Source organism: Streptomyces canus, from assembly GCF_030815415.1.
GTDB lineage: Bacteria > Actinomycetota > Actinomycetes > Streptomycetales > Streptomycetaceae > Streptomyces > Streptomyces canus_F.
Genome location: NZ_JAUSWW010000001.1, coordinates 3,251,361 through 3,308,364 on the forward strand (window position 1 = coordinate 3,251,361; position 57,004 = coordinate 3,308,364).

General features: G+C 70.1%; 52 protein-coding genes and 5 tRNA genes (2 of these 57 only partly in view). 21 read left to right on the forward strand and 36 right to left on the reverse strand.

The features are described from left to right. The 3 genes from smc to QF037_RS14785 all read right to left on the reverse strand — a co-directional run. Positions 1-2,204, reverse strand: partial view of a chromosome segregation protein SMC gene (smc, locus tag QF037_RS14775; protein WP_307025401.1) — the 5' portion only. It extends 1,396 nt beyond the left edge of the window; the window shows 2,204 of its 3,600 coding nt (coding positions 1-2,204); the start codon lies at positions 2,202-2,204; its stop codon lies beyond the left edge, outside the window. 231 nt (positions 2,205-2,435) lie between these two features. Next, positions 2,436-2,639, reverse strand: a complete 204-nt coding sequence (locus QF037_RS14780) for a hypothetical protein (RefSeq protein WP_307025402.1) — start codon at positions 2,637-2,639, stop codon at positions 2,436-2,438. Positions 2,640-3,020: 381 nt separating this feature from the next. Continuing rightward, the gene (locus QF037_RS14785) at positions 3,021-3,302 is read right to left on the reverse strand and encodes an acylphosphatase (RefSeq protein WP_046258852.1); all 282 of its coding nucleotides are present in this window, start codon (positions 3,300-3,302) and stop codon (positions 3,021-3,023) included. A gap of 173 nt (positions 3,303-3,475) precedes the next feature. On the opposite strand from QF037_RS14785, the gene QF037_RS14790 reads away from it, so the two are divergent. Continuing rightward, positions 3,476-4,654, forward strand: coding sequence for a CAP domain-containing protein (locus tag QF037_RS14790; RefSeq protein WP_307025404.1), 1,179 nt, complete (start codon positions 3,476-3,478; stop codon positions 4,652-4,654). Between the two features lie 73 nt (positions 4,655-4,727). Further along, entirely contained in the window at positions 4,728-5,111 is a 384-nt protein-coding gene (locus QF037_RS14795; protein ID WP_307025406.1) for a winged helix-turn-helix transcriptional regulator, read from the forward strand. On the opposite strand, the gene mutM is transcribed toward QF037_RS14795, so the two are convergent. From mutM to QF037_RS14835, 8 genes are all read right to left on the reverse strand, one after another. Next, complete coding sequence (mutM, locus tag QF037_RS14800) at positions 5,084-5,944, reverse strand: bifunctional DNA-formamidopyrimidine glycosylase/DNA-(apurinic or apyrimidinic site) lyase (protein WP_307025408.1); 861 nt, start codon at positions 5,942-5,944, stop codon at positions 5,084-5,086. The two genes, QF037_RS14795 and mutM, sit on opposite strands and share 28 nt — an antisense overlap. Before the next feature lie 72 nt (positions 5,945-6,016). Continuing rightward, entirely contained in the window at positions 6,017-6,808 is a 792-nt protein-coding gene (gene rnc, locus QF037_RS14805) for a ribonuclease III (RefSeq protein WP_307025410.1), read from the reverse strand. A 19-nt stretch (positions 6,809-6,827) separates the two neighbouring features. Further along, the gene (gene rpmF / locus QF037_RS14810) at positions 6,828-7,001 is read right to left on the reverse strand and encodes a 50S ribosomal protein L32 (protein WP_007493396.1); all 174 of its coding nucleotides are present in this window, start codon (positions 6,999-7,001) and stop codon (positions 6,828-6,830) included. Positions 7,002-7,003: 2 nt separating this feature from the next. After that, positions 7,004-7,657, reverse strand: a complete 654-nt coding sequence (locus QF037_RS14815) for a YceD family protein (protein WP_307025413.1) — start codon at positions 7,655-7,657, stop codon at positions 7,004-7,006. Between the two features lie 132 nt (positions 7,658-7,789). After that, on the reverse strand, positions 7,790-8,851 hold the full coding sequence (locus tag QF037_RS14820) for an ATP synthase F0 subunit B (protein ID WP_307025414.1): 1,062 nt from the start codon (positions 8,849-8,851) through the stop codon (positions 7,790-7,792). A gap of 57 nt (positions 8,852-8,908) precedes the next feature. After that, positions 8,909-9,388, reverse strand: a complete 480-nt coding sequence (gene coaD, locus QF037_RS14825; RefSeq protein WP_307037168.1) for a pantetheine-phosphate adenylyltransferase — start codon at positions 9,386-9,388, stop codon at positions 8,909-8,911. A 26-nt stretch (positions 9,389-9,414) separates the two neighbouring features. Next, positions 9,415-10,005 carry a 16S rRNA (guanine(966)-N(2))-methyltransferase RsmD gene (gene rsmD, locus QF037_RS14830; protein ID WP_307025417.1) on the reverse strand — a complete coding sequence of 197 codons (591 nt, stop codon included), beginning with the start codon at positions 10,003-10,005 and terminating at the stop codon, positions 9,415-9,417. A 106-nt stretch (positions 10,006-10,111) separates the two neighbouring features. Next, the gene (locus QF037_RS14835) at positions 10,112-13,324 is read right to left on the reverse strand and encodes a helicase-related protein (RefSeq protein WP_307025418.1); all 3,213 of its coding nucleotides are present in this window, start codon (positions 13,322-13,324) and stop codon (positions 10,112-10,114) included. Positions 13,325-13,487: 163 nt separating this feature from the next. Between QF037_RS14835 and QF037_RS14840 the strand changes: the two genes are divergently transcribed. Then, positions 13,488-15,326, forward strand: coding sequence for an HSP90 family protein (locus QF037_RS14840; protein ID WP_307025421.1), 1,839 nt, complete (start codon positions 13,488-13,490; stop codon positions 15,324-15,326). Then, positions 15,326-18,676, forward strand: a complete 3,351-nt coding sequence (locus tag QF037_RS14845; RefSeq protein WP_307025424.1) for a tetratricopeptide repeat protein — start codon at positions 15,326-15,328, stop codon at positions 18,674-18,676. Before QF037_RS14840 ends, QF037_RS14845 begins: the two co-directional genes overlap by 1 nt. Before the next feature lie 3 nt (positions 18,677-18,679). Here the strand turns inward: QF037_RS14845 and QF037_RS14850 are convergent, their stop codons facing one another. Continuing rightward, positions 18,680-20,611 (reverse strand): DAK2 domain-containing protein, encoded by a 1,932-nt coding sequence (locus QF037_RS14850; RefSeq protein ID WP_307025426.1) that lies wholly within the window; start codon positions 20,609-20,611, stop codon positions 18,680-18,682. Positions 20,612-20,869: 258 nt separating this feature from the next. Here QF037_RS14850 and rpmB point away from each other — a divergent pair, with 258 nt between their 5' ends. After that, entirely contained in the window at positions 20,870-21,055 is a 186-nt protein-coding gene (gene rpmB, locus QF037_RS14855) for a 50S ribosomal protein L28 (RefSeq protein ID WP_003973430.1), read from the forward strand. A 115-nt stretch (positions 21,056-21,170) separates the two neighbouring features. Here rpmB and thiD read toward each other — a convergent pair whose 3' ends face one another. Then, positions 21,171-21,989, reverse strand: a complete 819-nt coding sequence (thiD, locus tag QF037_RS14860; RefSeq protein WP_307025428.1) for a bifunctional hydroxymethylpyrimidine kinase/phosphomethylpyrimidine kinase — start codon at positions 21,987-21,989, stop codon at positions 21,171-21,173. Then, complete coding sequence (locus QF037_RS14865) at positions 21,986-22,951, reverse strand: thiamine-phosphate kinase (RefSeq protein WP_266887579.1); 966 nt, start codon at positions 22,949-22,951, stop codon at positions 21,986-21,988. Before QF037_RS14865 ends, thiD begins: the two co-directional genes overlap by 4 nt. A gap of 205 nt (positions 22,952-23,156) precedes the next feature. Between QF037_RS14865 and QF037_RS14870 the strand changes: the two genes are divergently transcribed. Both QF037_RS14870 and QF037_RS14875 read left to right on the forward strand, forming a co-directional pair. Then, positions 23,157-23,390, forward strand: a complete 234-nt coding sequence (locus QF037_RS14870) for an Lrp/AsnC family transcriptional regulator (protein ID WP_003997603.1) — start codon at positions 23,157-23,159, stop codon at positions 23,388-23,390. Between the two features lie 20 nt (positions 23,391-23,410). Beyond that, positions 23,411-23,914 carry a DUF3515 domain-containing protein gene (locus QF037_RS14875; protein WP_307025430.1) on the forward strand — a complete coding sequence of 168 codons (504 nt, stop codon included), beginning with the start codon at positions 23,411-23,413 and terminating at the stop codon, positions 23,912-23,914. Between the two features lie 25 nt (positions 23,915-23,939). Here QF037_RS14875 and QF037_RS14880 read toward each other — a convergent pair whose 3' ends face one another. Genes QF037_RS14880 through QF037_RS14890 form a run of 3 tightly spaced genes read right to left on the reverse strand, consistent with a single transcriptional unit; the run spans position 23,940 to position 26,940 of the window. Next, entirely contained in the window at positions 23,940-25,097 is a 1,158-nt protein-coding gene (locus QF037_RS14880; RefSeq protein WP_307025431.1) for a D-alanine--D-alanine ligase family protein, read from the reverse strand. Between the two features lie 59 nt (positions 25,098-25,156). After that, positions 25,157-26,167 (reverse strand): NAD(P)H-dependent glycerol-3-phosphate dehydrogenase, encoded by a 1,011-nt coding sequence (locus QF037_RS14885; RefSeq protein WP_307025433.1) that lies wholly within the window; start codon positions 26,165-26,167, stop codon positions 25,157-25,159. Beyond that, a complete protein-coding gene (locus QF037_RS14890; protein WP_307025434.1) occupies positions 26,164-26,940 on the reverse strand; it encodes a lysophospholipid acyltransferase family protein in 777 nt (258 codons plus the stop codon). Before QF037_RS14890 ends, QF037_RS14885 begins: the two co-directional genes overlap by 4 nt. A 154-nt stretch (positions 26,941-27,094) precedes the next feature. Here QF037_RS14890 and cofC point away from each other — a divergent pair, with 154 nt between their 5' ends. Continuing rightward, positions 27,095-27,733, forward strand: coding sequence for a 2-phospho-L-lactate guanylyltransferase (cofC, locus tag QF037_RS14895; protein WP_307025436.1), 639 nt, complete (start codon positions 27,095-27,097; stop codon positions 27,731-27,733). 106 nt (positions 27,734-27,839) lie between these two features. Further along, positions 27,840-28,031, forward strand: a complete 192-nt coding sequence (locus tag QF037_RS14900) for a hypothetical protein (RefSeq protein ID WP_307025440.1) — start codon at positions 27,840-27,842, stop codon at positions 28,029-28,031. Positions 28,032-28,101: 70 nt separating this feature from the next. Here the strand turns inward: QF037_RS14900 and QF037_RS14905 are convergent, their stop codons facing one another. The 4 genes from QF037_RS14905 to leuC form a co-directional block, all read right to left on the reverse strand. After that, complete coding sequence (locus QF037_RS14905; protein ID WP_307025442.1) at positions 28,102-28,752, reverse strand: HU family DNA-binding protein; 651 nt, start codon at positions 28,750-28,752, stop codon at positions 28,102-28,104. Between the two features lie 136 nt (positions 28,753-28,888). Beyond that, positions 28,889-29,119, reverse strand: coding sequence for a hypothetical protein (locus QF037_RS14910; RefSeq protein WP_046258874.1), 231 nt, complete (start codon positions 29,117-29,119; stop codon positions 28,889-28,891). A gap of 265 nt (positions 29,120-29,384) precedes the next feature. Continuing rightward, the gene (gene leuD, locus QF037_RS14915) at positions 29,385-29,978 is read right to left on the reverse strand and encodes a 3-isopropylmalate dehydratase small subunit (protein WP_307025445.1); all 594 of its coding nucleotides are present in this window, start codon (positions 29,976-29,978) and stop codon (positions 29,385-29,387) included. Between the two features lie 5 nt (positions 29,979-29,983). Continuing rightward, positions 29,984-31,408, reverse strand: coding sequence for a 3-isopropylmalate dehydratase large subunit (gene leuC / locus QF037_RS14920; protein WP_307025447.1), 1,425 nt, complete (start codon positions 31,406-31,408; stop codon positions 29,984-29,986). Positions 31,409-31,601: 193 nt separating this feature from the next. Here leuC and ndgR point away from each other — a divergent pair, with 193 nt between their 5' ends. Then, the gene (gene ndgR, locus QF037_RS14925; RefSeq protein ID WP_007384919.1) at positions 31,602-32,318 is read left to right on the forward strand and encodes an IclR family transcriptional regulator NdgR; all 717 of its coding nucleotides are present in this window, start codon (positions 31,602-31,604) and stop codon (positions 32,316-32,318) included. A gap of 75 nt (positions 32,319-32,393) precedes the next feature. Here the strand turns inward: ndgR and QF037_RS14930 are convergent, their stop codons facing one another. Further along, a complete protein-coding gene (locus QF037_RS14930; RefSeq protein ID WP_307025449.1) occupies positions 32,394-32,918 on the reverse strand; it encodes a DUF4188 domain-containing protein in 525 nt (174 codons plus the stop codon). A gap of 89 nt (positions 32,919-33,007) precedes the next feature. Here QF037_RS14930 and QF037_RS14935 point away from each other — a divergent pair, with 89 nt between their 5' ends. Then, positions 33,008-33,652 (forward strand): MerR family transcriptional regulator, encoded by a 645-nt coding sequence (locus QF037_RS14935; protein WP_307025450.1) that lies wholly within the window; start codon positions 33,008-33,010, stop codon positions 33,650-33,652. Between the two features lie 53 nt (positions 33,653-33,705). Here QF037_RS14935 and QF037_RS14940 read toward each other — a convergent pair. The 9 genes from QF037_RS14940 to QF037_RS14980 all read right to left on the reverse strand — a co-directional run bounded on the left by QF037_RS14940 (position 33,706) and on the right by QF037_RS14980 (position 37,684). Then, positions 33,706-33,778, reverse strand: a tRNA-Glu gene (locus QF037_RS14940). Positions 33,779-33,809: 31 nt separating this feature from the next. Continuing rightward, positions 33,810-33,881 (reverse strand) — tRNA-Gln (locus QF037_RS14945). Positions 33,882-33,901: 20 nt separating this feature from the next. Next, positions 33,902-33,974 (reverse strand) — tRNA-Glu (locus QF037_RS14950). A gap of 62 nt (positions 33,975-34,036) precedes the next feature. Next, positions 34,037-34,109 (reverse strand) — tRNA-Glu (locus QF037_RS14955). Between the two features lie 40 nt (positions 34,110-34,149). After that, positions 34,150-34,221, reverse strand: a tRNA-Gln gene (locus QF037_RS14960). 90 nt (positions 34,222-34,311) lie between these two features. Continuing rightward, positions 34,312-35,043 (reverse strand): HAD family hydrolase, encoded by a 732-nt coding sequence (locus QF037_RS14965; protein WP_307025452.1) that lies wholly within the window; start codon positions 35,041-35,043, stop codon positions 34,312-34,314. Between the two features lie 94 nt (positions 35,044-35,137). After that, entirely contained in the window at positions 35,138-36,622 is a 1,485-nt protein-coding gene (gene gltX, locus QF037_RS14970; protein ID WP_307025454.1) for a glutamate--tRNA ligase, read from the reverse strand. Then, a complete protein-coding gene (locus QF037_RS14975; RefSeq protein WP_307025456.1) occupies positions 36,606-37,382 on the reverse strand; it encodes a fumarylacetoacetate hydrolase family protein in 777 nt (258 codons plus the stop codon). The genes gltX and QF037_RS14975 overlap by 17 nt, the downstream gene beginning before the upstream one ends. Positions 37,383-37,498: 116 nt before the next feature. Further along, entirely contained in the window at positions 37,499-37,684 is a 186-nt protein-coding gene (locus QF037_RS14980) for a hypothetical protein (RefSeq protein ID WP_046258883.1), read from the reverse strand. Positions 37,685-38,288: 604 nt separating this feature from the next. Between QF037_RS14980 and QF037_RS14985 the strand changes: the two genes are divergently transcribed. The 8 genes from QF037_RS14985 (at position 38,289) to QF037_RS15020 (ending at position 48,844) form a co-directional block, all read left to right on the forward strand. Beyond that, complete coding sequence (locus QF037_RS14985) at positions 38,289-42,026, forward strand: sensor histidine kinase (protein ID WP_307025458.1); 3,738 nt, start codon at positions 38,289-38,291, stop codon at positions 42,024-42,026. Between the two features lie 9 nt (positions 42,027-42,035). Then, positions 42,036-42,449: a roadblock/LC7 domain-containing protein gene (locus QF037_RS14990; RefSeq protein ID WP_005479910.1), complete on the forward strand. Its 414-nt coding sequence runs from the start codon at positions 42,036-42,038 to the stop codon at positions 42,447-42,449. Between the two features lie 111 nt (positions 42,450-42,560). After that, positions 42,561-42,956, forward strand: a complete 396-nt coding sequence (locus QF037_RS14995) for a DUF742 domain-containing protein (RefSeq protein ID WP_188289079.1) — start codon at positions 42,561-42,563, stop codon at positions 42,954-42,956. After that, complete coding sequence (locus QF037_RS15000) at positions 42,937-43,512, forward strand: GTP-binding protein (protein WP_046258886.1); 576 nt, start codon at positions 42,937-42,939, stop codon at positions 43,510-43,512. The genes QF037_RS14995 and QF037_RS15000 overlap by 20 nt, the downstream gene beginning before the upstream one ends. A 379-nt stretch (positions 43,513-43,891) precedes the next feature. Next, positions 43,892-47,173, forward strand: coding sequence for a nitrate- and nitrite sensing domain-containing protein (locus QF037_RS15005; RefSeq protein WP_307025462.1), 3,282 nt, complete (start codon positions 43,892-43,894; stop codon positions 47,171-47,173). A gap of 10 nt (positions 47,174-47,183) precedes the next feature. Next, entirely contained in the window at positions 47,184-47,597 is a 414-nt protein-coding gene (locus QF037_RS15010; RefSeq protein WP_005479603.1) for a roadblock/LC7 domain-containing protein, read from the forward strand. 97 nt (positions 47,598-47,694) lie between these two features. Then, positions 47,695-48,282 carry a DUF742 domain-containing protein gene (locus QF037_RS15015; protein WP_307025464.1) on the forward strand — a complete coding sequence of 196 codons (588 nt, stop codon included), beginning with the start codon at positions 47,695-47,697 and terminating at the stop codon, positions 48,280-48,282. Further along, positions 48,263-48,844 carry a GTP-binding protein gene (locus QF037_RS15020; protein ID WP_026248371.1) on the forward strand — a complete coding sequence of 194 codons (582 nt, stop codon included), beginning with the start codon at positions 48,263-48,265 and terminating at the stop codon, positions 48,842-48,844. The genes QF037_RS15015 and QF037_RS15020 overlap by 20 nt, the downstream gene beginning before the upstream one ends. Positions 48,845-48,999: 155 nt before the next feature. On the opposite strand, the gene QF037_RS15025 is transcribed toward QF037_RS15020, so the two are convergent. The 3 genes from QF037_RS15025 to QF037_RS15035 form a co-directional block, all read right to left on the reverse strand. Further along, entirely contained in the window at positions 49,000-49,188 is a 189-nt protein-coding gene (locus QF037_RS15025) for an acyl-CoA carboxylase subunit epsilon (protein WP_307025466.1), read from the reverse strand. Between the two features lie 57 nt (positions 49,189-49,245). Then, positions 49,246-50,829 (reverse strand): acyl-CoA carboxylase subunit beta, encoded by a 1,584-nt coding sequence (locus QF037_RS15030; RefSeq protein WP_307025467.1) that lies wholly within the window; start codon positions 50,827-50,829, stop codon positions 49,246-49,248. Positions 50,830-50,983: 154 nt separating this feature from the next. Then, complete coding sequence (locus QF037_RS15035; protein WP_307025469.1) at positions 50,984-53,320, reverse strand: polysaccharide lyase 8 family protein; 2,337 nt, start codon at positions 53,318-53,320, stop codon at positions 50,984-50,986. Between the two features lie 136 nt (positions 53,321-53,456). Between QF037_RS15035 and QF037_RS15040 the strand changes: the two genes are divergently transcribed. Further along, on the forward strand, positions 53,457-54,011 hold the full coding sequence (locus tag QF037_RS15040; protein WP_307025471.1) for a YceI family protein: 555 nt from the start codon (positions 53,457-53,459) through the stop codon (positions 54,009-54,011). A gap of 57 nt (positions 54,012-54,068) precedes the next feature. On the opposite strand, the gene QF037_RS15045 is transcribed toward QF037_RS15040, so the two are convergent. Next, positions 54,069-54,629, reverse strand: a complete 561-nt coding sequence (locus QF037_RS15045; RefSeq protein WP_307025473.1) for a YdeI/OmpD-associated family protein — start codon at positions 54,627-54,629, stop codon at positions 54,069-54,071. A 244-nt stretch (positions 54,630-54,873) separates the two neighbouring features. Between QF037_RS15045 and QF037_RS15050 the strand changes: the two genes are divergently transcribed. Beyond that, positions 54,874-55,656: a serine protease gene (locus QF037_RS15050; protein ID WP_307025475.1), complete on the forward strand. Its 783-nt coding sequence runs from the start codon at positions 54,874-54,876 to the stop codon at positions 55,654-55,656. 402 nt (positions 55,657-56,058) lie between these two features. On the opposite strand, the gene QF037_RS15055 is transcribed toward QF037_RS15050, so the two are convergent. Further along, on the reverse strand, positions 56,059-57,004 hold the 3' portion of the coding sequence (locus tag QF037_RS15055; protein ID WP_307025477.1) for a hypothetical protein. 389 nt of this gene lie beyond the right edge of the window; 946 of the gene's 1,335 nt are visible here — the last part of the coding sequence; its start codon lies off the right edge, out of view; it ends in the stop codon at positions 56,059-56,061.

Consider the following 57,004-nt stretch of genomic DNA (forward strand, 5'->3'; position numbering starts at 1 on the left):
AGCCGGCCGAGCTGCTGGGCCACGGTCGACTTCTCCCGGTCGGCGGCGCGGCGCCGCTCGCTGAGCTCCTCGACCAGTGCGGTGCGTTCTTTCCGCCGCTCCTGGGCCTCGTGCTGGGCCTCGCTCAACTCCTCGCAGCGGACGGCGAGTTCTTCCAGCTCGGCTGCTGCCTCGTCGACGGACGCCTGTACTTCGAGGAGGCTGGGGGCGCCCGCGGAGCCGCCGTGGGCGAAGTGCGCGCCGAGGAGGTCGCCTTCGGCGGTGACGGCGGTCAGGTCGGGGTGGGCGTAGACGAGGTCCTCGGCGTCCTCGAGGGTGCCGACGACGACGATGCCGTGGAGTAGGCGTCGTACGGCCGGCATGAGGTCCGAAGGGCCGCGGACGAAATCTGCCGCGCGAGGTCGTCGGGCGTCTGCAGGCTCGTCATGGCTGGTCGCGCCGTTCCCCGCGCCCCTTGGGTCGGTCGCGGTCCCGGCGTTCTCAGGCGCTCCCGCCAGCAGCAATGACGCCCGTCCGCCGTCCTGCTTCCGCAGCAACCGGATCGCGTCCGCCGCCGCCGACGGTGAGGTCACCGCCAGTGCGTCCGCCGCCGCTCCGAAAGCCGCCGCCAGCGCCACCTCGTAGCCCGGTGTCACCGTCAGCAGCTCTGCCGCCGGGCCCAGCAGGCCGGTGAGGCGACCCTTCGCGCCCAGCAGTATTCCCGTCCCGTCCTTCCTGCGCAGCCCCAACGCGAGCGCCTCGTGCCGGGCCTGTGTCGCCGCCCGCTTCCGCTCCGCCGCCGTGGCCGCTTCCCGGGCCGCCGTCAGCGCGGCCTCCGCCTCGGCCAGCGCCGCCTTCGCCGCGTCGTGCCGCTCCGCCAGTTCGGCGTCGCCCGCGTCGAGCCCGTCGACCTCCGCCTTGAGCGCCTCGTACTCCTCCTGCGCGGCGAAGGCCCGCTCCTGGGCCTCGTCCCGGGTGGCGGCCAGCCGGTCGATCTCGGCCTGGGCCGAGGCGGCGCGCGAACGAGCCGCGTTGACCTGCCCGTTCAGCCGGGCCAGACCCTCGCGGCGGTCGGCGATGGCGCGGGCGACGTCCTTCAGGCGCCGTTCTTCCTGGACGAGTGCGCGTTCCAGTTCGGCGCGGTGCGTGACCGTGTCCTCCAGGGCGTGCTCGGCCGCCTCCAGGGCCGCTTCGAGCTCGGCCTCCTGCTCACGGATCCGGGCGGCCTCGCGCTCCATGTCCTCGGGGTCACGGCCACGCCGTTCCTCCGGTGGCGCCGAGGTCGCGCTCTTCACGCGCGCGTCGGCGAGCGAGACCGTGCCCCGCACCCGCTCGGCGAGCTGGGAGAGCTCGTACCAGGTCTGCTGGGCCCGCTGGAGCCGCGGCATCAGCTGCCGCACCTCGTCCTCCAGGAGGGCCTCCCGTTGCAGGGCCTTCTTCAGCTCCTGCTCGGCGGCCTCCTTGCGCTCCTTCAGCGCGGCCTCGTCGGCGATCTCGGACCTGAGCGCCTGGCGCAGTCGTACGAGATCGTCGGCCAGGAGCCTGAGACGGGCGTCGCGCAGATCCGCCTGGATCACCGCGGCCCGCCGCGCGACCGCCGCCTGGCGGCCCAGCGGCTTGAGCTGTCTGCGCAGCTCGTCCGTGAGGTCCTGCACGCGCGCGAGGTTGGCCTGCATCGCGTCCAGCTTCCGCAGCGCCTTCTCCTTGCGCTTGCGGTGCTTCAACACACCCGCGGCCTCTTCGATGAAGGCCCTGCGGCCCATCGGATCCGCGTGCAGGACCGAGTCGAGCTGGCCCTGGCCGACGATGACATGCATCTCGCGGCCGATGCCGGAGTCGGAGAGCAGTTCCTGGATGTCCAGCAGCCGGCAGGTGTCGCCGTTGATCTGGTACTCGCTGCCGCCGTTGCGGAACATGATCCGCGTGATGGTGACCTCGGCGTACTCGATGGGCAGCGCCCCGTCGGAGTTGTCGATGGTCAGGGACACCTCGGCGCGGCCCAGCGGGGGCCGCCCGGTGGTGCCGGCGAAGATGACGTCCTCCATCTTGCCGCCGCGCAGCGACTTGGCGCCCTGCTCGCCCATGACCCAGCTGAGGGCGTCGACGACATTGGACTTGCCCGAGCCGTTCGGTCCGACGACACACGTGATACCCGGCTCGAACCGGAGCGTGGTCGCGGAGGCGAACGACTTGAACCCGCGGAGGGTCAGGGCCTTGAGGTGCACGCCGCTGGACTCTACCTTCCGGGCTTGTCTCACTCCATGAACGCGCTGTCCCCCGCGGTTTCACCAATGAACGTGCAGGGCACATCAGACGTTAAAGAGAGCGGGAAGGTGTTGTACGCGGGGGAAAGAAAGAAGGGACGCCGAAGCGTCCCTTGCAAACTCGAACTCTGACTACTTAGCGGTTGATCCGGGCGGCCCAACCACTGCGTATGTCGTGATGCGATGCAGTGATCAGGTGAGCGCAGGCTCCGCCTGGTGTGCGTCGATGCTCTCCAGAAGCGATTCGTGAGAAGCGGCAGCCGCGAGCGCGTCGTTCTCGGCCTGAATCCTTACGAGCTCGGATTCGAGATCCTGGACGCGCTGCTGGAGCCGTCGCATCTCGGCGATGAGTCGCGGGTCGGAGCCGCCGACGTAACCGAGAAGCGCCTTTGCCATGATGGATGGTCCTCCACACTGAGTGACCGACCGAAGCGGTGTGGGTCGTGAGGGATTCGCACCCGCGATGCTTGGCACTGTTGAGTTTGTGCTGCCGTTCATCCATGCCAAACAGCTAAGGTGCGCGGGGTGCATTCAGCGTCTCACCAAAAAGTTTGACGGTCAACACGATCACGCCCTGTATTGGCGGCAACCCGGGGGCACGCGGCCTTGAAACGGCGGCGCGGCGACTCCTGCGGGGCCCTGGGGCGTAGCGATCATCCTTAAGTGCGGAGCCTCCCAGGAAATGCCGTTCTTGGCAACCACCAGGGCCTTTCTGCTTCAGGCAGGTGCCAGTGGCATGTCCCTCGGGTCCCACCTGGCCCGCTTTACAGAACCGGCTCAGCGGATGGCGAACCCGTCGTAACCCCCGCGGGGTGTGTCCCAGATCTCGGTGACACCGTCCACGCGCCCGGGCGTGTCCTCGCCCTGGAGCCAGTCGAGGAGTCCTTCGCAGCGCCCTCTCGGGCCCTCCGCGACCACCTGGACCCGTCCGTCCCCCAAATTGAGAGCAAAACCACTCAACCCACCGAGTTCGAGGGCCTTGGCCCGCGTGAACCAGCGGAAACCCACACCTTGGACGCGTCCTCGCACCCAGGCGACCAGTCGCACATCCTCGCTCATAGACGCAACCTAACCAACCAATGTCTCTCTGGGCTCTCCCTCCCCTGGCGCCATGCGGTACCGTCCCCTGCCAATGAATCTCATACGAAACTCACTCGATCGTGTGAGTTTTGTGAGTTCGGTCCGACCGCTGGGGACGAGTCGGCCACAAAGGACGAGGAAGGCCAGGACACATGGGACGCCACCGACGCTCCGCCGCCGGCCGCGCCGCCACGGGCCGCGCCACGGGGGTCACGGAAACAGACGGCTCGTACACGAGCGGCTACGACCCGCAGCACTCGTACGACTACGACCCGCAGCACTCTTACGGCTTGGACCAGCAGTTCTCGTACGACTTCGACGCCGACGCCCGGGGCCACCACACGGGCGAGTACCCCACGGCGGGCATCGCGCCCTATCTGAACCCCGAGGCACACTCCCGCAGCAACACCTACCTGTACGCGACGGACGACGAGTACGCGCAGGCCACGGGCACCACGAGCACCGCGCTGTTCCCGAGCGAGGGTTTCTCGCCGGGTGACGGCCCGCGGCGCGGCGGGGGTTCGCGGCGTCGCCGTAAGAAGAGGGTCGTGACGCCGGTCAGGACCGGGCTGCTCGGGGTCTCCGCAGCGGTCGCGATCGGCACGGTCGCGGTGGCCACGGGTGTGGTGCCCGGCCTCGACAACTACAAGCTCGGCGGCGGCAACGCCGACAACGTGCAGGCCGCGGACACCCCGACCAACTCCGCGACCGAGCAGGGCGGCACCTCCGGCAGCGCCGACGAGGGCCGGGACGACGAGGCGGCCAGCCGCGCCGGCGAGCGCTCGGCCTCTCCCACGCCGTCCGCCTCACCCTCTACCTCTACGGCCGCGCCGACCAAGACGCCGTCGAAGAAGCCGACGGCCACACCCAGCGAGAAGAAGCCGGAGCCGAAGCCCTCGCGCACGGCCACGAAGGCACCGGCGAACACCAAGGCCCCGGTGACGGTCTCCGCGGAGGTCCAGGCCGGGGCCGAGGTGCTGAAGCTCGTCAACGAGGAGCGGGCGAAGGTGGGCTGCAGCCCGGTGGCCGCGAACAGCGCGCTGGGCAAGCTCGCCGAGGGCTTCAGCGACGCGATGGCCGCCGAGGGCTTCTTCGACCACACCGACCCCAGCGGCAAGACCCCCTGGGACCGGGCCGAGGCAGCCGGCATCACCAGCCTCGGCGGCGAGAACATAGCCCGGGGCCAGACCGACGCGGCCGCGGTGATGGAGGCCTGGATGAACAGCCCGGGCCACAAGGCGAACATCCTGAACTGCGACTTCCAGACGCTGGGAGTCGGCGTGCACTTCGGCTCCGGTGGCCCGTGGTGGACGCAGGACTTCGGCTACTGACCGAAAAAGGGAGCACTAACTCACGGTTAGTGCTCCCTTTTCGTTAGCGCTGCACTCCCGTACGCTGGGGTGTATGGACACCACGCTCGACATCTCCTACGACGTGTTCGCCAAGGCCTGTCCCTCGCGCAACACGCTGGAGCATGTGACGGGACGCTGGGGCGGGCTGACGCTCTGCGCCCTCCACGAGGGCTCCCTGCGCTTCAACGAGCTGCGCCGTCGTGTGGACGGCGTGAGCGAGAAGATGCTCTCCCAGACCTTGCAGGCACTGGAGCGCGACGGCCTGGTGCACCGCGAGGCCCAGCCGACCAACCCGCCCCGCGTGGACTACGAACTGACCCCGCTCGGACGCGGCGTCGCCGAGCGACTGGTCGGCCTCATCGCGTTCGTGGAGGGCCGCATGGACGACGTGCTCGCGGCCCGTCAGCACTACGACGAGACGCGCGGCACCCGCTGACACTTCGGGCAGAAGTAGCTGGACCGGTTCATCCAGGGCGCTCGCCGCATCGGCGTACCGCACCGCTTGCAGGGCAGTCCCTCGCGGCCGTACGCATCGAGCGAGCGGTCGAAGTAGCCTGACTCACCATTGACGTTGACGTACAGGCTGTCGAAACTCGTGCCGCCCACCGCGAGCGCCGCGTTCATCACATCCCTGACGTGGCCCAGGAGTTCGGCCGTGCGCGGGCGCGTGAATCCCGCGGTCGGGCGCTCGTAGTGGACGCGGGCGCGCCAAAGTGCCTCGTCCGCATAGATGTTGCCCACTCCGCTGATCAACGACTGGTCGAGCAGGGCCCGTTTGATGGTGCTGCGCTTACGGCGCAGGGCCTGGTGGAACGCCTCGTCGTCGAAGAGCGGGTCCAGGGGATCGCGGGCGATGTGCGCGATGACGTCGGGCAGACCGTCCTCGGTGTTGTCGTGCAACGACAGGCCGCCGAAGGTGCGTTGGTCGACGAAGCGGAGTTCCGTACCGAGGCCGTCGGCGAAGCGGACGCGGATGCGCAGATGCTTCTCGTCCGGGGTCTCGTGCGGCTGGACCAGCAGCTGGCCGCTCATGCCGAGGTGCGCCAGGACCGACTGGTTGGTGTCCTCCAGCGGCAGCCACAGATACTTGCCACGGCGGCTGGGCACGCCGATGCGATGCCCTTTGAGGCGGTGGGTGAAGTCGTCGGCGCCGGCGATGTGACGGCGTACCGCACGCGGGTGCAGCACCTCGGCCTCGGCGACGGCACGGTGGGCGACCCACCGCTCCAGACCTCGCCGTACGACCTCGACCTCGGGCAACTCGGGCATGGGATCCCCCGGTGTATGAGTCGAGCGCCCGCCCCGGTGCGGGACGGGCGCTCTGGGTATCGCGCTGTGCGGTCAGGCGGAGGCGGGCGCCTCGTCGGCGCCGGCGTCGGCCTCGGCGGCCTTCACCGCAGCCTTGGCTCGCTCGTCCGCCGCGGCCCGTATGGACCGCCATGCGGACTCGGCGGCCTGCTGCTCCGCCTCCTTCTTGCTGCGGCCGGTGCCGGTGCCGTACGAGACGCCTCCGACGCGGGCGGCAGCAGTGAAGGTCTTCTCGTGGTCGGGGCCGGTCTCCGAGACCTGGTACTCGGGCACGCCGAGGCCTTCGGTCGCGGTGAGCTCCTGGAGACTGGTCTTCCAGTCCAGGCCGGCACCGAGGTTGGAGGACTTCTCGATCAGTGGGTCGAAGAGCCGGTGGACGAGTTCGCCCGCCGCGTCCAGACCCTGGTCGAGATAGACCGCGCCGATCACCGCTTCAAGGGTGTCGGCAAGGATGGATGCCTTGTCCCGGCCGCCCGTACCCTCTTCACCACGGCCGAGCCGGATGAAGGAGCCCAGGTCGAGCCCACGGCCCACCTCCGCCAGCGCACGAGAGTTGACCACCGCGGCCCGCAACTTGGCCAGCTGGCCTTCGGGCAGGTCGGGGTGGGTGCGGTACAGCGTGTCCGTGACCACGAGGCCGAGGACGGAGTCCCCGAGGAACTCCAGGCGCTCGTTGGTGGGCAGACCGCCGTTCTCGTACGCATAGGACCGGTGGGTCAGCGCACGCACCAGAAGGGCGGACTCGAGTTTGTACCCGAGCCGCCCTTCCAACAGCGTGTGGGACGAGGCCGTGTTGTCCGCAGAATTCTTCTTCGGAGTGGACACAGTGCCTCTCACCAGCCGCTCAGACCTCGAGGACCTGGCGCTTGTTGTACGTGCCGCAAGACGGGCACGCGATGTGCTGCAGCTTGGGCTCGTGGCAGCGCTCGCACGCAACCAGGGTGGGGACCGCAGCCTTCCACTGCGACCGGCGGTGGCGCGTGTTGCTGCGCGACATCTTCCGCTTCGGAACAGCCACGGCTACTTCTCCTGCTTCTCGTTGGCGCGCGCCGGTCGAGGCGCTTCGCCACTGATCTCGTCCTTCTCGCCATCTTCGAGTGAACCGGCGAGTCCCTGCAGTGCCGCCCAACGGATGTCGACGGCGTCATGGTGGTGGTCCGGGTCGTCCGCCAGCCGCGCTCCGCACTCGGAGCACAGGCCGGGGCAGTCGTCCTGGCACACCGGCTGCATCGGCAGGGCAAGCACCACCGCGTCACGCAGCACGGGTTCGAGGTCGAACAAGCCGTCCTCGATGAAGAGCCTGTCCTCGTCTTCCTCGGCGTCGTCGGCCGGCTCCGCCTTGGGGCGGCCCCGGTCGTCGGCGTCAGGGTACGAGAACATCTCCTGGAAGTCCGCTGCGAGCTCCAGCTCAAGCGGCTCCAGACACCTTACGCACTCCCCCTCGGCCTGTGCATGGGCGGTGCCTGTGACAAGCACCCCTTCCATGACCGACTCGAGCCGGAGGTCGAGCTTTACCGGGGCGCCTTCCGGCACTCCGATCACTCCCGCGATCCCGAGATCCTTGGGAGCGTCGATCTCACGGGTCAGGCGCTGCAGCGCACCGGGCCGCCGCCCCAGCTCGTGCGTGTCGAACACGAGAGGCTTGCGGTGGTCGAGGCGGGCGTTCAGAGCCATTCCTGCTTTCGATCTTCGAGCTCAGAGGGACGCTGCCCTTCGGTGTTCCCGGGCAGCGCTGATCGCGGACGTACACGCGACCGAAGAGCCAGGATACTGGACCTTTCCCTCACGGCCCAATCCGGTGGCTTCTTACTGGCCGCGACCCTGCTCGTAGGCCCTGAGCTGCTCCGGCGTGATCATGCCGGTGTCGAAGAGGCTGGTCTCGTCGAGGGCGTACGACTGCTGGACCTGCTGCTGGTCCTGCTGCTGGCCCTGCTGGGTCTGTCCGGCGTCATAGGCGGCCTGCTGGGCGTCGTAGCCCTGGTACGCGTAGGGATCGGCCTGCTGGTAGCCGTAGGCGTCCCGCTGCTGGGCGTAGGCCTGCTGCTGCGGGTAGCCGCCGCCGTAGGTGTCCGTCTGTTGGTAGCCGTAGGCCGGTTGCGCGTCGTACTGCGGCTGGGCGGGCTGCCCGGCGGCGGCCCGGTTGTCCTGCTCGGCGAGGGCCGTGAGGTCGGCGAGGTAGTCGGCGTCGCTGGAGTGCTGGACGGTGGTGTTGTCGTCGGCGAGGGAGCCGAGGTCGTCCGTGGCGATCCGGCCGTGCAGCTTCTGGCGGCCCTTGCCGACCGCCTCCAGGGTCTTGGTGAGGACCGCCTCGAAGGCGCCGAGCTTGGTGTCGACGTAGGTGTCGGCGTCCCGGCGCAGGGTCTCGGGGTCATGGCTGCGCTCGGGGGCGTCCTCGTCCTCGTAGCCCTGCTCGTCGAGGCCCGGGCCGGTGCCGAGGAGCTTCTCGCGGCCGCGGCCGACGGAGCCGATGGTCTTGGTGAGGACGACCTCGAAGTTGGCGAGCTTGGAGTCGACGTAGTCGTCGGCCTCCGCGCGGACGTCCTCGGCCTCGCGGCGGGCCTCGGCGAGGATGCGGTCGGCCTCGGTCTGGGAGCGGCGGGCGACCTCGGTGTCGGAGATCAGCGAGCCGCGCTCGGCGTGCGCGGTCGAGATGATCCGCTCGGCCTCCTGGCGGGCCTGCTCGACCATCTGCTCACGGCCGCCGATCAGCTCCTGGGCCTGGGCGAGGGAGTCGGGCAGGGCCGCCCGCACCTCCTCCAGCATCGCGAGCAGCTCGGCGCGGTTGACCACGCACGAGGCCGACATGGGCATCGACCGGGCGCCGGAGACCGCGGCGACGATCTCGTCGAGCTTCTTCTGCACGTCCACCTGTGCTCGCCACTCTCTACAGCTGTGTTGGAGACGGACGGGACGACTGTAGCCCCATCAGTCCTTGCGCAGGCGTTCGTTGAGCGCCTCCAGGACCAGCGGCGGCACCAGGTGGGCGATGTCTCCGCCCCAGGTGGCGACCTCCTTGACGAGCGAGGAGGAGAGGAAGCTGTAGGTGGGGTTGGTCGGCACGAAGAGCGTCTCGACGCCGGACAGGCCGTTGTTCATCTGGGCCATCTGCAGCTCGTAGTCGAAGTCGCTGACCGCGCGCAGGCCCTTGACGATGGCCGGGATGTCGCGCTGCTTGCAGTAGTCGACGAGGAGGCCGTGGAAGGCCTCGACCTTCACGTTGCCGTATTCGGCGGTGACCTGGCGGATCAGCTCGATCCGCTCGTCGACCTCGAACAGGCCCTTCTTGGACTTGTTGATCATGACCGCGACATAGACCTCGTCATACAGACGGGAGGCGCGGGAAATGATGTCGAGATGTCCGTTGGTGATCGGGTCGAACGACCCGGGACAGACGGCGCGGCGCACTTGAGATCCCTCGCTCTCCGGTCCGGTCATCGTGCGTCTTCGCACGTAGAGGCGGCGCGACCGTACCAAAAGGTTCCTTCGCCGTAGCGACGGGACCGGAGCGCTTCGAAGCCGTCCGGCCAGTGGAACTCTCCGCCTCTGGTGCTGCGCTCCACGGTGACCAGGGCATCGGCCGTGAGCCAGCCCTGGGTGCGGAGTGTGAGCAGAATCTCCCGAAGATCGTCGTCCGAGACGGCGTACGGGGGGTCGAGAAAGACGATGTCGTACGGGTCCGGCGGCGCCGGCGTCCGGACGATCTGTTCGGCTTTGCCCGCCCTCACCTCGGCGCCGGGCAGACCGAGAGACTTCACGTTCTCGCGGATCGTGCGGGCCGCTCGGGCGTCGGCCTCGACGAGAAGGGTGTGGCCTGCGCCACGGGAGAGGGCCTCCAGGCCCACGGCGCCTGATCCTGCGTACAGGTCCAGGACGCGTTCCCCGTGGAGAGGGCGGCCTCCGAGCAGGGACTGCCAGGTGGAGAAGAGACCTTCGCGTGCGCGATCGGAGGTGGGGCGGGTTCCGGTCCCTGGCGGGACGGCCAGTCGACGTCCGCCGGCTGCGCCGGCGATCACGCGGGTCATCTTCGGTCCTTGGTTGTGGGCGTCTTCAGGTATCAGTGTGGCTGGTCGCGCCCGCGCGGCGGTAGCCGCATATGGATTACAGCCCCGCGCCTCTGGCAAGTCTCCCTCACCCCTTTTCCAAGTACTGCTCCCTCTCGTCGTCCAGGAGGGCGTCCAGAGCCGTCCGCAGACCTGGAAGGTGCCTCAGCTCCGGGTCGGCCGCCACCACTGCCGCCGCCTCCTGCCTCGCCTCCGCGATGATCTCCTCGTCCTCGATGACGGCCAGCATGCGCAGGCTGGTGCGGGCGCCGGACTGGGCCTGGCCGAGGACGTCGCCCTCCCGGCGTTGTTCGAGGTCGATGCGGGAGAGTTCGAAGCCGTCGAGGGTGGCGGCGACGGCGTTGAGGCGCTGGCGGGCAGGGCTGGCCTCGGGCATCTCCGTGACGAGGAGGCAGAGGCCTGCCGCCGAGCCTCGGCCGACGCGGCCGCGGAGTTGGTGGAGCTGGGAGACACCGAAGCGGTCGGCGTCCATGATCACCATGGCGGTGGCGTTCGGGACGTTGACACCGACCTCGATGACCGTGGTGGCGACCAGGACATGGGTCTCGCCGGCGGCGAAGCGGCGCATGACCGCGTCCTTGTCGTCGGGGTGCATCCGGCCGTGCAGGACCTCGACACGGAGGCCCTGGAGCGGTCCCTTGGCCAGTTGGTCGGCCACCTCCAGAACGGCCAGCGGCGGGCGCTTCTCGGCCTCGTCCTCGGCGGACTTCTTCTTTTTCGGGTCCACCTCCTCGTCGCCGATGCGAGGGCAGACGACATAGGCCTGATGGCCGTTCTCGACCTCCTCGCGCACGCGCTCCCACGCGCGCGACAGGAAGTGGGGCTTGTCGGCGGCGGGGACGACATGGCTGGCGATCGGGGAGCGGCCGGCCGGGAGCTGGTCGAGGACCGAGGTCTCCAGGTCGCCGAAGAGCGTCATGGCGACCGTGCGCGGAATGGGGGTGGCGGTCATGACGAGGAGGTGGGGCGGCTGTTTGCCCTTGCCGCGCAGGGCGTCCCGCTGTTCCACGCCGAAGCGGTGCTGTTCGTCCACGACGACGAGTCCGAGGTCGTGGAACTGCACCTTGTCCTCGATCAGCGCGTGCGTGCCGATGACGATCCCGGCGTCCGCGGTGACGAGGTCGAGCAGGGCCTGGCGACGGGCGGCCATGCCCATCGAACCGGTCAGGAGCACCACCTTCGTGGCGTGTTCGGTCCCGCCCAGCATTCCGCCCTCGGCCAGATCGCCCATCATCTCGACGATCGAGCGGTGGTGCTGCTGGGCGAGGACCTCGGTGGGGGCGAGCATGGCGGCCTGACCGCCGGCGTCGACGACGGCGAGCATGGCGCGCAGGGCGACCATCGTGTTGTGGGTGACCGTGAAATTGTCGGTGACGTAGGCGTGGCTTGGGTGGGCGACGCTGATGCACTGGACCGGCTTGCGCCCCACATGCTCGACGGCTCGGATTCCGCGTCGGAACGTGTTGTGCTTCGGCCGCGGACGGACGCGGTCGGCTTTGCGGGTCAGCCGGAACGGCGCGTGTTCCTCCGGCAGGGCCACCGAGACATGGAAGGCGGCTCGCTTCGGCAGGACTCGAGCACGGCCTCCAAGTGAACGTACGAGCCAGGCGACGTCGTCCGCGAGTCGGCGTGAGGCCGAACAGAACGAGATGGTCAGGCCGTCCTGGTGGACAGTCCCGTCCGTGTCCAGAAGGCCCTGCAACAGAGCCAGGCGGTTCTTGACCGACGCGTTCTTGAACTCGTCCGGCACGAACTTCCCGTGTGATGTCAGGCCCCACAGGTTCAGGTCACGCAGGGTCTGGATCACGGGATTGCGGACGCCACCGGCACGTTGCGTCAGCTGAATCGTGTAGTCGCAGCCGGAGCCTTTCACCGGCACCAGTCGGCATTCAGGCGCGACAGCGGCTGCCACCGCGTCCCGGATCTCCGCGTCGAGCGTGGAGAAACGCATGTTGTGGCGGAACGAGCCGTTCCCCAGGAGCAGGCCGAACAGGTAGGGGTCCAGCGGCGGCCCTGCATCGCCTCCGAGGTCGACGGGGGTTGCGGCCGGGATGTACCACTTCGAGGACCCGTTCGCCTTGAACGTGTCGAGACGGATCTCTCGCGTGGTCATGACCTTGGGGTCCTGCCCCCGGTGCCATCCGCAACTCGTACCGACGATCCAGAGATGCTCGTCGTCGCACTCGACGGAGCTGCCGTCGGACAGCACCAGCCGCCAGACATCGCGCTCCCCTTGTGGGAAGACGCCGTCGATCAGCGCGATTTCCCCGTCAGGGACGACCACCTCGTCCCCCACCCTCAAGTCGCCCATCCGACGGAAACCGGCAGGGGTGAGCACCAGCGAGTCAAGGGGTTGGGCCTTGCCCGATCCGACCTCTCCTTGCAGCAGCCGGTGCATCGGGTGTTCCGTGGCCAGGTCGTCGAAGATCTCCTTGGAGACCTTCTGCTGGCCCTCGGTGAGGGTGAAGGGGAGGCGGGCGTCGAAGGCGGTCAGGAGGCCGTCCGGCTTGGGTTTGCGGGCCACCGCGGGGAGTTGGGCGTCGGCGTGACGGCGGCGGGCGAGGGCGACCTGGAGGACGAAGGCCTCGTCCCACTTGAGGCGGGAGCGGGCGTCCTCGATGTCGGCCTTGGTGTGCGGGCGGTGGATCTTGAGGAGGGCCTCGGGGAGGGGGACCAGGCCCCGGCCGTCACGGAGGGAGTCCGGGAGGGGGTCCACCGCCTCCTGGGCGCTGGGAAGGACCGTCTGGATCGCCTTGCCGATCTTCCAGGACTCCAGCTTGGCCGTGGCGGGGTAGATGGGGATCAGGGCGCCGGCCCAGGTCTCCACCGTCTCCTCGGCGTCTCCGCGCAGCAACTCATAGGCAGGGTGCGCCAGTTGGAGGCGGCGGTTGAAGACCGAGACCTTGCCCGCGAACAGTGCGCGGGTGCCCGGCAGGAGCTCCTTGTGGGGCTTGTGGACACCGGCACCGAAGAAGACCAGCTGGAGGCGGCCGCTGCCGTCGGTGATGGTCACTTCCAGGCGCTGGCCCTTGCCGCGGGGAGCCTTGGCCGAGGCGAAGGTGTGCAGTCGGGCGTCGGCGACCTGGGCGACCACGGTGACGTGCTCGTCCATGGGGAGGTCGGCCAGGTGCGTGAGCTGGCCCCGCTCCTCGTATCTGCGCGGGTAGTGGTGCAGGAGGTCGCCGACGGTGTGCAGGCCGAGATGCTCGGCCATCACCTTCGCGGTGGGTGGGCCGAGCACCTTTTTCAGTGGTTCTTCGAGTGCGGGCACGAGATCCATTGCACACCACCCCACTGACATTGCCGTATACGTCTCGCGAAACCCCTGGTCAGACGGGCTGTTCCGGCTCTAGGATGACGCGCTCCGGCCATCCCGCGGTCACCGCCCCACCGGGACCGCCCAACCCCGCGCCGAAGACCTCCCCACCCTCGGCGTTGCAGCGATGGACTCCCAGACCTCACAGTCATCCCAGGCATCCCCGTCACCTCATACGTTCCAGGTCGACCTGCGTGGCCTGGTGGACCTGCTGTCCCATCACCTCTACTCCAGTCCGAAGGTCTATCTGCGCGAGCTGCTGCAGAACGCCGTGGACGCCATCACCGCCCGGCGCGCCGAACAGCCCGACGCCCCGGCCAGGGTGCGGCTCCACGCCCAGGAGGGCACCCTGCGGGTCGAGGACTCCGGCGTGGGGCTCACCGAGGCGGATGTGCACACCCTGCTGGCGACCATCGGCCGCAGCTCGAAGCGGGCCGGCGGACTGCAGGACGGGCTTCAGGAGGTCCGCTCCGACTTCCTCGGCCAGTTCGGCATCGGTCTGCTCGCCTGTTTCGTGGTGGCCGAGCGGATCCGGGTCGTCAGCCGCAGTGCCCGTACGCCCGAGGCGGCGCCCGTGGAGTGGACGGCGAGCGACGACGGTTCGTACACCGTGCGGACGTTGCCGCACGAGGCCCGTCCCGAGCCCGGTACCACCGTGCATCTGACGGCTCGGCCGGGAGCCGGGGAGTGGCTCACCCCCGAGCGGGTCCTCACGCTGGCGCGGGACTTCGGCTCGCTGCTGCCGTACGACGTGCGGGTGGGCGACGAGGCGGTCACCGACCTGCCGGCGCCCTGGGACCGGCCCTACCCCTCCCCCGCCACCCGAAGGGTGGCCCTGGCGCGGCACTGTCACGACCTCTTCGGGTTCACCCCGCTGGACTCGATCGAGCTGACCGTGCCGCTCGCCGGGATCCGCGGGGTGGCGTACGTGCTGCCCTCGGCGGTCAGTCCGGCCACGCGCGCGACGCATCGCGTCCACCTCAAGGGCATGCTGCTGACCGAGCGCGCCGAACAGCTGCTGCCGGACTGGGCGTTCTTCGTGCGCTGCGTCCTGGACACGGACAGTCTGCGGCCGACGGCCTCGCGCGAGTCGCTGTACGAGGACGAGACGCTGGCGGCCGTACGGGAGGCGCTGGGCGAGAGGATCCGGTCCTGGCTGACGGGGCTGGCCGCCGGTGATCCGGAGCGGCTCGCGGCCTTCCTCTCCGTGCACCACCTGGGCGTGAAGTCGCTGGCCCGGCACGACAAGGACATGCTGCGCACGATGCTGCCGTGGCTGCCCTTCGAGACGACCGACGGACAGCTGTCCCTGGAGGAGTTCGCACAGCGGCACCCCGTCGTGCACTTCACACGGACCGTGGAGGAGTACCGGCAGGTCGCGCCGATCGCGTCCGCGCAGGGCGTGGGGGTGGTCAACGGCGGTTACACGTACGACAGCGACCTGGTCGAGGCGCTGCCCTCGGTGCGGCCGGGGACGGTGGTCGCCGAGCTGGACACCGACACCGTGACCGCGCACCTGGACGCGGTCGACCCGGCCGACGAACTGGCACTGTCCGGGTTCCTGGCGGCCGCGCGGGCCAGACTCGAGCCGCTGGGCTGTGACGTCGTCCTGCGCGCGTTCCGCCCGCTCTCCGTGCCCGCGCTGCACCTGGACGACCGGTCCGCCCGGCACGAGCAGGCGCGCGCGGACGCCGAGGCGCGGGCCGACGACCTGTGGGCGGGCATCCTCGGCTCGCTGCGCGGCAGCGCGCCACGCGCGCGTCTGGTGCTCAACCACCTCAATCCGCTGATCCGGAGGATCGGTTCACTCGGCGATCCGGAGCTGATCGGCACCGCGACGGAGTCCCTGTACGGACAGGCGCTGCTGATGGCGCAGCGGCCGCTCAGGCCCGCGGACTCGGCATTGCTGAACCGGGCCTTCATGGGCCTTCTGGAGTGGGCCACGAACGGCGAGGAGGGTCGCTGATGGGCGAGATCACGGACTTCGACACCCTGCGCCGGGCGATGGCCGAGAACGGCGAGCAGCCGGAGGGGCCCGCCCGCAACGCGCGCGCGGAGCAGCTGCTGGTGGCGGCCGAGAAGCTGAACGTGCCGCTCGCCGTGATCGAGGCGCTCGGACACCAGCTGAAGGTCTACAACTACAGCTCCGAGAAGGACAAGATGTTCGTCCCCTTCGCGCGTCTGCTGCGCATGTGGGACGAGCGGCCCGAGGACTTCGACGAGTACGAGACCCACACCCTGCACTGGGTCTTCAAGTGGGTGTCGTCCGGCATGCTCGACCAGCCGCACGTGCCGCTCGCCTCGATCGAGAAGTGGCTCGGCGAGATGGAGCACCGCTACCGGCTCGCCGGGCACTCCGAACGAGCCGTGCGCAGCGCCGAGTTCAACGTCGCCGCGCACATCGGGGACCTGCCGCGCGCGGAACGGGCGTACGCCGCGTGGCTCGCCGCCGACCGGGACCGCATGGCCGACTGTCCCGCGTGCGAGCTGCACGGGCAGGGCTGGTGGCAGAGCGAGCGGAGCCGGGACGCGGAGGCGCTCGAGTTGTGGACGCCGGTCCTGGAGGGCGAGCTCAGTTGCGCGCACGAGCCGCACACCTCGCTCGCGGCCTCCCTGCTGCCCCTGCTGCGCCTCGGCCGCCTCGACGAGGCGCGCGCGAACCATCTGCGGGGCTTCCGGCTCGTACGGGCCATGGAGAGCATGCGCGGCGCCTATGCGGACCACGTCGAGTTCTGCGCCCTGAGCGGCAATGAGGCGCGCGGTCTGGAGCTGCTCGCGGAGCGGCCCGCGTACTTCACGGACACCGGGCACCCGCGCAGCGGGCTGGAGTTCCTGAGCGTGGTGGCGCTGCTCATGGACCGGCTGACGGGGCTCGGCCTCGGTGACCGTCAGGTGCCGGGACCGGCCGGCCGTTCGTGGACGGCCCGTGAACTCGCCACGCACGCGCGTGCGGAGGCCCTCGACCTGGCCGGCCGCTTCGACGCGCGCAACGGCACGGCACACGTCAGTGAGCGGGCACGCGCGCGCATGGCGCAGGAGCCGCTGGTGGAGCGATTGCCGCTGGGGGTGCGGTCGGCGAGGACGGCCGCACCGCCGACCGCGTCCCCCGCGGTCGCGCCGGAGGCCGCGGAACCGGATCCGGCGGCTCTGATCGCCGAGGCGCGGCGGCTGTCGGACGGTCTGCGGCCGAACGCCGTCGAGGCGTGGGTGGCGGTCTCGCGGGCGGCGCAGGGCGTCGAACTGGACCCGCGCGACCGGGCGGAGATCGCCGACCACCAGGCCATGGACCTCGGCCCCGAGGGCGTCGAGCTGTTCGAGCGTGCCGCCGAGCTGTACACGGAGGCCGGCGACCCGGGCGAGGCGCTGGCCGCACGCGCGCGGGGGGCGTTCGTACGCACACTCGCGGGCGACACGGACGCGGCGCTCACGGCGATCGCCGGCCCGTACGACGAGATCCTCGCGCTCTACGCCGAGGACGGCACCGGCGTACGCCAGACGGCGTCGGTGCTGATGGCACGGGCCCGGATTCTGATGCGGCGGGTGCAGGAGGCCGGGGAGGCGCCGGAGGGGGGCGAGCGGGCGGACGCCGCGGGGGCGAGTCCCGTCGGGGAGGCCCCTGCCGGGGAGGGGGCGCCGACGTCGGCCGAGACTCCCGCGGACCACCCGGTCACGGACGGCCTCCCACCGGGTGAGGCCCTCGGTGGCGTTGCCCGCCAGGGTGAGACGCCGGACGACGGCTCGACGGACGGCGGGATCGCGGACGGCGACCTGACGGCAGCGAGAGCCCTTGACGGCGCCGCGACGGCCGCCGCGGGCTCGCACGGCGACCCGACGACTGCCGAGGCCCCGAACAACACCCCGGCAGCACCCACGACCCCAGGCGGCAACCCGACAACGACCGGGGGCTCAGACGGCAACCCGACGCCAACCGCGGCCCCGGGCGGTAGCCCGACAGCAGCCGGGGTCCCGGGCCGCCGGCCCTCCATGGCCTCCCTCCGAGCCGACGCCGACGCCGCCGTACGGGAGGTGCTCGCGCTTGTCGACGGGCGGGCCGGGGACGATGTGCAGCTCGGGTCGCGGGCCGCCGAGGCGTGGGCGATGTTCGCGGAGCTGGCCGTCGGCGCCGGGGAGCTGCGGACCGGGGCGGACCTGTTCCGGCATGCCGCGGAGGGGTTCGTGGGGGCCGGGCTGCCGTGGTTCGCCGTGGAGTCCGAGGCCCGGCTGGCGCAGCTCGCCCACCATATGGGCGACGTCGCGGAGGCCGAGCGGGCGCTGCGGGCCGCGTTGGAACACGGCGGGCCGTATCTGGAGGCGGTCGGACGGGCCCAGCTGCACCTCCAGCTCGCCGAGGTGCTGGGTGGCAGGGGGATGGTCGAGGAGGCCGCCGAGCATGCCCTGGAGGCGGCGCACTGGGCCGACGGGGCCGGTGAGGGGCCGGCGCTGGGCGCGTGGGCGCGGCAGCTGCTCGGCGGGTTCCTGCTGCGGCAGGGACGGTGGGCCGAGGCCGCGGAGGTGCTGGAGTCGGCGCTGCCCGACCTGGCCCCCGAGACGCACGGCGACGGCGCGGTCGTCCAGGTGCAGTGGTGGCTCGGCGACTGTCTGAGCGAGCTCGGCGAGCACCGCGCGGCGGCCGAGCGGCGGTTGCAGGCGGCCGAGATCGCGAAGCTCTGGCCCGAGCAGCAGGACCACGCGACGCTCGCCCATCTCGCCGCCGAGTCCCTCGGCCGGGCCGGGTTGTCCGCCGAGGCGGACCGGGCCTACGCCCGCGCGGGTGAGTTGTGGCGCTCGATCGGCGACGTCCACGGCCTGGTCCGTGCCCTGCGCGCCCGCGCGTGGCTCGCGCTGGACACGGAGGACGGGCAGGGCGAGGCCAAGGAGCTGATGGCGGACGCGGTCCGGGAGTGCGAGGAGGCGCTGGGTGCGGACGCCGCCGACGAGGAGGCCCGGCAGCGGCTCGTCGCCGAGCTCGGGCACACGCACCGGCAGTTCGGCGACCTGCTCGCCCGGTCCGCCGCCGAGGACGACGATGACGACTCCATCCGGGCCGCGATGGAGGACGCCCTGTCCCAGGTGACGGAGGCCATCGTGGTGTTCGCCGCGCTCGGAGACGACGCCCTGCACAGCCGTACCGGCGCCGAGCTCGCCGCGGGCTGGCTGGAGGCCGACCTGGGCCGTCCCGACCGGGCGGCGACACGCGCGCGTGCGGTACTGGCGGCGTACCAGGCATACGAGGCGTACGAGGAGAGCGATGCCGACGAGACGGTGCCGGCCCGGCGGGCGGAGGCGCGGCAGATGCTCGACGTCCTGGAGGACTAGCGGCTACTCGACCCCGATGAGCAGCAGGGCGCCTTGGCGTCCGCCGCGGTAGACCACCGTGTCGACGCCGAGGTATCCCTCACGCACGCGTGCTTCGAGGTGGTCGGCGATGGACTCGGGTGCCTCGTCGCCGAGGACGAGGGTGACGAGTTCGCCGCCCGCCGAGAGCATGCGGTCCAGGACGGTCTCGGCGGCGGCGGTGACATCCGAGCCGATGACGGACACGTCGCCCTCGATGAGGCCGAGCACGTCGCCGGCCTGGCAGATGCCGGCCATGGTCCAGGACTGGCGCTCGGCGAGGGCGACCTCGGCGTAGCGGGTCGCGCCGGCCGCCGAGGTCATCGACACGACGTCCTCGTCGAAGCGGCGCTCGGGCTCGTGCACGGCGAGCGCCGCGATGCCCTGGACGGCGGAGCGGGTCGGGATGAGGGCGACGCGGATGCCCTCCGCGCGGGCCTGTTCGGCCGCCGCGGCGGCGGTGTGGCGCAGGTCGGCGTCGTTGGGCAGCAGGACGACCTCGCGCGCGTGGGCCCGCCGTACGGCTTCGACCATCTCCCCGCTGGCGGGCGGCTCTCCGGGCCGCGCGAGCACGGTCGTCGCGCCGGCCTCGCTGTAGAGCCCGGCCAGGCCCTCGCCGGGTACGACGGCGACGACGGCCCGCTGCACCCGCTCCCGCGGCGGCCGCTCACCGCCCCGCGTGTGCACGTCGCCGAGCCCGAAGTGTGTGATCCGGATCCGGTAGGGCCGCCCGGCCTCGACTCCCGCCTCCACGGCGGCGCCCGCGTCGTCGACGTGCACATGGACGTTCCACAGCCCGTCGCCGCCCACCACGACGAGCGAGTCCCCGAGACCGTCGAGCCGCATCCGCAACCGGTCCACGGCGTCGTCCTCGGCCTCCAGCAGATAGATCACCTCGAAGGCGGGCCCGCCCTGCTCAAGGGGGCTGTCGGCGCACTCGTCGACGTCACCGGGGCCCACCGCCCCCGCCGCACGGGCATCGGTCCGAACCGCCGGGCCGGAGTCGAAGGCCGTCTCGCCCCCGCCGAGGGGCAGGGAGCCTCCGTGCGGATCGCCGTGGGCCGCGGAAGCAACGCCGCCGGGTGCCGTACCAGCACCGGCCGCCCCGGCCCGGCCGTCAGCAGGCGCCGCGACACCGTCAGCCGTCTCCGCGCCACCGCTCTCCACGCGCGCGTGGAAGGCCCCTGAGCCTTCGTGCCCCACCCGCGGGAGCCGCCCGGGGACCGCCCCCGGCGCCTCCCCCGTGAACGTCTCCACCAACGCCCCGAGCACGGCCACCAGTCCCCGCCCCCCGGCGTCGACCACCCCGGCGCGCTCCAGCACGGCGAGCTGGCCGGGAGTGGCCGCGAGAGCCTCCCGTGCCCCTTCGTAGGCGGCCCGGGCGACCGCCCCGCAGCCGCCGTCGGTCGTCTCGGCCGCGTCGGCCGCCGCCGAGGCGACCGAGAGGACCGTGCCCTCGACCGGGTGGGCCACGGCCTGGCGGGCGGAGTCGGCGGCGTGCCGGAAGGCGAGCCGCAGGCCGGCCCCGTCGGTGTGAGCTGTGTCGCTGTCGGCGGCGAGCACCTGGGCCATGCCGCGCAGCAGTTGCGCGAGGATCGTGCCGGAGTTGCCCCGGGCGCCTATGAGGGCGCCGTGCGCCATCGCACGCGCCGCGTCGGCCGGCGACGGCTTCCCGGCACCCCCCGAGCCGCCCGGGTGGCCTCCGGGGCCGACCTCGTGGCCCTCGAAGGCGGCCTCGACGGCCGCGACGGCGGACTCCATGGTCAGGTACAGGTTCGTGCCGGTGTCCCCGTCGGCGACGGGGTAGACATTGATCGCGTCGATCTCCTCGCGCGCCCGCCCCAGCGCCGTCAGCGCGAGGCCGCACCAGGTGCGTACCGCGAGAGCATCGAAGAATGTCTGCGGCACCTGCGCCACCTGCGCCTCCCTGAGCTGCCCGGACGTGGACGCAGCGTAGACCCCGGAGAGGTGTCCGCCGGAAGAGGGCCTGGAGCAGGCCCATGAGCAGCCATGGTAGTTTCGTTGTACTGGCGCAGTCGTTGTATGCTGCTCCGGTTGCCCGATCTCATCGGGCCATTTCCCCCGGCAGCGCCACTCAGATCTCTGATCCTACGATCTCGATCCCGGCACGCCGGGTTCTATCCGTAAGTGCATCTGAAGTCTTTGGAGTGACCCGTGGCTGCCAACTGCGACGTCTGCGGCAAGGGGCCGGGCTTCGGCAACAACATCTCGCACTCGCACCGCCGTACGTCCCGTCGCTGGAACCCGAACATCCAGCGCGTCCGTACCGTGGTCAGCGGGACGCCGAAGCGCGTGAACGCTTGCACCTCGTGCATCAAGGCCGGCAAGGTCTCGCGCTGACGCACAGTTAAGCGCGCGGCCACTGCTGGTTCGCTGTAAGTAGCCGGTCCACCGTCAGGTGGGTCGGCTTCTTGCTGTACCTGGGAAACGCCCGCCGACCGGAGGGCCACGGCCGTCAGGCCGAGGCAGTACCCGGCCCTGCCGGAGACCTGAAGGCCCACCCGTGATCCACGGGCCCGATACCCCCGCCCAGCGCGAACCCGCCCCGGATCGCCCCGGTGACGTACTCCTTGGCCGCCGCCACCGCCTCCGGCACGGACCGCCCCTTGGCGAGGTGCGAGGCGATCGCCGAGGCGAGCGTGCAGCCCGTGCCGTGCGTGTGCCGGTTGTCGTAGCGGGGCGAGCGCAGCCAGTGCTCCTGCGAGCCGTCGGTGAGCAGATCGACGGCGTCGCCGGTGAGATGGCCGCCCTTGACCAGGGCCCATTCCGGTCCGTACGACAGGACGGCGGCCGCGGCCCGGCGCAGGTCGTCCTCAGTCTCCACCCGTACGCCGGTGAGCTGCGCCACCTCGTCGAGGTTCGGTGTCGCCACCGTGGCCACCGGCAGCAGCTTCGTCCGCACCGAGTCCAGCGCGGACGCGGCCAGCAGCGAGTCGCCGTGCTTGGAGATGCCGACCGGGTCGACGACGGCCGGGGCGTCCGTGCCGCCGATCAATTCGGCCACCGCCTCGACGAGTTCCGCCGAGGCCAGCATGCCGGTCTTCACGGCCTGTACGCCGATGTCGTCGACGACGCTGCGGTACTGGGCCCGCACGGCCGCCACCGGCAATTCCCAAGCCCCCTGCACGCCGAGGGAGTTCTGCGCGGTGACGGCCGTGACGACGCTCATGCCGTGCACGCCGAGCGCGAGCATCGTCTTCAGGTCGGCCTGGATCCCGGCGCCTCCGCCGGAGTCGGAGCCCGCGACCGTCAGCACCCTCGGCGGCGCGCTCACGACTCGATGTCCCCGAAGTGGTCCCAGCCGCCCTTGCTGGTCCAGGGCGCCCCGTCGACCGTCACCTGGGGCAGCGCCGAGGGGTTGAGGACCTCGCCGATGACCTTCCAGCGGGCCGGCAGCTTCACGTCCGGCGGGAAGGTCGCCACGATCGCGTGGTCCTCTCCCCCGGTCAGCACCCACTGCATGGGGTCGACGCCGACGGCCTGCCCGATGTCGTTCATCTGGGACGGGATGTCGATCGCGCCGGAACGGATGTCGATACGGACCTTGCTGGCCTCGGCGATGTGCCCGAGGTCGGCGATCAGCCCGTCGCTCACGTCGCACATCGCGGTCGCGCCGAGCCCGGCGGCCGCGGGGCCCGCGTGGTACGGCGGTTCGGGACGCCGGTGCGCCTCCACGAAGGCGCGCGGCGAGCGGAAGCCGCGGGAGAGCACCGCGAACCCGGCCGCGGACCAGCCCAGCCAGCCGGTCACCGCGACGAGGTCGCCGGGCTGTGCGCCGCCGCGCGTCACGGGCTCCTGGTTGCGCAGATCGCCGAGCGCGGTGATGGAGACCATGATCGTGTCCCCTCGTACGACATCCCCGCCCACCACCGAAGCGCCCGCCACCTGGCACTCGTCGCGCAGCCCGTCCATCAGCTCGCTCGCCCAGGTGACCGGGAGTTCGGCCGGCACGACCAGGCCGAGCAGGAGGGCCGTCGGTACGGCGCCCATGGCGGCGATGTCCGCGAGGTTCTGTGCGGCGGCCTTGCGGCCCACGTCGTAGGCCGTGGACCAGTCGCGGCGGAAGTGCCGTCCCTCCAGGAGGATGTCGGTGCTGGCCACGACCCGGCGGTCGGGAGCGGCCACCACCGCGGCGTCGTCGCCGGGGCCGACCCGGACCGCCGGGGTGGTGGTGAGACGGGAGGTGAGCTCCCTGATGAGCCCGAACTCCCCGAGCTCACCAACAGTGCCCTTCATTGCCCTTTCGCCCCTTCTGTCCCTTGTTGTGCCCGGTCGCGCGTGACCAGTGTCCTCGATACGGTCGAAGAGACCGTCAACTTCTGTCATGCCTGCCCCCGGCGCGGAGGCCGCCTGCCCCACAGGTCTCCCCGCGACGAGCGGCGACGCGATACCGTGGCGTTCCTTTTCCCCACATGATCCTCGTGGCCGCCCTGGAGGTTCCGTGGTACAGGCGTACATCCTGATCCAGACGGAGGTCGGCAAAGCGTCGACCGTCGCCGAGACGATCAGCAAGATTCCTGGGGTGATCCAGGCCGAGGACGTGACAGGACCTTATGACGTGATCGTGCGGGCACAGGCCGACACCGTGGACGACCTGGGCCGCATGGTGGTCGCGAAGGTCCAGCAAGTGGACGGCATCACCCGCACCCTGACCTGCCCGGTCGTCCATCTGTAGCCCCCGTCTACCCTTGGCCGGTGAACTTCTTCCGTCACCGGCACCGCACTGTCCTCGGGCTGCCCGCCCTGGCCCTGCTGATCGTCACCACAGGGTGCTCCTCAGCAGACGACGGTGACTCGGTGACGGTTCCCAGCCCCACGGCGAAGGTCGCGAAGCTGTGCCGAAACCTGGACAGTGTCCTGCCGGACAAGGTCGACGGTCTCGACCGGCATGATCCCGAGCCCGCGTCCGCGCTGACGGCGGGCTGGGGAAGCCCGGCGATCATACTGCGCTGCGGTGTCGTCCGGCCGCCGAAGATGGTCGACCCCAAGGTCGCGACCGGAAGCGACCCCAAGGCGATAGCGGGCGAGGTGAACGGGGTCGAGTGGCTCATGGAGAAGCAGGACGACGGATCGACCCGCTTCACCACGGCCAACCGCCATGCGTACGTCGAGGTGACGGTGCCCGAGGGGCGGGACACCGCGGGGATGCTGACCGACATGGCTTCCCCGGTCAAGAAGGCGATCCCCTTCGGGAAGTGAGCCCCACGGCTTCCCGGAGGGGCTGCTAGCGCAGGCCCGTGGAGCGCCGGAGCGCCGCCTGGATCAGCAGGTCCACCAGCTCCGGGTAGCTGATCCCGGTCGCCTGCCACATCTGCGGGTACATCGAGATCGGGGTGAACCCCGGCATCGTGTTGATCTCGTTGATGACGAACTCCCCGTCCTCCGTCAGGAAGAAGTCCGCGCGCACCAGGCCCTCGCAGGACGCCGCGTCGAAGGCCGCCACGGCGAGGCGCCGGACCTCCGCCGTCTCCTCGGAGGTCAGCGGGGCCGGGACGATGCCCGGGGTGGAGTCGATGTACTTGGCCTCGAAGTCGTAGTACGCGTGCGCGTCCGGCGGCGGGATCTCCGCGGGGACCGAGGCCCGCGGGCCGTCCTCGAACTCCAGGACACCGCACTCGATCTCACGGCCGCGCAGCGCCGCCTCGACGAGGATCTTCGGGTCGTGCCGCTGGGCCTCGGCGATGGCCTCGTCCAGCCCGGACGGGTCGTCGACCTTGGTGATGCCGATCGACGAACCCGCGCGCGCGGGCTTCACGAAGAGCGGCCAGCCGTGCTCGCCGGCCAGGTCGACGATCTTCCTGCGGGCGGCCGGCTCGTCCTGCTCCCACTCGCGGGGCCGAATCACCACGTACGGGCCGACCTTGAGCCCGAAGGAGGTGAACACCCGCTTCATGTACTCCTTGTCCTGGCCGACGGCCGAGGCGAGCACGCCCGAGCCGACGTAGGGGACACCGGAGAGCTCCAGCAGGCCCTGGAGGGTGCCGTCCTCGCCGTAGGGACCGTGCAGGACGGGGAAGACGACGTCGACCTCGCCGAGTGCCTTGGGCACCGATCCCGGCTCGCTGTAGACGACTTCGCGGTTCGCGGGGTCGACGGGAAGCACCACGCCGCCCTCGCGCGACTCGGCGAGCTCCTCGACGTTGGGCGTCCGGCGCTCGGCGATCGCCATCCGGTCCGGCTCGTCGGCGGTGAGGGCCCAACGGCCGTCCTGCGTGATGCCGATCGGCAGGACGTCGTACTTCGTCCGGTCGATGGACTTGAGGACGGCGCCGGCCGTGACCACGGAGATCCCGTGTTCGGAGCTGCGCCCGCCGAACACGACGGCCACGCGCGGCTTGCGAGGCGGCTGCTCAGGGCTCTGGGGGAGGTTCTCGGTGCTCATATCGCGTTGAGAGTACCCGTTGGTAGAGCCCCGATACAGCGTCCCTCAACCGGCGTCGCTCAGCGTCGTTCCGGCTTCGCGCTGCGCGACATCAGCTCCTTGACGGCGACCACCGGAGGCTTGCCCTCGTGCACGATGGCGACGACCGTCTCGGTGATCGGCATGTCGACGCCGTGCCTGCGTGCCAGATCCAGCACGGACTCACAGGACTTGACGCCCTCGGCGGTCTGCTTGGTGACCGCGATGGTCTCCTGCAGGGTCATGCCCTTGCCGAGGTTGGTGCCGAAGGTGTGGTTGCGGGACAGCGGCGAGGAGCAGGTCGCCACCAGGTCGCCCAGACCGGCGAGTCCGGAGAACGTCAGCGGGTCGGCGCCCATCGCCAGCCCCAGGCGCATCGTCTCGGCGAGGCCGCGCGTGATGAGGGAGCCCTTGGTGTTGTCGCCGAGCCCCATGCCGTCCGCGATGCCGACGGCGAGCCCGATGACGTTCTTCACGGCGCCGCCCAGCTCGCAACCGATCACGTCCGTCTCGGTGTACGGCCTGAAGTACGGCGTGTGGCAAGCCGACTGGAGCCGCCGGGCCACCGTCTCGTCCGCGCACGCGACCACCGCGGCGGCCGGCATGCGGGCCGCGATCTCGCGGGCGAGGTTGGGTCCGGTGACCACGGCGATGCGGTTCGGGCCGACCTTGGCGACGTCCTCGATGACCTCGCTCATCCGCATGGCGGAGCCGAGTTCGACGCCCTTCATGAGGGAGACGAGGACCGTGTCGGGCGCGAGCAGCGGCACCCACTCGGCGAGGTTGCCGCGCAACGTCTGTGAGGGGACGGCGAGTACGGTGAAGTCGGCGTCGCGCGCGGCCTCGGCGGCGTCCGTCGTCGCCCGTAGATTTACCGGGAGTTCGACGCCGGGCAGGTAGTCCGGGTTGGTGTGCGTGGAGTTGACCGCTCCCGCGAGTTCGGCGCGGCGGCCCCACAGGGTGACCTCGCAGCCCGCGTCGGCCAGCACCATGCCGAAGGCGGTGCCCCACGATCCGGTGCCGAAGACGGCCGCCTTGACCGGCTTGCTCACGTGCTCTGCCCCTCTTCCTGCTCGACCTTCGCCTGAGTCTGCGCGGAGGTCCTGCGCCGCTGCTCGATCCGCTCCTGGCGCGGGTCGTAGGGTGACTCGGGCGCCCTCTCGCCGCGGATCTCCTCCAGCTGGCGGGTGACCGCGGCCATGATGACCTCGGTCGCCTCCTTCAGGAGTTCCGGGCTCATCTCCTTGTCGTAGAAGCGCGACAGGTCCACGGGGGGACCCGCGAGGACGTGCGAGGTCTTGCGGGGACGGAGGTTGAGCTTCTTGGCGTACGGCGGCAGCAGTTCGTTGGCGCCCCACTGCGCGACCGGGATCACCGGGCACTTGGTCTGCAGGGCCACGCGCGCGGCGCCGGTCTTGCCGGTCATGGGCCATTGGGCGGGGTCCCGGGTGATGGTGCCCTCGGGATAGAAGGCGACGCACTCACCGCGTTCCACGGCGTCGATCGCGGCCCGGAAGGCGCTCAGCGCGTCGGTCGTCTCGCGATAGACGGGGATCTGTCCGGTGCCGCGCATGACGGCGCCGATGAATCCCTTCTTGAAAAGACCGCTCTTCGCGAGGAATCGCGGAACGCGGCCGGTGTTGTACTGAAAGTGTGCGTAGGCGAAGGGATCGACGTGCGAATTGTGGTTCACCGCGGTGATAAATCCACCGTCGGCCGGAATGTTCTCCATTCCGCGCCAGTCCCGCTTGATCAGAACCACCAGAGGCGGTTTGGCGATCACCGCTGCGAGGCGGTACCAGAAGCCGATTCTGCGGCGGGGCACGCGGACACCTTCCTCTAGGGCCTGAGGGCCGGACAAGTGTCGCCCCAGGCCGCCCGTCTGTCGAGAACACCGTACGCCTAGGGGCGACGGCCGCCAGATGGCCCAGGTGACGGCTGAGTGACAATGCTCGCGACAAGAGAGGGACGGAACGCTCGTGCAGTGGACCTTGGTCGTACCCCTGAAGCGCCTGGCGCGCGCCAAGAGCAGGCTCTCGGACACCGCCGCCGACGCGATGCGTCCGGGCCTGGCCCTCGCCTTCGCCCAGGACACGGTGGCAGCCGCGCTGGCCAGCCCTGCCGTCGCGGATGTGGCGGTCGTCACGGACGACGCCCTGGCGGCGCGGGAGCTGATCGCCCTGGGTGCCCGCGTCATCCCGGACGAGCCGCGCGCGGGCCTGAACGCGGCGCTGGCGCACGGGGCCGCGACCGTACGTGCTCGGCACCCCGAAAGCGCCGTGGCAGCCCTGAATGCCGATGTGCCGGCTCTGCGCCCCTTGGAATTGGCCCGGGTACTGGATGCGGCCGCCGAATTCCCCCGTGCTTTTCTCCCGGATGCGGCCGCGATCGGCACGACTTTGCTGGCCGCCGCCAAGGGCCAGGAATTGCGCCCGGCTTTCGGCACGGATTCCCGGGCCCGCCATCGCGCGTCGGGGGCGGTGGAGCTGTGTCTCGCCGGGGTGGATTCCGTACGACAGGACGTGGACACCGGCGACGACCTGCGGGCGGCGCTGGCGCTGGGGGTGGGCCCAAGGACGGCAGTGGCAACCGCGGGACTATTGATCAGGGGCCAGTAGGAGCGCCCGAAGGGGCGCGGGGGCCGTATCGATGTGCGGCTCCGCCGCGCGCGCGACCAGCCACAACGCAACCCGCACCCGACCACCAGCCACTACTCTGACGACCATGCAGGCCACCGCTTACACGTACGACGCCGATACCCGCACCGGCAGCGTGCTGCTGGACGACGGCACCCCCGTCCCCTTCGACGCCCCGGCGTTCGACGCAGGCGGTCTCAGGCTCCTGCGCCCCGGGCAGCGGGTGCGTATCGAACTGGAGGACTCCAAGGTCACCCTCGTGACCCTCCAGACCTTCTGAACCCCCTGAACACGCCGCGGGCCGGACTCCGACACGGAGTCCGGCCCGGCACGTGAGTACCCTTGCGCCCCTACCGCTTGCGGGCGGTGGTCTTCTTGGCGGTGGTCGTGCGAGCCGTCGACTTCTTGGCGGGAGCCTTCTTGGCCGTCGCCTTCTTCGCCGGGGCCTTCTTGGCCGTCGCCTTCTTGGCGGTGGTCTTCTTCGCGGCGGTGGTCTTGGCGGCGCCCGTGGTCTTCGTGGCCGTCGCCTTCTTCGCCGTGGTCTTCTTCGCGGTCGCCGTGGTCTTCTTGGCGGTCGTCTTCTTCGCCGTGGTCTTCGCGGCGGCCGTCGCCTTCTTCGCCGGGGCGGCCTTCCTCGCGGCGGCCTTCTTGACCGTCGCCGAAGACCCGCCGGTCAGGCTGCCCTTGGGCGCCTTCTTGACCGCGACGTCGTTCTTCGGGAGCTTCTTCGTGCCGCTCACCAGGTCCTTGAAGCCCTGGCCGGCACGGAAGCGCGGAACGGAGGTCTTCTTGACCCGAACCCGCTCGCCCGTCTGGGGATTGCGGGCGTAACGAGCCGGACGGTCGACCTTCTCGAACGAACCGAAGCCGGTGACCGAGACCCGGTCCCCCGCCACGGTCGCGCGGACGATGGCGTCCAGGACCGCGTCGACCGCGTCGGCGGCCTGCTGACGGCCACCGACCTTGTCGGCAATCGCTTCTACGAGCTGCGCCTTGTTCACGTCTTCCCCTTCGGAGACATTGCCCGAACGAAACGTTCAGGCTTTTTCGCACGTTAGGCAGATATATACCGCAAATCAAACACGAAACGGGCTTATCACCCTTGTGCCGCAACGGGTTCGACTGTTGTGGACTTGTTCAGCGTTCCTCTTCGGGGAATCGACCCGCGTCGAGGTCCGCCGTGAAGGCCTCCAGACGCCTTGCCGCATCGGCGAGATCGTGCTTGGCCGCGGCCGTAATGACCAGCAGCTTCCGGGTCAGCGCCATCCGTACGCCCTCCGGGACTTGCAGTGCGCGCACTCTTGTGTGCGCTTCCTTGAGTTGGTCCGCGACTGCCGCATAGAGCTTGAGTTGGCCGTCGTGTTCCATGCACAGATTGTGCCATCTGGGGCGAGTTGTCGCCTGCTCAGGGTGCAACTGCCGCCTCAAACGGCCTTCCGGGCGCTTGCGGAAGCCGCGGGTGTACAACTCGCGTACCCCGGCAACACCCCTCCTAACGCGGGAAGTTGAGGACGGTCACGAGCGGGTGCAGGGCCGTTCGGGTGCAGACACAGTCGTACCCCCGATCGGGCTGATCGGGGGTACGGCGGGGGCGTTGCGGTGGCCGAAAGTCGACCTGTTGGACGCCTTGGGATCAGACCTCGATCGTCCGCGGCTTGTACGAGGGCCGCTTGGCCTCGTAGGTGGCGATGTCTTCCTCGTTCTGAAGGGTGATGGAGATGTCGTCCAGCCCGTTCAGCAGCCGCCAGCGGGAGTTCTCGTCCAGCTCGAAGCTCGCGGTGATGCCCTCGGCGCGCACCTCGCGGGCCTCCAGGTCGACCGTGACCTCGGTCTGCGGGTCCTTCTCGGTGAGGTCCTGGAGCGCGTCCACGATCTTCTGGTCCAGAACCACCGTGAGCAGGCCGTTCTTGAGCGAGTTGCCGCGGAAGATGTCGGCGAACCGGGAGGAGATGACGGCCTTGAAGCCGTAGTTCTGCAGCGCCCACACGGCGTGCTCACGGGAGGAGCCGGTGCCGAAGTCGGGGCCGGCGACCAGGACGGTCGCACCCTCGCGCTCGGGCTGGTTGAGGATGAATTTCTCGTCCTTGCGCCAGGCCTCGAACAGACCGTCCTCGAACCCGTCCCTGGTCACCTTCTTGAGCCAGTGAGCAGGGATGATCTGGTCGGTGTCGACATTGGAGCGGCGCAGCGGGACGGCCCGGCCGGTGTGCGTGGTGAATGCTTCCATGACTCTCAGACTCCAGCGGGCACAGGGGCGTCGGACAGGTCGGCGGGCGAGGCCAGGTGGCCCAGCACGGCGGTCGCGGCGGCGACCTGCGGCGAGACCAGGTGCGTACGGCCGCCCTTGCCCTGCCTGCCCTCGAAGTTGCGGTTGGAGGTGGACGCGGAGCGCTCACCGGGGGCCAGCTGGTCCGGGTTCATGCCCAGACACATCGAGCAGCCCGCGTGCCGCCATTCGGCGCCGGCGTCCTTGAAGACGACGTCCAGGCCCTCGGAGACGGCCTGCAGACCGACCCGTGCGGAGCCGGGGACGACCAGCATCCGTACGCCGTCGGCGACTTTGCGGCCCTTGACGAGCTCGGCGGCGGCGCGCAGGTCCTCGATACGGCCGTTGGTGCACGAACCTACGAAGACGGTGTCCACCTTGATGGAGCGCAGCGGCTGTCCGGCCTCCAACCCCATGTATTCCAGGGCCTTTTCGGCGGCGTGGCGCTCCGAAGCGTCTTCGTACGAAGCAGGATCGGGGACGGTCGCCGAAAGCGGCGCGCCCTGGCCGGGGTTGGTGCCCCAGGTGACGAACGGCGACAGCTCGTCGGCCTTGATGACGACCTCGGCGTCGAACTCCGCGTCCTCGTCCGACTTCAGCGTCTTCCAGTACGCGACGGCCGCGTCCCAGTCCTCGCCCTTGGGGGCGTGCACGCGGCCCTCGAGGTAGTCGAAGGTGGTCTGGTCGGGGGCGATCATGCCCGCGCGGGCGCCGGCCTCGATCGACATGTTGCAGATGGTCATCCGGGCCTCCATCGAGAGCTTCTCGATGGCGGAGCCGCGGTACTCCAGGACATAGCCCTGGCCGCCGCCGGTGCCGATCCGCGCGATGATCGCCAGGATCAGGTCCTTGGCGGTGACGCCCTCGGGCAGTTCGCCGTCGACCGTGATGGCCATGGTCTTCGGACGGACCAGCGGCAGCGTCTGGGTGGCCAGCACATGCTCCACCTGGGAGGTGCCGATGCCGAACGCCAGACCGCCGAAGGCGCCGTGCGTGGAGGTGTGGGAGTCGCCGCAGACGACCGTCATGCCGGGCTGGGTCAGACCCAGCTGCGGGCCCACGACGTGGACGACACCCTGCTCGACGTCGCCCAGCGAGTGCAGGCGCACACCGAAGTCGGCGGCGTTCTTGCGCAGCGTCTCCAGCTGGACCCGGGAGACCGGGTCGGCGATGGGCTTGTCGATGTCGAGGGTCGGGGTGTTGTGATCCTCGGTGGCGATGGTCAGGTCGAGCCTGCGCACCGGGCGACCGCTCTTGCGAAGGCCGTCGAAGGCCTGCGGGCTGGTCACTTCGTGCAGCAGGTGCAGATCGATGAAGAGGAGGTCGGGCTCGCCCTCGGCGCGCCGGACGACATGGTCGTCCCAGACCTTCTCCGCGAGTGTCCTACCCATCGCTTTCCCTCCGGCCGGCAAATGGTGCGCCGGCCCAACTAGAGATCTTCAGGAAGCGGCGCCCGCACCCCCTGGTTTCCCGGGCAGCCGCCACCAGGCCCGTTGGTCCGCGGGCCCGCTGTGTATCCAAGGGTTGCGCGTCTCACGAAAAAAGGAACTTGCGTTTCACAGAGTGAGACGTGAGTATCGTTTCATGGACAACAGTAGCGGCGTCGGCGTTCTGGACAAGGCAGCCCTTGTCCTCAGCGCCCTGGAGTCCGGCCCGGCCACCCTCGCAGGTCTTGTGGCGGCCACCGGACTGGCACGACCCACGGCCCACCGGCTGGCCGTGGCCTTGGAACACCACCGTATGGTGGCGCGCGACATGCAGGGCCGTTTCATTCTCGGCCCCCGGCTGGCGGAGCTGGCCGCGGCCGCGGGCGAGGACCGCCTGCTCGCCACCGCGGGCCCGGTGCTCACGCATCTCCGTGACATCACGGGCGAGAGCGCGCAGCTCTACCGCCGCCAGGGCGACATGCGCATCTGCGTCGCCGCGGCCGAGCGGCTGTCCGGACTCCGGGACACCGTCCCGGTCGGCTCGACGCTCACGATGAAGGCCGGCTCCTCGGCCCAGATCCTGATGGCCTGGGAGGAGCCCGAGCGCCTCCACCGCGGCCTGCAGGGCGCCCGTTTCACGGCCACCGCGCTCTCGGGCGTACGACGCCGGGGCTGGGCCCAGTCCATCGGTGAGCGCGAGCCGGGCGTCGCGTCCGTGTCCGCGCCCGTACGCGGTCCCTCCAACCGAGTCGTGGCCGCCGTCTCGGTCTCCGGCCCCATCGAGCGCCTGACGCGCCACCCGGGCCGTATGCACGCCCAGGCGGTCATCGATGCCGCCGCCCGCCTCTCCGAGGCCCTGCGCCGCACCGGCTGACGAACCCGGGACATCACAGCGGGGAGGACCTGCCCCAACGCCGCGGCAGGCCCTCCCCGTCCCCCGATCCCCCCGTCACTTGGCTTCTTCGGCCACCTTCGCCTTCGCCGACCGGTGCGCGAAGCGGTCCTTGCCGGTACGTCCCCGCCGCTCCAGCGGCACCTGACCGTGCGCCGCCGCGAGTCCGAAGGCCGGCATGTCGGCGTAGATCGACTCGTAGGACCCCTCGGGCACGACATAGGTCTCGTGCCACAGCCCGACGTGCTGCCTGGCCTTCCCCGCCTTCTCCTTGCGGTTCATGATCGCCCACGCCCGGCGGTGGAACATGTCCGGTGCCTGCGCGTAGGCGTAGAGCTTCTCCTTGGACTCCCAGTACTGGACGACGTAGTACGTCCGCGGGTTGGCCGTCAGCAGGACATGGCCGAGCAGTCCCCGCTCGGGCGCCCTCCCCAGCTCGCGCAGCATCCGCGGCATGGCCAGGAGCACCGGGAACCAGTGGTGCACGGCCCAGAAGTGGTTGATGCGCATGCCGATCAGCAGGACGACCACATCGCCCTCGGCGTCGGCGGTGGTGCGACCCGGTACCGGCTTGGCGAACATGACGAGCCCCCGTTTCCCCTGTCGGACAGCGGCACTATCCTTCTGAGCAATGCTTGGATAGTGGCACTCCCCAATGAAGGGCGCAAGACATGCGGCTGGCCGAACTGAGCGAGCGCAGTGGGGTGTCCACGGCGACGATCAAGTACTACCTGCGCGAAGGGCTGTTGACCCCCGGCCGCCAGATCAACACGACGACGGCCGAGTACGACGAGGAGCACCTGCGCCGGCTGAGGCTGATCCGCGCGATGATCCAGGTCGGCCGGATGCCGGTGGCGACGGTCCGGGAGGTGCTGGGGCATGTCGACGACGATTCGCTGCCCCGCGCGATGCGTCTGGGCGCGGCGGTGTGGGCCATGCCGCAGGTGCCGGAGCCGGACGCGGACGACGAGTTCGTGCGGGGGGCGCGGGCCTCGATGGAGGAGCTGCTGCGGACGCTGGGGTGGTCCAACGCCCAGGCCCTGACGACGATCTCGCCCTCTTTCCGCTCCCTCGTGGTGGCGACGGCCGCACTGCGCCGCCTCGGCTACGACTGGGATCCCGAAACCCTCGTGCCCTATGCCCGGCTCATGCACCAAGTGGCCGAGCTGGACATGGAGTTCATGGAGTCGCATGTCTCGGAGGCCGAGAAGGCGGAGGTCGCGGTGCTGGGTGTGGTGCTCGTCGAGCCGATGCTCCGGGCACTGCACCGGCTGGCGCAGGAGGAGGAGTCGACGCGGAGGTACGGCTACGAGTAGGCCGCCGGGAACGGCGAAGGCCCCCCACCGAAGTGGAGGGCCTTCCCTGTACGTACCCCCGACCGGATTCGAACCGGCGCTACCGCCTTGAGAGGGCGGCGTGCTAGGCCGCTACACAACGGGGGCCCTAGCGATCCTGCGTTTCCGCAGTTCCGAGCTGGTCTACCTGGACTCGAACCAAGAATGACGGTACCAGAAACCGTAGTGTTGCCAATTACACCATAGACCAATAAGGTTTAAACCTTTTCGTACCCCCGACCGGATTCGAACCGGCGCTACCGCCTTGAGAGGGCGGCGTGCTAGGCCGCTACACAACGGGGGCCCTAGCGATCCTGCATCGAGATCGGCGGGAGCTACCCTGACCATCCTCGCGGGAAGGATCTGTACCCCCGACCGGATTCGAACCGGCGCTACTGCCTTGAGAGGGCAGCGTGCTAGGCCGCTACACAACGGGGGCTTTGCGGAATCGATCTCCGCTTGCAGATGAGCTCTGCGAGCTGGCCTACCTGGACTCGAACCAAGACTAACTGAACCAGAATCAGTCGTGCTGCCAATTACACCATAGGCCACTGGAACGCAAGCCCCGAAGGGGATCTTGTTCTAGTTTGCTCCGTCGGTCCCGGCCTTTCGGCCCGCTCTCCGGCGGCGCAGGAAGAACATTACCCGAAGGTGGACGGGGCTCCAAAACGGGTATCCGCGCCGAGGAGGGCGGGGAGTTCGGCGAGCGTGGCGATCCGGTGCAGGCCGACGGGCGGCGCCCCGGTCGCGTACACGCCGTCGCGGTCGATCCAGAAGGAACGCAGGCCGGCCTCGGCGGCACCGCGTCCGTCGATCTCCGGATGGTCACCGACGTACGCCACCTCCCCCGGGGCGAGTTCCAGGGCCTCGCAGGCCGCGTGGAAGGCACCGGCCTGCGGCTTGGAGACGCCCAGCTCGGCGGCGCAGAGGACGGCCTCGAAACGGTCGTACACGCCGAGGGCGCGCAGTTTGCGGTCCTGGACGTGGATGCTGGAGTTGGAGAGCACCGCGTGCCGGTGGCTGTCGGCGAGGGCGTCCAGGACGGGCAGGACGTCCGGGAAGAGGGCCCAGACCGTCTCGTAGTGGGCGATGTACCGCTCGAACCAGGCGTCGGCCTCGGTGTCGCTCAGTTCCGCGCCGAGGAACGCCCGCACCCGGTCCCGGCGCTGGCCCTGGAAGTCGACCTCCCCCGCCGAGAACCGCGCCCACTGGACGTCCGTGATCTCCCGCCAGGTCACGATGGCCTGCTCGGCGCTCTCGTACGCCTCCAAAAGCCCCTCGGCCGCGAGGTGCAGACGCATTCCGGCGCGGTCGGCACCGGTGTAGTCGAAAAGGGTGTCGTCCACGTCCCAGACCACGGCACGAATGCTCATGATCCGACCGTAACCCGGGAGTTGCCGCCCTGTCCGGGGTACGGCGAAGGGGCGGCACCCGGTGACCCGGTGCCGCCCCTCACGTGCGCGTGCGTCACGCCGTCAGCTTCACCAGGGCCGTGTCGATGCGGGCCAAGGTCGTCTCCTTGCCCAGCACTTCCAGGGACTCGAAGAGGGGCAGGCCGACCGTGCGGCCGGTGACGGCGACCCGGACCGGGGCCTGGGCCTTGCCGAGCTTGAGGCCGTGGGCCTCGCCCGCCGCCAGGACGGCCTCCTTGAGGGACTCGGCGGAGGTCCAGTCCGCCGACTCCAGCTTCTCGCGGGCCGTGCGGAGCAGGGCGTCGGAGCCGTCCTTCATCGCCTTGGTCCAGGACGCCTCGTCGAAGACCGGCTCCGCCAGGAACAGGAAGTCGACGTTGTCCGTGATCTCCGAGAGGACCTTCAGACGGGTCTGGGCGTGCGGGGCAATGGCGTGCCACTTCGACTCGTCGAAGTCCTCCGGCGCCCAGGGGGCGAACGGGGCCCGCAGCCACGGGGCGCAGCGCTCGGTGAAGTCCTTCACGTCCAGCAGGCGGATGTGGTCGCCGTTGATCGACTCGCACTTCTTGAGGTCGAAGCGGGCCGGGTTGGGCTGGACGTCGGCGACGTCGAAGGCCGCGACCATCTCGTCCATCGTGAAGATGTCCTGGTCGGCCGAGAGCGACCAGCCGAGGAGGGAGAGGTAGTTGAGCAGCCCCTCGGGCAGGAAGCCGCGCTCGCGGTACAGGTTGAGCGAGGACTCCGGGTCGCGCTTGGAGAGCTTCTTGTTGCCCTCGCCCATCACGTACGGCAAGTGGCCGAAGGACGGGGTCTGCTTGGCGATGCCCAGCTCGGTCAGCGCCTTGTACAGGGCGATCTGGCGCGGGGTGGAGGAGAGCAGGTCCTCGCCGCGCAGGACGTGGGTGATCTCCATCAGGGCGTCGTCGACGGGGTTCACGAGGGTGTAGAGGGGCGCCCCGTTGGCTCGTACGATCCCGTAGTCCGGCACGTTCTCCGGGGTGAACGTCAGCTCGCCGCGGACCAGGTCCGTGAAGGTGATCGTCTCGTCGGGCATGCGGAAGCGGACGATGGGCGCACGGCCCTGCGCCTTGTACTCCTCGACCTGCGCCTCGGTCAGCTCGCGGCAGTGGCCGTCGTAGCCGGAGGGCCGACCGGCGGCGCGGGCGGCCTCGCGGCGGGTGTCCAGCTCCTGCTGGGAGCAGTAGCAGTGGTACGCGTGACCGGCGTCCAGGAGCTTGCCCGCGACCTCCTTGTAGAGGTCCATGCGCTGCGACTGGCGGTACGGGGCATGCGGGCCGCCGATCTCGGGGCCCTCGTCCCAGTCGAAGCCCAGCCAGCGCATCGAGTCGAGCAGCTGCTCGTAGGACTCCTCGGAGTCGCGGGCCGCGTCGGTGTCCTCGATGCGGAAGACGAGCGTGCCCTGGTGGTGCTTGGCGAACGCCCAGTTGAACAGGGCGGTGCGGACCAGGCCCACATGGGGGTTACCGGTGGGCGAGGGGCAGAAACGTACGCGGACGGGTGCGCTAGCCACGCTTGACAACCTTGTTGGTGAGAGTGCCGATGCCTTCGATGGTGACGGCGACCTCGTCGCCGACGGTGAGCGGCCCGACGCCTGCCGGGGTGCCCGTGAGGATCACGTCGCCGGGGAGCAGCGTCATGGCCTCGGAGATGTTGACGATCAGATCCTCGATCGGGTGGATCATCTCGCTGGTGCGGCCGAGCTGGCGCTGTTGGCCGTTGACCGTGAGCTGGATCGTGAGATCGGCGGGGTCGAGGTCCGTCTCCACCCAGGGGCCGAGCGGGCAGGAGGTGTCGAAGCCCTTGGCCCGGGCCCACTGCTTCTCGCGCTTCTGGACGTCGCGGGCGGTGATGTCGTTGGCGCAGGTGTAGCCGAGGATGACGTCCTTGACCCGGTCGCGCGGGACCTCGCGGCACATGCGGCCGATGACCACGGCCAGCTCGGCCTCGTGGTGGAGGTCCTGGGAGAAGAACGGGTACTGGATCTCGTCGCCGGAGCCGATCACCGAGGTGGACGGCTTGAAGAAGGCGAACGGGGCGTCGGGCACCTCGTTGCCCAGTTCCCTCGCGTGCTCGGCGTAGTTGCGGCCGTAGGCCACGACCTTGTTGGGGAGCACCGGCGGCAGCAGCCGGACCTTGCTCAGCGGGACCTTCGTACCGGAGAGCTCGAAGTCCGCGAACGGGATGCCCTTGATGATGTCGAGGACGAGCTCGTCCGGCTTGTCGCCCTCGACCGCGCCGAAGGCGACGTTCCCGTCGATGGAGAATCTGGCGATGCGCACGGGATCCTTGCGCCCCTCACTTGAGCTGTCTGGAGTCTGACGCTCCAGGCTAACGCGGCAAGGGGCCGGCGCCTCGCGCATTGGGGCGGGCGCCCCGACGGCTCTACGAGCGTGATCTACTCGGCGGTGGCGGAGACCGGGACGTCCATCAGGATCGTGCGGCGCGGGTTGGCGGTCTGGGCCGGGAGGTCGACCGAGTGCTCCGGGAGCTCCGGGGTCTGCAGGTCGTCGGCGTCCTCGAGGTGCGCCAGCGTCGTGCGCCGCGGGTTGGCTATGTTGCGGAACATCATCGTCGTCTTCACGGTTGTACGAGACCTTGTCGTCTTAGGGCGCCGCATGGGTCCCAAGGGGCTCCGGGCGGGCGCGGGTTGTCAAAGTGTTACGTCATGTAAAGCGCCAGGCTAAACATGCGCTTCCCCTCCGAAGGCGTGAAGACCCCATGATCTGCATGTGAGTTTGCTCACGGGGTGACACACAAAGCGGTCAATTCAGACCCGCAACCCACCCCAACGAAACGGACATTGACCCCCTGAAGCCACCATTCCGCTCCTGATCATGGCGACTGGGACACCCTTGTCCCACAAGGGATCCGTTCAGGTATGTCCACTATTGAGTGGATCACTTTCTACGTCTCGTAACCCGTCCCTCACGTGCTGTCACGGAAGTCACAGCCTGGCCTACGGCCCTTGTTGGAGATCCTGCACTGTGCTGGAATCTCACGGACCGCCGCAGGAACGAGCCGGCGCACTGGGGGCGCTCCGCGCGCCGGGTGGCGGCGAGTAAGGGGGAGCCAGCGCCGGTCACTCACGACCATCGGGGGGCGTAATTCAGGGCGCCCCCTAGTACGCCGACACCGTGTCCTTCCGTTCACTCGGAGGGGCGCCTGGTCCAGAGGTTGCGACGCTAGTGCAGGGACGTTTCAAGAGGGATGGCAGCGCTTCGGCGGAGCCGGAGCCGCACGGCGGGACTGGCCCGAAAGGCAGCTCCGCGCCCCAGCACGCCCAGAACCCGGGCCAGGCGGCCACGTCCGGCGGCGGGGGCGAGCGCTCCGGTCGACCCGGCGCGGCGTCCTCCGGACCCGCGAACCCCGCCGCCCCGACGGTGAAGGCGCCGAAGGGCCCGACCGGCCCCGGCTCGCGAATAGCGCTGCGCAACTGGCGGATCTCCACCCGCCTGGTGTCGCTGCTCGCGCTGCCCGTGGTCGCGGCCACCTCGCTGGGCGCCCTGCGCATCAGCGACAACATGGACGACATCCAGCAGCTCGAGAACATGAAGCTGCTGACGGACATGACCAAGCAGGCGACGGCGCTGGCCGACGCGCTCCAGAAGGAGCGCGACCTGTCCGCCGGGCCGCTGGCGCACGGCTCCAGCGCGACCGAGTACACGATCAAGGGTCTGCGCGACAAGACGGACCGCGCCCTAGAGGACTTCGTCGACTCCTCGGAGGAGATCGACGCCGAGGGCGGAAGCCTCCAGGGCGTCCGCGACAACGTGGTGCTCCTGGTCAGCAACCTGCGCGGTATCGAGAAGATCCGCAACACCGCGTACGAGCAGAAGGACAACTCCACCCAGACGGTGGAGGCCTACCACCGCCTCGTGACGCAGCTGCTGGACCTCTCGCGCGACATGGCGCAGGCGACCAGCAACCCCGAGATGATCCAGCGCACGCGTGCCCTGGCGGCCTTCTCCGCCGCCAAGGAGTACTCCTCCGTGCAGCGCGCGGTCCTCGCGGCGGCGCTGCCCGCGAACAAGACGACGTTCGGCGACCTCTCCGAGAACGACCGGCTCTACGGCCAGTCGGCTCTCACCAACGAAGAGACCGACATCAAGAGCTTCCAGGTCATCTACGGCAAGACCAGCGCCGTGGAGCTCATGGAGCCCATCAGCGACAACAACTCGACCATCCAGTCCGCCGACACCTACGCCAGCCGTGCCCTGAACGCCCAGGACGGTCTGGAGAACCTGGACAAGCGGTCCTACCAGGACTGGGTGGACGACAGCTCCTCCAAGATCGACCAGATGGGCAAGATCGAGCACACGCTGCTCGAGGAGATGGAGCAGAAGGCCCGCGAGCTGCGCAACGAGTCGGAGCAGGAAGCGATCATCTCCGGTGCGCTGATCCTGCTCGTGCTCGGCATCTCGCTCGTCGGCGCCTTCGTCGTGGCCCGGTCCATGATCCGCTCGCTGCGCCGCCTGGAGGAGACCGCCACCAAGGTCGCCACGGACCGGCTGCCCGAGCTGGTCAAGCAGCTGTCCGAGTCCGACCCGCAGGACGTCGACACGTCCGTGGAGTCGGTCGGTGTGCACTCCCGGGACGAGATCGGCAAGGTGGCCGCGGCCTTCGACGACGTGCACCGCGAGGCGGTCCGCCTCGCCGCCGAGCAGGCCCTTCTGCGGGGCAACGTCAACGCGATGTTCACCAACCTCTCGCGCCGCTCCCAGGGTCTTATCCAGCGCCAGCTGTCGCTGATCTCCGAGCTCGAGTCCCGTGAGGCCGACCCGGACCAGCTGTCCTCGCTGTTCAAGCTGGACCACCTCGCGACCCGTATGCGCCGGAACGGTGAGAACCTCCTGGTCCTCGCCGGTGAAGAGCCCGGCCGCCGCTGGACCCGCCCGGTCCCGCTGGTCGACGTGCTCCGCGCCGCCGCCTCCGAGGTGGAGCAGTACGAGCGCATCGAGCTGGCCTCGGTGCCGACCACCGAAGTCGCCGGCCGCGTCGTCAACGACCTCGTGCACCTCCTCGCCGAGCTGCTCGAGAACGCGACCTCCTTCTCCTCGCCGCAGACCAAGGTCAAGGTCACCGGTCACGCGCTGCCCGACGGCCGCGTACTGATCGAGATCCACGACACCGGCATCGGCCTCTCCCCCGAGGACCTCGCGGCGATCAACGAGCGGCTCGCCTCGCCGCCCACCGTGGACGTCTCGGTCTCCCGGCGCATGGGTCTGTTCGTGGTCGGCCGGCTGTCGCAGCGGCACGGCATCCGCATCCAGCTGCGTCCGTCCGACTCCGGTGGTACGACCGCACTGGTCATGCTCCCCGTCGATGTCGCCCAGGGCGGCAAGAAGCCGCAGCCCGGTCAGGGTGCCGGTGGCGCCCCGTCCGCCGCACAGGCGGCCGCCGGTGTGGGCGCGGCCCGTCGTGGCCCCGGCCAGCAGGGCGGCGCGTTCGGTGCGGGTGCGCCCCTCGGTGCGGGCGCTCAGCCCGGTGGCCGGCTCAATGCCGGTCAGGGTCCGCGTGCCGCGCTGCCGGGCACCGGCAACGGCGGTCGTCCGGGTGCGCCGGGTGGCGCGCGCGGACCCCAGGCCCCCATGGCTCCTCCGCAGGGCCGGCCTTCCCCGGCCGGTGCGGGCGCCGGGTTCGGCGGTCAGACGTCGGGTGCGCCGCAGGGTCTGCAGGCCGCGGGCACCTCCGCGCCGCAGGACGCCTTCGGTGGCGGCCGCGGTCCCGTACCTCCGCAGCAGTCCGCTCCCGCGGGCAACTCGGGCAACGAGCAGCAGGGCCGTCGCCGTGGGCGTCAGCTCCCGGGCCGTGGCGGTCCGCGGGCCGAGCTGCCCGGCGGCAACCCGCAGCAGCCCCGGACGCCCAGCTGGAGCGACGAGAACGCGCAGCCGCAGATCTCGCACACCTCGCTCGACACCCCGCGCGGTCATGACGAGCAGGACCCCGCGCAGACGTCCCGTATGCCGCGGATGGACGACCGGCAGGGCCCGGGCGCGACCACGGAGATGCCCGCGATCCCCCGGTCGGACGGCCGCCAGGGTCCCGGCTCCACCTCCGAGTTCGCCCGCCCGGACTTCGACGCCCCGCAGAACACCGGTCAGTTCGCCCGCTCCGAGTACGACGCCCCGCAGAACGGCACGGGTTCGTTCGTCCGCCCGGACGTCTTCGGCGCCGCGGGGCAGAACAGCCCCTCGGCGACGGGCCCGTTCACGGTTCCGCAGGGGTACGACAACGGCTCCACGGGTCAGTTCCCGATGCCGGGCCAGGACAGCGGCTCCACCGGCCAGCACGCGCTGCCGGGTCACCAGAACCCGCAGCACACCGGCCAGTTCGAGCGCCCGCAGCCGAACGGCGGACGTGGTCCGGCCGACTTCGGCGCCCCGCTTCCCCCGGTCCCGCCGCGTCCGCAGCGTCCCGCCCGTCAGGAGCCCGAGGCGCTGCCTCCGGCGACGAGCGCGGGCGACGGACGGACGCCGCTGTACGACACCCTGGAGACCAACTGGTTCCACGGTCAGCAGGGCGGCCAGCAGGATCAGCAGGGCAGCGCTCCGGCTCAGGCCCCGCAGCAGCCGCAGACTCCCGCGGCTCCCCAGTCCTCCGCCTCCGCTCCCCAGCGGACCGCGGCCAACTCCTCCTGGCGCAGCTCGCCGAACGACGATCTCGTCCGGCAGGCCGAGCGGGTCAGGCAGCCGGCCGCGGGCGGGGTCACCACCTCCGGCCTGCCGCGCCGGGTGCCCCGGGCGAACCTCGTCCCGGGCACGGCTCAGCAGCAACAGCACCAATCCGGTCCGGCGGTCTCGCGTGCGCCTGATGACGTACGCGGCCGTCTGACCAATCTCCGTCGGGGTATCGCACAAGGTCGTCAGGCCGGCACCGGCCAGACGGGCAGCTTCCCGAGCCCCACTCACCAGCAGGAGCACTAGTTGAGCCCGATGAGCCAGGCGGCACAGAACCTGAACTGGTTGATCACCAACTTCGTGGACAACACCCCTGGGGTGTCCCACACCGTCGTCGTGTCCGCCGACGGACTCCTTCTGGCGATGTCCGAGGGTTTTCCGCGTGACCGCGCCGACCAGCTCGCGGCCGTCGCGTCGGGTCTCACCTCGCTGACGGCCGGGGCCTCCCGGATCTTCGAGGGTGGCGACGTGGCACAGACGGTCGTCGAGATGGAGCGGGGTTTCCTGTTCCTGATGTCCGTCTCGGACGGCTCGTCGCTGGCCGTGCTCGCTCACCCCGAGTGCGACATCGGCCTGGTCGGCTACGAGATGGCCTTGCTCGTCGACCGCGCGGGGGCTGTCCTCACGCCTGATCTCCGCGCCGAACTACAGGGCAGTCTGCTTCACTGACCGGCCCCCGGATCCACCTGTCTCACCACATCACCGTCCGGCCGCCACAATCCCCCCACGGCCATGTCAGACGGCTTGACCGACCGACTTGCTGTCCCGCCCGGAGGATTCATGACCCCGCCCAACGCCTCTCATGATCCGTACGCGGAGCCGTACGAGGATGAGGGCGACCAGCCGCTGGTACGTCCGTACGCGATGACCGGCGGCCGGACCCGGCCGCGCTACCAGCTCGCCATAGAGGCCCTGATCAGCACCACGGCCGACCCGGCGGCACTGATGGGCCTGCTCCCCGAGCACCAGCGCATCTGCCACCTGTGCCGTGAGGTGAAGTCGGTGGCCGAGGTGTCGGCGCTCCTGGCCATGCCGCTCGGTGTGGCCCGCATCCTCGTCGCGGACCTCGCCGAGGCGGGTCTCGTCGCCATCCACCAGCCGGGCGGCGACGAGAGCACCGGCGCTCCGGACGTGACACTGCTCGAAAGGGTGCTCAGTGGACTTCGCAAGCTCTGACGGAGGCCGGGCGACCACCTCCGCGAAGATCGTGGTGGCCGGCGGCTTCGGCGTCGGCAAGACCACGTTCGTGGGCGCCGTCTCCGAGATCAACCCGCTGCGTACCGAGGCCGTCATGACCTCGGCGAGCGCGGGGATCGACGACCTCACGCACACCGGGGGCAAGACGACCACCACGGTCGCCATGGACTTCGGACGCATCACCCTGGACCAGGACCTGATCCTGTACCTCTTCGGTACGCCGGGTCAGGACCGGTTCTGGTTCATGTGGGACGACCTGGTGCGCGGCGCCATCGGCGCGATCGTGCTGGTGGACACCCGCCGTCTCGCCGACTGCTTCCCCGCGGTCGACTACTTCGAGAACTCGGGTCTCCCCTTCGTCGTCGCGCTCAACGGCTTCGAGGGGCACCAGCCCTACGCACCCGAGGAGGTGCGCGAGGCGCTGCAGATCGGTCCGGACACCCCGATCATCACGACGGATGCCCGCCACCGCTCGGATGCGAAGAGTGCCCTGATCACGCTGGTCGAGCACGCTTTGATGGCACGGCTGCGGTAGCACTCAAATCGTCCGCGCCGTACGGAAGTTGTCGTAGATGTCCCGGAGCCGACTGTGTCCTTTGACACGGTCGGCCCTGGTGTTCATAACGTTTCGGCAGAGGAATCGGGTGGTATGGCCACGCGTCGTTGCCAAGCGGTCTCACTGCGCTCACAAAAGCCCCGTCATTTGACGGGGCTCGCTCTTTATGACCGTTTTATCTAGGGCTTACATCACTCCGAATCCCCGCCCTCCCATGTTTGGAGGACCGTAGGCCGACATGCTGGAATGCCTGAACTGCCCAATAGTCAAAGACGTACTCACTAGTCGATGGCGCACTGGGCTCTGAGAGACTGCGGCACAACGTTGGTGCCGACCCCGCCGGAAGGTTGTTGGTCGAGTGAGGCGAAGCAAGAACGGTCCCGAGCCGTCGGCCCGGGGCAACTTCACCCCGCCGCCGCGCGGAGCGGCGCCCGCCCCTGTGCCCGGTTCGGAACCGACGGCCGCGCCCGCTCCGAGCGGCAGCCGTCTCTCCCCGCGCAACTGGCGCGTGCCGACGCGGCTGAACGCGATCCTGCTCATACCCGTGCTGGTCGGCCTCGTCATGGGCGGCTTCCAGGTGAAGAGCTCGATCGACACCTGGCAGCAGGCCGAGGACGCGGAGAAGACCGCACGCCTGGTCCGGGCCGCCCTCACCTACGGCGACGCCCTCTACACCGAGCGCGACTCCACCGCCGCCCCGCTGCTCCAGGGCCTGGGCGAGGACGACAAGACGGTCGTCGCCGCCCGCAAGGCCACGGACACCGCCGCCGACGCCTTCGACGAGGCCGCGCAGAACATGCCGCAGACGGCGGGCCTCCAGCGCCGCCTCCAGATCTTCCGCAAGGTGGAGCCGAACCTCCAGAAGCTGCGTGCGGCCGCGTACACCAAGAAGCTCGCCGGTGTGCAGACCGAAGAAGGCTACGTCGAGGTCGCCCACCCCCTGATGGAGTTCTCCAACGAACTCGGTCTCGGCACCGGAAACATCACCAGCTACGGCCGTACCGTCTACGCGATCGCGCTGACCAAGGCCTCGCTGTCGCTCGAGCGCTCCATCGGCATGCACCTGCTGATCAAGCCGGGCACCGACCCCAAGAGCTTCGCCGCCCAGCGCACCGCGCTCACCTCGTACGCCTACCTCGAGGGCATCGCCATCGAGGAGTACATCGGTGGTGGCACCGAGGCCGACGCCCAGAAGCTGGACACCCTGCAGAAGCAGGCCCTGGCCGACGGCGCGGCGATGGCCAAGGAAGCCAAGCAGAAGAACTCCGCCTATGTGCCGCCGCCGGCCGACCCCGTCGACATGGTCCGGGGCATCGGCGGTCTGACCTCCACGGACAAGTCCGAGCGTGACGCGCTCGCCACCAAGGGCATCACCGCCGAGAACTGGTGGGCGGTCAACACCCTCAAGTACAACGTCTACCGGACGATCGAGTCCGACATGGCCGACAAGGCCGTGGACGAGGCCTCCAGCATCGCCGACGAAGCCCAGCGGGACGCCTTCGTCACCGGTGCCGCCGTCGTGGTCGCCCTGCTCGCCGCGTTCATCCTGGCCGGCATGGTGGCCCGCCAGATGTCCCGCTCGATGCGCCAGCTGCGCAACGCCGCCTTCGGCATCGCCGAGCAGCGCCTGCCGATGCTGGTCGACCAGCTCTCCCGCACCGACCCCGGCCGGGTCGACACCCGGGTCACGCCGATCCCGATCACCTCGACCGACGAGATCGGCGAAGTCGCCCGCGCCTTCGACCAGGTCCACCGCGAGGCCGTCCGGCTCGCCGCCGAGCAGGCCCTCCTGCGGGGCAACATCAACGCGATCTTCACCAACCTGTCGCGCCGCAACCAGTCGCTCATCGAGGGCCAGCTGACCCTCATCACCGAGCTGGAGAACAACGAGGCCGACCCGGACCAGCTGGAGAACCTCTTCCGCCTGGACCACCTCGCGACCCGTATGCGCCGCAACGGCGAGAACCTCCTGGTCCTCGCCGGCGAGGAGCCCGGCCGCCGCTGGGACCAGCCGGTCCCGCTGGTCGACGTGCTCCGCGCCGCCTCCTCCGAGGTGGAGCAGTACGAGCGCATCGAGCTCTCGGGCGTCCCGGAGGCCGAGATCCACGGCCGCGCCGTGACCGACCTCGTGCACCTGCTCGCCGAGCTCCTGGAGAACGCCACCACGTTCTCCTCCCCGCAGACCAAGGTCCGCGTGACCGCGACCCGTCTCCCCGACGGCCGCGTGATGATCGAGATCCACGACAAGGGCATCGGCCTCACCGCCGAGGACTTCGCGGACATCAACCACAAGCTGGCCAACCCGCCGACCGTGGACGCCGCGATCTCGCAGCGCATGGGTCTGTTCGTGGTCGGCCGGCTGTCCGACCGGCACGGCATCCGCGTCCAGCTGCGCCCCTCGGGCGAGCAGGCCGGTACGACCTCCCTGGTCATGCTGCCGGACGCGATCACCCACGGTGGTGGTGGCGAGCAGCAGCAGCCGTCCGCGGACGAGTTCACGGTCTCGCAGATCATCCCGGAGCAGAGCTTCGGCGGCGAGAACTTCAACAACGGTCTGCCGATGCGCACGGCCGCCGAACTCGGCTTCGACGACAGCCGCTACACCGAGGTCCCGGACGACATCCGCGAGCTGGACCCCGTAGGCCGCTCCCTCATGCGTGAGGAGCGTCGCGCGGCCCTGGAGGCCCAGCACGGCCAGCCGTCCCTGGAAGGCCCCGCGAACCCGTCGTACGCCGACGAGTTCGACGCGCAGCAGGCCGCCTACGAGAACGGCCACGGCGGCTTCCAGCAGCCCTCCGGCTACGAGGAGCCGCAGCAGGCGCCGTACGCCGAGCCGCAGCGCGCCGCGTACGAGGAGCCGCAGCAGGCGTCGTACGACGAGCAGTACTACGCGCCGAACGGCGGTATGCCGCAGAACGACGGCTTCTCGGCGACCGGCGGCTACCCCGAGCCCACGTATGCGGAACCCGCCCAGGCGGACCACACGTCCGTACCGGAATCCATCCCGGCCTTCGAGGAGCGGCGCTACCAGGACGACTGGCCGCAGCAGGACGGGTACCAGAACGGGTACCAGGACCAGTACGCTCCCGAAGCGGAATCCGCGCAGGCCGCTGACGTCGGTGAGCGCGACCACGTAGGCTTCGACCGTCCGGGTCCGGCTCCGTCGGCCGCTCACGACCTGACCGAGGCGGGGCTCCCCCGCCGCGGATCCGGCGGGGGCGGGGCGAACGGCACGGCCCGTGCGAACGGAACGAACGGCACGGGCAGCACGACCGACATGTTCGGCTCGCGGCACGTGGCCCAGGAACAGCCGGCCTCCGCACCGGAGAGCAACGGCACCGGCAACGGTGACTGGCGTTCGGCCAACGACGAGCGCTGGCAGCAGGCTTCGGCGCTCAAGAAGCCCAAGGCGGGCGGGGTCACCTCCTCCGGTCTGCCGAGGCGGGTGCCCAAGGCCAACCTGGTCGAGGGAGCCGCCGAGACCACCCCCCAGGGCGGCCCACAGGTCTCCCGCGCTCCCGAGGACGTCCGGGGCAGGTTGAGCAACCTGCGCCGCGGTGTCGAGCGGGGCCGCAGCGCAAGCAGTGAAACGAACGGTCAGGGCTTCGGTTCTGACAGCACCTACAACCAGGAGCGTTAGTGTGAGCCCGATGAGCCAGGCGGCACAGAACCTGAACTGGTTGATCACCAACTTCGTGGACAACACCCCCGGGGTGTCCCACACGGTGGTGGTCTCCGCCGACGGACTCCTTCTGGCGATGTCCGAGGGTTTTCCGCGTGACCGCGCCGACCAGCTTGCGGCCGTCGCCTCCGGTCTGACCTCACTGACCGCCGGTGCCTCGCGCATCTTCGAGGGCGGCAGCGTGAACCAGACGGTTGTGGAGATGGAGCGGGGATTCCTCTTCATCATGTCCGTCTCCGACGGATCATCGCTCGCAGTACTCGCACATCCCGAGGCGGACATCGGCCTCATCGGGTACGAGATGGCGCTCCTGGTGGACCGTGCCGGTACGGTCCTGACGCCCGATCTTCGGGCCGAGCTCCAAGGGAGCCTTCTCAACTAACAGACAGACGGTGCGTTTTGGCGTCCCGAGGCCATAAGGTTTCGGGACGCGGCTCCACAGTGATGCGGTGCCCGGCGCAGTCGGAGGAGGAGAGAAAGTGGCAACACCCCCAGGCGGTTCATCGTCCGGTAATTGGTCGTACGGCCCTGGCCAGGGTCAGAACGACGGTTCCCAGAACCCGAACCGTTACAACTTCCCCTCCGCACCGAGCCATCGGCAGCCGTACGCGCCCCAGGGCCCCGGGCCCTCGCCGTACGACCAGCCGTCGGCACCGCGTATCCAGCCTGTGCAGCCGCAGCGACGCGCCCCTGAGCCGGCGCCCGCAGGGGCGTCGAACAACAACCACAACCCCTTGGTGCGCCCGTACGCCATGACCGGCGGCCGGACGCGCCCGCGCTACCAGCTCGCCATCGAGGCACTGGTGCACACCACCGCGCAGCCGCACCAGATGCAGGGCCAGTTGCCCGAGCATCAGCGGATCTGCAACCTCTGCCGGGAGATCAAGTCGGTAGCCGAAGTCTCGGCTCTGCTGACGATCCCTCTCGGTGTGGCCAGGATCCTCGTCGCCGACTTGGCGGAGGCGGGCCTGGTCGCCATTCATCAGCCCGGCGGCGACGAGAACGCCGGCGGCCAGCCAGACGTGACACTGCTCGAAAGGGTGCTCAGTGGACTTCGCAAGCTCTAGCGGCGGTCCTTCCCGCTCCACCACCTCGGCGAAGATCGTGGTGGCGGGTGGCTTCGGCGTGGGCAAGACCACGTTCGTCGGGGCCGTTTCGGAGATCAACCCGCTGCGCACCGAGGCCGTCATGACGTCCGCTTCCGCGGGCATCGACGACCTCACCCACACCGGTGACAAGACCACCACCACGGTGGCCATGGACTTCGGCCGTATCACCCTGGACCAGGATCTGATCCTGTACCTGTTCGGTACGCCCGGTCAGGACCGCTTCTGGTTCATGTGGGACGACCTGGTGCGCGGCGCCATCGGTGCGATCGTCCTCGTCGACACGAGGCGCCTTGCCGACTGCTTCCCGGCTGTCGACTACTTCGAGAACTCGGGGCTTCCTTTTGTGATCGCCCTGAACGGGTTCGACGGGAACCAGCCGTACAACCCCGACGAGGTCCGCGAGGCCCTTCAGATCGGCCCGGACACCCCGATCATCACGACCGATGCGCGCCACCGTGCGGACGCGAAGTCGGCGCTGATCACTCTCGTGGAGCATGCGCTGATGGCGCGCCTGCGGTAGGCGGTTCTCTTTGCGGCTCCTGGGCTGCCACGGACGGTTGTACGCCGTCCGCGGCAGCCCAGTGGCTTGTCGCGCAGTTCCTCGCACCCCGGAAAGCCAAAAGCCTGAGGGCCCCCTCTCTTTCGAGAGGGGGCCCTCAGACGTCGTACGCGTGCTCAGTGCCAGCTGTGCGGGGCTCGGAATCCGCCCTCGCGTTCCAGGCGGCGCCAGCCGGCCTTGGGGTGGGGGCGGTGGTCCGGGAAAGCGGGCTGGGCGGCGGCGCGGGCCAGGAGGATCGCGGTGATCGCGGCGACTTCCTCGGGCCCGGCGTGGCCCTTCTCGACGCGGATGTCGGGAGTGTTCATGGGTGTCAGTCTCCGTGAGAGAGGTTTCCGCAGGGGTGCCGCGGAGGGTCCGCTGGGTTACTGCGGGGGGTTGCCGTGCTTGCGGGACGGCAGGTCGGCGTGCTTGGACTGGAGCATCGCCAGGGACTTGATGAGGACCTCGCGGGTCTCCGCCGGGTCGATCACGTCGTCCACCAGGCCGCGCTCGGCGGCGTAGTACGGGTGCATGAGCTCGGACTTGTACTCCTTGACCATCTTCTGCCGCATGGCCTCGGGGTCCTCGGCGTCCGCGATCTGCCGGCGGAAGATGACGTTGGCGGCACCTTCGGCGCCCATCACGGCGATCTCGTTCGTCGGCCACGCGTAGGTGAGGTCGGCGCCGATGGACTGGCTGTCCATGACGATGTAGGCGCCTCCGTAGGCCTTGCGCAGGATCAGCGAGATCCGCGGCACGGTCGCGTTGCAGTAGGCGTAGAGGAGCTTCGCGCCGTGGCGGATGATTCCGCCGTGCTCCTGGTCGACGCCCGGGAGGAACCCGGGGACGTCCAGGAAAGTGACGATCGGGATGTTGAAAGCGTCACACATCTGCACGAAACGCGCAGCTTTTTCGCTCGCCTCGATGTCCAGGACGCCCGCGAGGGACTGCGGCTGGTTCGCCACGATGCCGACGACCTGGCCGTCGAGGCGGGCCAGTGCGCAGATGATGTTCCGCGCCCAGCGCTCGTGGACCTCGAGGTAGTCGCCGTCGTCGACGATCTCCTCGATGACCTTGGCCATGTCGTAGGGCCGGTTGCCGTCCGCGGGGACCAGGTCGAGCAGTACGTCGCCCCGGCGGTCCGCCGCGTCCGTGGACTCCGCGCGCGGCGGGTTCTCGCGGTTGTTCTGCGGGAGCATCGACAGGAGGTAGCGCACCTCCGCGATGCAGGTCTCCTCGTCGTCGTAGGCGAAGTGGCAGACGCCCGAGGTCTCGGCGTGCACGTCCGCGCCGCCCAGCCCGTTCTGCGTGATCTCCTCGCCCGTCACGGCCTTGACCACGTCCGGACCGGTGATGAACATCTGGGACGTCTCGCGGACCATGAACACGAAGTCCGTCAGGGCCGGCGAGTACGCCGCGCCACCCGCGCACGGGCCCAGCATCACCGAGATCTGCGGGATCACCCCGCTCGCCCTGGTGTTGCGCTGGAAGATGCCGCCGTACCCGGCGAGCGCCGAGACGCCTTCCTGGATACGGGCGCCCGCGCCGTCGTTCAGCGACACCAGCGGCGCGCCGGCCGCGATGGCCATGTCCATGATCTTGTGGATCTTCGTGGCGTGGGCCTCGCCCAGCGCGCCGCCGAAGATCCGGAAGTCGTGCGCGTACACGAAGACCGTGCGGCCCTCGACCGTGCCCCAGCCGGTGATGACACCGTCGGTGAACGGCTTCTTGGCCTCCAGACCGAACCCGGTCGCCCGGTGCCGGCGCAGCTGCTCGACCTCCTGGAAGGAACCCGCGTCGAGGAGCAGCTCGATGCGCTCCCGCGCGGTCAGCTTGCCCTTGGCATGCTGCGCCTCGGTCGCCCTGTCACTCGGTCCGGCCATCGCCTGCGCACGGATCTCGTGCAGCTCGGCCACTCGCCCCCGTGCGTCCGTCGGCTCACCCGGCGCGTCATCCAAAACGGTCATGTAGTGACCTTACGAAGTGCGGCAAGGAAACTGGGCCGTCGACTCCGTACAGTCTCCGACCCGTTTTCCTGGTACCCCTGAACAGAACCTCAGAGCCATGCAGCCATTCCGACTGCTCAGAGGGCGTCCCGCTTGTAGAGATCACACAAAGACATCAGCTGAGAGCCACCTCACATTCATGGGGGGCACATGCCCTCCCCGGGGTGATTCTGAGGCGCAGACGGCGGCCCGTGGCGAGGATCTCGACCGATTCTTCGGCCCGGATCACCTCGCGGACCGGGTGGTCCCAGACGATCTCCACCGGCTCCCCCGTCCGCGGCGGCTCGCTCACGCAGAGGGTAGCGGTGCGGCCCCGGCGGCGTACCAGCACGCTCGCGCCCGCGGAGGCGGCGAGCGGGCCCGCCGTACCGGCCTGCCAGAAGTTGGCGGCCGTCAGGGAAAGGGAGGGCACATGGACGGCCTGGCGGGTGCCGTCGTTGGCGAGCACCTTCAGCCACTGGCGGTCGGCGGCGCGGGCCGCGACCCCGTGGCGGGACGCCCCCGGCATCAGGACATAGGCGTACGACGCGTCCGTCGGGTCCGTGCCGTGGTCCAGCCAGAGGGTCTGCCAGCGGCGGGTGGCCCGCTCGGTCGTACTGGTGGTGTTGATGTCCGACCAGGCGCCGCTGCGGTCCTCGCGGAGAGTGCGCAGTTCGCCGTACGGCACCACCCAGCCGCCGTGGCCCTCCAGGTGGGCCCAGCCACGCCCCCGCACGAAGGCCGGGGTGCCGCCCTCCCCCAGGTTGCGGTTGTCGACGACGGTCTCGACCGGGACGCCGTCGGAGCAGGTGATGCCGGCGCCCAGGCAGATCACCGCGTCGGCGACACAGAACCACGACTTACGGGCTTCCAGCGTCGAGCCGAGGCCCTTCAGATGCTGTCCGATCGCCGCGTACTCGCCGTCGGTGACACCGCCGACCCAGCGCGCGTCGGGCTTGGGCTCGCCCCATTCGCCGCCGGCCCGGTCGGGAAGGCGGCGGGTGGAGACGGTGGTGCCCGGGAGGCGGTACCAGTCGACGGTGGGCCAGTACCAGTCTGTGTACTGGTCGGCTCGGCCCGTCCGGCCGCCGGTCCACCAGGAGAGCATTCCGGCTCCGGTGTGCCAGCCGCGCGGGTTCTCGCCGTTGCCGCACTCGTAGTACGCGATGCGGTCGCTCGCCATGGCGATGTTCGCGACGAAGCCGGGGCGGCGGTGGACGGCACGGTCCATGGCGGCGAAGAGGCGGTGGCCGACGGGGTCGGGGGCGGCTGGCACGGGGGACTCGGCGACCGCGTGCAGTCGGGCGAGGTCGGCCACCCCGAGCTGACGTGCCGTCAGGATCGGGGAGACGGTGTCCCGTTCGATCCATCCCTTGATACGGCCGTACCAGCGCTCCCGCTCCGCCTCGCTCGCCGCGCCCGCGAGGAGGGCCGTCGCGGCGATGACGCCCTGGCCGTGGAAGTGATCGCCGCGCAGCACGTGCCGGTCGTCGCTCTTGAGGTAACCCCGGCTGATGGCACGGCCGTTGACGCTGTCCATCATCAGACCGTCGTGGATCAGGGGCGCGTAGGCGTGCTCCACGGCGTCCAGGACGATCTGCCGGTTCGGGTCGGTCACGGCCCACTCGGAGCCGGCGAGGAGGGCGAAGAGACGGCCGAGGCCGTCGAGGAGGACCTGGCCGTAGGTGCCGGAGTAGGCGACCCAGGTGTGCTGGACGAACGAGCCGTCGGCGTAGAGGCCGTCGCCCTGGACGACGTACGGGAAGACCGGCGAGAGCGCGTCGCGGGCCAGGGCGATCTTGGCGGGTGCCGGGCCGAGGATGCCGCGCAGGGCGACGGAGCGGCACAGGTCGACGCGGTTGGCGCCGGTGGAGGTACCGGAGTAGTCGCTCAGCATCGCGTCGGGGATGAAGTGGTCGACGGCGGCGCAGGCGGCTTCCCGTCGGTCGTCGGTGAGGTGGTCGTACAGCGCGGCCGTGAGGTCCATGAGCAGTCGGGGGCTGCCGATCTGCCATTCCCACCAGTTGCCGTAGCGGGTGGTGGAGGGGTTGTAGACCGTGGCGGAGAGGTGGTCGAGGCCGCGGAGGACGTCCGCGAGGAGGGACTCGTCGCCGGTGGAGCCGGTGCCCGGCTGGACGCAGGCCTGGGTCATGGTCCACAGGCGGCTGTAGCTCTGGGTGATCCCGGACGGCGGGTCGTAGGGGTGGCCGGGCCAGAGGGAGGTCGCGGTGGGGGTCATGGTCGCGCGGAAGCCGCGGGCGAGTGCGCCGGTCTCGGCGAGGCGGGCGGCGTACGGCTCGGCGGTGGGGTCGTAGCCGGCGCCGAGGGCGATGTCGAGCCAGCGGAGGCGCAGGGCGCGGTAGGGGTCGGGGGCGGCGGCGCGGGCACCTGGGGCGGCCGTGGCGAGGAGCGCCGCGGTGAGTAAGGCGGCCCGGCGGGTGAGCCGGAGGGGGCCTCTGGGATGCGGGTTCATGCCCTGGGCATCTACCACCTCAGCGTAATCACGCCAACACTTTACGGATGATGTTGAAACTTGTACGGAATAGGTCTACGGTCGTTCCTGTTAGGTAATTCAACGTTCAACTTCCTCACTTCCCAAGGAGCACGCCATGGCGAACACCGACCTGACCGCCCTGACCGGCGACTACTCGATCGACGCGGCTCACTCGACGATCGGCTTCACCGTCCGCCACGCCATGGTGACCAACGTGAAGGGCAAGTTCCTCGACTTCAGCGGCTCGCTGCACCTGGACGGCGGCGACCCGGCCGCGTCCTCGGCGTCCATCGACGTCAAGATGGACAGCATCGACACGGGCTCCGCGGACCGCGACGGCCACCTCAAGAGCGCGGACTTCTTCAAGACGGACGAGTTCCCGACGATGACCTTCCGCTCCACCAAGGCCGAGGCCCTCGGCGACGAGGACTACCGCATCACCGGTGACCTCACCATCCTCGGCACCACCAAGCCGCTCACCATCGACCTCGAGTTCAACGGCGCCGCGAAGGACCCCTTCGGCAACGAGCGCGTCGGCTTCGAGGGCAAGGCCACGATCCTGCGCTCCGAGTGGGGCCTGACCTGGAACGCGGCGCTGGAGACGGGCGGCGTGCTGGTCTCCGACAAGATCAAGCTGAACTTCGACATCTCGGCCATCAAGAACGCGTGACGCGTCTTTCGTGAGCATGCCCGCCCTCGTGTCCTTGAGGGCGGGCGCTCGGCGTTCTCAGCCGTCGTGACCGGACAGCTCCTCCAGGCCGGCCACCGCCGAGGCGACCTGAGCGGCCCGGCTCTCCGGGGTGAGGGCCCGCAGCACACCGAGCATGACCTGGTACCGGTCCGTCCTGCCGAGCCCCTCGAAGGCCGCTTCGGCCCGCGGGCTGCGCTCCAGCGCGGCGGCCAGGTCGTCCGGCACCCCCGCCTCCTTCTGGGAGAGGTACGCCGCCGCCCACCGTCCGTCCGCCTTCGCCGCGTCGATCTCCGCGAGGCCGGTCTCACGCATCCTGCCGTCGGCGATCAGTACCTCGACCCGGCGGACGTTGACCATGGACCAGAGGCTGCCGGTGCGGCGCGGGGTGATCCTCTGGAGGAAGTGCGAGGCGTCGAATCCCTTGCGCTGACCGGTGATCCAGCCGTGGCAGAGGGCCACGTCATTGACCTCGGCGGCGGTGACGGAGGGGACGCCCGAGCCCTTCTTGGCGACCTTCACCCAGAGGCCGGGGTGGGGGGCCGGGTGGGTGGTGAGCCAGGCGTCGAGGGCGGCGGCGGAGGCGAAGGTTTCCGACATGGCACGACCGTACGCCGCTATGAGGTCGGTTCCTGTCCTAGTCGGCGCGCGGCCGGGCTGGCCGAATCACACCCCTTGTGCGGCCTGTCGCAGCGTTCTCATAATCCAGCAACAGATTTGACCTGCCCATGCCAGGCCCATACCGGCAGATGGGCGCCTCTTTGTGTTTCTTATTGGCATGCGCACGACAGATCTGTGACTGAGCACTTCATGAGTACTTCCACCCCCCACGGAAGGCAGAACGTTGAAGAGACTCCTCACGGCCCTCAAGAGATGCGTGGCCCTCGGCGCCGCCGCCCTCGCGATCGCCAGTCTTCAGCCCGTCTCGGCCGCGCAGGCCGCCCCCGCTCCCGTCGTCGGCGGAACCCGTGCCGCGCAGGGCGAGTTCCCGTTCATGGTCCGGCTCTCCATGGGCTGTGGCGGCGCGCTGTACACGCAGCAGATCGTGCTGACCGCCGCGCACTGTGTGAACGGGACCGGCGCGAACACCTCCATCACCGCCACCGCCGGTGTCGTGGACCTGCAGTCCACCAGCGGGCGGGTCCAGGTCAGATCGACGTACGTGTACCGGGCTCCCGGGTACAACGGCGACGGCAAGGACTGGGCGCTCATCAAGCTCGCCTCCCCGATCAATCTGCCGACGCTGAAGATCGCCACGACCACGCAGTACAACACCGGGACGTTCACCGTCGCCGGGTGGGGCGCGGCCAGTGAGGGTGGCGCTCAGCAGCGGTACATGCTCAAGGCGACCGTGCCGTTCGTGAGTGACGCGACCTGCCGTTCGTACAGCGGGTACAGCGGGCTCATCGCGAGCGAGGAGATCTGTGCGGGGTACGCGGCGGGTGGGGTCGACACCTGTCAGGGGGACTCAGGTGGGCCGATGTTCCGGCGGGACGCCGGCAACGCGTGGGTGCAGGTCGGCATCGTGAGCTGGGGTATCGGGTGTGCGCGGGCCAACGCGCCCGGTGTGTACACCGAGGTGTCGACGTTCGCGTCGGCGATCGCGTCGGCTGCGGCTTCTCTCTGACGCACGGGTTGTCTCGTACGAACTTCCGCGGGCTCGGCGTGTGGTGCGCCGGGCCCGTTGTTCGTGGACGGGGCTTCTTTCGCCCCCGCCGCCCCTACCCGTCCCACCCCCAGGGGCTCCGCCCTTCGACCCCACTGGGGCTCCGCCCCAGGCCCCGATCGGCCCGAAGGGCCTCGTCCTCAAACGCCGGACGGGCTGAGATTGCCTGGCCCGGCGTCCAGGGGCACAGCACCTGCGGGCGGGCGGGGGATCGGGACGGCGAACCCTCCTCCCCGGACGCCGGACGAGCCGAGATTGCCCGGGCCGGCGTCGAGAGGCTCCGTCCCAGCGGGTGGGCGGGGGCTTGGGATGGCAAGTCTTCGTCCCCAAGCGCCCGACGGGCTGGGATTGCCTGGACCGGCGTCAGAATCCTCCCCCGCCGAAGTCGCCTCCCCCTCCGAAGTCGCCGCCGCCGAAGCCGCCCGAGAAGTCGTCGGAGTTGAAGTCCGCGCCCGAGATGTCGCCGCCTTCGTAGCCGGAGTCGGGGCCGTAGTCGGACGCGTAGGCCGGGGTGGTCATCATGCTGCCGAGCATCGTGCCGACGAGGAGGCCGGGGAGGAGGCCGCCGCCGAAGTAGCCGCCGGCCCAGGGGCCGTAGGCGGGGCCCGCGTCCCAGTAGGGGCGGCGGCCCTGGTCGGTGTCGACCTCGCGCATCACCGGGTCGCGGCCGTCGGCGAGGCGGGTCGCGTCGGCCGCGCAGACGGGGACCTCTCGCGGGGCGCCGCTGGGCGGGGTCCAGGTCGCGTCCGTGGTGGACGGGCCGTGGCGGGGGTCGAAGAAGCAGGGCGGGCGGCGGTCCGGGAGGGGCCGGCCCTCCCTGCGGGCGGCCAGTCGTGCCAGGGAGAAACGGCCGTCCTCCAGGGCCTGGGTCACCGCACGGACCTCCTCCGGCTGCCGTGCGGCCGCCATGAACGACTTCGCCTTCTCGTAGGAGTCGAGCGCGTGTTCGTAGTCCTCGCGCATGGCGTCGTCCGCGCCCGGTTCGGCGGGGTGGAAGTCCAGACGGTCCAGTTCCTCGCCGAAGGCGGTGATGTCCTCGTCCACCACGACCCGCAGCTTCTCCAGGGCGGCCCGCTGCTCCTCCGCCTGGCGGCGGCGGTTGCGGCGGACCAGCGTGTACGCGCCCACGCCACCGGCCGCCAGCACGGCGCCGACCGTCACCAGCGCACCCGCCGGAACCCCTCCGCCGTCGGAGGACGAGCCCCAGCTCGCGGGCGCCGAACCGCCCATGTTGGCCAGGGCCTGGTCCGCGAAGTCGTCGAGCTGGTTCTTCGCGTCACTCTCGCCCCCGACGCTCGCGACGAGGTTG

Excerpts from the sequence above, each read along its gene's own strand:
- QF037_RS14795 (WP_307025406.1), top strand. The coding sequence starts at position 4,728 with ATGGACACCACGCTCGACATCTCCTACGACGTGTTCGCCAAGGCCTGT.
- QF037_RS15045 (WP_307025473.1), bottom strand. The coding sequence starts at position 54,629 with ATGTCGGAAACCTTCGCCTCCGCCGCCGCCCTCGACGCCTGGCTCACC.
- QF037_RS14840 (WP_307025421.1), top strand. The coding sequence starts at position 13,488 with ATGGACTCCCAGACCTCACAGTCATCCCAGGCATCCCCGTCACCTCAT.
- QF037_RS14845 (WP_307025424.1), top strand. The coding sequence starts at position 15,326 with ATGGGCGAGATCACGGACTTCGACACCCTGCGCCGGGCGATGGCCGAG.
- QF037_RS15010 (WP_005479603.1), top strand. The coding sequence starts at position 47,184 with ATGAGCCAGGCGGCACAGAACCTGAACTGGTTGATCACCAACTTCGTG.
- QF037_RS15040 (WP_307025471.1), top strand. The coding sequence starts at position 53,457 with ATGGCGAACACCGACCTGACCGCCCTGACCGGCGACTACTCGATCGAC.
- QF037_RS14815 (WP_307025413.1), bottom strand. The coding sequence starts at position 7,657 with ATGGCTCTGAACGCCCGCCTCGACCACCGCAAGCCTCTCGTGTTCGAC.
- QF037_RS14900 (WP_307025440.1), top strand. The coding sequence starts at position 27,840 with ATGCAGGCCACCGCTTACACGTACGACGCCGATACCCGCACCGGCAGC.
- rsmD (WP_307025417.1), bottom strand. The coding sequence starts at position 10,005 with ATGACCCGCGTGATCGCCGGCGCAGCCGGCGGACGTCGACTGGCCGTC.
- QF037_RS14995 (WP_188289079.1), top strand. The coding sequence starts at position 42,561 with ATGACCCCGCCCAACGCCTCTCATGATCCGTACGCGGAGCCGTACGAG.
- QF037_RS14790 (WP_307025404.1), top strand. The coding sequence starts at position 3,476 with ATGGGACGCCACCGACGCTCCGCCGCCGGCCGCGCCGCCACGGGCCGC.
- QF037_RS14865 (WP_266887579.1), bottom strand. The coding sequence starts at position 22,951 with ATGAAGGGCACTGTTGGTGAGCTCGGGGAGTTCGGGCTCATCAGGGAG.
- QF037_RS15025 (WP_307025466.1), bottom strand. The coding sequence starts at position 49,188 with ATGAACACTCCCGACATCCGCGTCGAGAAGGGCCACGCCGGGCCCGAG.
- QF037_RS14780 (WP_307025402.1), bottom strand. The coding sequence starts at position 2,639 with ATGGCAAAGGCGCTTCTCGGTTACGTCGGCGGCTCCGACCCGCGACTC.
- leuC (WP_307025447.1), bottom strand. The coding sequence starts at position 31,408 with ATGGGTAGGACACTCGCGGAGAAGGTCTGGGACGACCATGTCGTCCGG.
- QF037_RS15035 (WP_307025469.1), bottom strand. The coding sequence starts at position 53,320 with ATGAACCCGCATCCCAGAGGCCCCCTCCGGCTCACCCGCCGGGCCGCC.
- QF037_RS14935 (WP_307025450.1), top strand. The coding sequence starts at position 33,008 with ATGCGGCTGGCCGAACTGAGCGAGCGCAGTGGGGTGTCCACGGCGACG.
- QF037_RS14990 (WP_005479910.1), top strand. The coding sequence starts at position 42,036 with ATGAGCCAGGCGGCACAGAACCTGAACTGGTTGATCACCAACTTCGTG.
- QF037_RS14930 (WP_307025449.1), bottom strand. The coding sequence starts at position 32,918 with ATGTTCGCCAAGCCGGTACCGGGTCGCACCACCGCCGACGCCGAGGGC.
- QF037_RS15030 (WP_307025467.1), bottom strand. The coding sequence starts at position 50,829 with ATGACCGTTTTGGATGACGCGCCGGGTGAGCCGACGGACGCACGGGGG.
- QF037_RS14785 (WP_046258852.1), bottom strand. The coding sequence starts at position 3,302 with ATGAGCGAGGATGTGCGACTGGTCGCCTGGGTGCGAGGACGCGTCCAA.
- QF037_RS14965 (WP_307025452.1), bottom strand. The coding sequence starts at position 35,043 with ATGAGCATTCGTGCCGTGGTCTGGGACGTGGACGACACCCTTTTCGAC.
- QF037_RS14880 (WP_307025431.1), bottom strand. The coding sequence starts at position 25,097 with ATGAGCACCGAGAACCTCCCCCAGAGCCCTGAGCAGCCGCCTCGCAAG.
- QF037_RS14910 (WP_046258874.1), bottom strand. The coding sequence starts at position 29,119 with ATGGAACACGACGGCCAACTCAAGCTCTATGCGGCAGTCGCGGACCAA.
- QF037_RS14835 (WP_307025418.1), bottom strand. The coding sequence starts at position 13,324 with ATGGATCTCGTGCCCGCACTCGAAGAACCACTGAAAAAGGTGCTCGGC.
- leuD (WP_307025445.1), bottom strand. The coding sequence starts at position 29,978 with ATGGAAGCATTCACCACGCACACCGGCCGGGCCGTCCCGCTGCGCCGC.
- ndgR (WP_007384919.1), top strand. The coding sequence starts at position 31,602 with ATGGACAACAGTAGCGGCGTCGGCGTTCTGGACAAGGCAGCCCTTGTC.
- mutM (WP_307025408.1), bottom strand. The coding sequence starts at position 5,944 with ATGCCCGAGTTGCCCGAGGTCGAGGTCGTACGGCGAGGTCTGGAGCGG.